This is a genomic window from Pseudomonas sp. PA-6-3C (assembly GCF_021605825.1).
GTDB classification, from domain to species: Bacteria; Pseudomonadota; Gammaproteobacteria; order Pseudomonadales; family Pseudomonadaceae; genus Aquipseudomonas; species Aquipseudomonas edaphica.
The window spans coordinates 1-55,990 of sequence record NZ_WKDV01000037.1 but is presented as its reverse complement, the minus strand read 5'-3'; the positions used below and the strand labels follow the sequence as shown (position 1 = coordinate 55,990).

Here is a 55,990-nt window from a genome sequence, read left to right as displayed (position 1 = left end):
CAGCGACCCGGCCAAGCGCATCAAGGCCGTCAACCTGGCGCAAACCAACCAGGCCATGCGCGAGGTTTTTAACCAGAAGGGCTACTGGCGCATCGAAAAACCCTTGCTGAGCTATGACGCCCTGAGCTGGATCGGTGCCGGTGTACTCGTGCTGATCGCCAGTGTGTTGATCGGCGTGCGCCTTTATCGCAAACGGATCACGTAATGAGGCACCGAACACAGGGCTAAGACGTTATTCTGTCTGGGATTTTTCCTACACCAATTGTGAATCGCCAATGCCAAATCTACCGCCCCTTATCCAGCGCATTATCGAACTGATCAAGCGCTATCCAGGGGTGATCGCACTCGGCGGTTTCATATCCGGTGTGTGCAGCTTCATCCTGGTGGACCGCCAGCAGGGCATGGCCAGCTGGATCGCGGTGATCATGCTGGTGAGCTGGCTGTGGCTGATGCTGGAAAACAGCTTTACCCAGCTGTTCGCCAAAGTCTTCAAGCGCGAAATCCCCGAGCCGCTGCTGCGCTACGCGACCCAGATGATCCACCAGGAAAGCCTGTTCTTCGTATTGCCGTTCTTTTTCGTCACCACCGCCTGGAACAGCGGCCAATCCGTATTCACTGGCCTGCTCGGCGCGGCGGCGCTGGTGTCGATCACCGACCCGCTGTACTACAAGTGGCTGGCACCCAAGCGCTCGCTGTTCCTGGCGCTGCACACCCTGACCTTGTTCGCGGCACTGCTCACCGCACTGCCCATCATCATGCACCTGACTACCGCCGAGAGTTACAAATTGGCGCTCGGCGTGGCCATGGCGCTGTCGATCCCGAGCCTGGCCGCGAGCCTGCCGCTGCGCAGCGTCAAAGGCTGGGCGATGCTGCTCGGGGTGACGGCCGCCATCGGCTGCGCCGGTTGGTTCCTGCGCAGCTGGGTGCCGCCGGCCACATTGTGGATGACCGAAGTGGCGATCAGCACCCAGCTGCAAGACCGCACACCGGGCGATGACCTCAAGGAAGTCACCGCCGCGCAACTGCGCAGCGGCGGGCTGTACGCTTACACCGCGATCAACGCGCCACGCGGGCTTGATGAGCGGATTTACCATGTGTGGAAATTCAACGGCCAAGAGGTCGACCGCATCGCCCTGGATATCCATGGCGGACGCAAGGAAGGCTATCGCGCCTGGACCCACAAGCAGAATTTCCCGGCCGACGCGGTCGGGCGCTGGCAGGTGCAGGTGTTGACGGAGGATGGGCAAGTCATCGGCGTGCTGCGTTTTAAAGTCACTGACCCAGCACAAACGGACAACCCAAAGTAGGCCGTATCGTGCTATTACGTAGCAATTGTGGATAGCCAAACAAGCTCGGAGCTTATGACCACTCGTACCACGGCCGGCGCAGCCCACCTCGACACCTCCAGCGTTCCCCCGTTGCTCAGGATTACGGGGGACTGGACGCTTGCCCACTACGCCAATCTTAAAAAGCTGAGCGACAAGCTCGACGGCCAATACGACGCCGGTGCACGCATCGACCTCAATGGCCTCGGCGCCCTGGATACCGCGGGTGCCTCGCTGCTGGTCGAGTTGCTGGGCCCGGAGCGCATCGAGCATTCCGCCGAGCAGACCGATTGCAGCTTGTCTACCGCCGACCGGGCACTGCTCAAAACCGTCTACCGCTCCCTGAACGATTTCTGCGTACCCGACAAAGAGCCGGAAGAAGCCGTCGGTATCCAAGTGCTGGCGCGTATCGGTCGAGCTGTCGACACGGTATGGCAGGACGGCATGAAACTGCTGGGCTTTATCGGCCTGATCCTCGAAACCTTCGCCCGTGGCGTTTTGCGCCCCAAGCGCTGGCGCATCACACCGATGGTCGCGCATATCGAACAAACCGGCCTCGACGCTGCGCCCATCGTCGCGTTGCTGACCTTTCTGGTGGGCGCCGTGGTGGCGTTCCTCGGCGCCACCGTGCTCAAAAGCTTCGGTGCGACGATTTTTACCGTGGACCTGGTGGCGTTTTCTTTCCTGCGAGAATTCGGCGTATTGCTTACCGCCATCCTGATCGCAGGCCGAACGGCCAGCGCCTTTACCGCGCAAATCGGCTCGATGAAGGCTAACGAAGAAATCGACGCGATCCGCACCCTGGGCCTGGACCCGATGGAACTGTTGGTGCTGCCACGGGTAATGGCGCTGCTTGTGTCGCTGCCGATGCTGACATTTTTGGCGATGCTCTCGGGGATTGTCGGCGGCGGCGTGGTGTGTGCCGTCGCCCTGGATATTTCACCGGCGATGTTTCTCTCGCTGCTGCAATCGGACATTGGCGTGCAGCACTTTTTGGTGGGGATGGTGAAAGCGCCGATTTTCGCCTTCCTGATCGCGGCGATTGGCTGCCTCGAAGGCTTCAAGGTCAGCGGCAGCGCCGAATCGGTCGGCGCGCACACCACCTCCAGCGTGGTGCAGTCTATTTTCGTGGTGATTGTGCTGGATGCGGTCGCCGCGATGTTCTTTATGGAGATGGGCTGGTGAGTCGTCTACACCGTGCGCCCACTGAGGCGGTGATCGAAGTGCGCGGCCTGTGCAATCGCTTTGGCAGCCAGAGCGTGCACGAAAACCTCGATCTGGATTTGTACAAAGGCGAGATCCTCGCGGTGGTCGGCGGCTCCGGCAGCGGCAAGTCGGTACTGCTTCGCAGCATCGTCGGCCTGCGGCGGCCCAGCGAAGGTGAGGTGCGGGTATTCGGCAAGAACCTGCCCAATTTGTCGGAACATGAACGCTCGCTGGTGGAACGGCGCTTTGGCGTGCTGTTCCAGAAGGGTGCGCTGTTTTCCTCGCTGACGGTCACCGAAAACGTCGCCCTGCCGTTGATCGAACACGCCGGCCTCAGCCGTCGCGACGCCGAACACTTGGCGGCAGTCAAGCTAGCGCTGGCGGGGCTGCCTTTGTCGGCGGCGGATAAATACCCGGCGTCACTGTCCGGCGGCATGATCAAGCGCGCGGCCCTGGCACGCGCCCTGGCCCTGGACCCGGACATTCTGTTCCTGGACGAACCCACCGCCGGCCTCGACCCGATTGGCGCGGCGCAATTCGACCAACTGATCCTCACCCTGCGCGATGCGCTGGGCTTGAGCGTGTTCCTGGTCACCCACGACCTCGACACGCTCTACACCATCACCGACCGTGTGGCGGTGCTGGCGCAGAAGAAAGTGCTGGTGGCCGATGCCATCGATATCGTCTCGGAAACAGACGACGCCTGGATTCACGAATATTTCCACGGCCCCCGTGGCCGCGCGGCATTGGATGCCGCTCAATCGCTTAACGAGGTATGACATGGAAACCCGAGCCCATCATGTGATGATCGGTCTGTTCAGCGTGATCGTGGTGGTCGGCGCCATGCTGTTCGGCCTGTGGCTGGCCAAGTCCAGCGTCGACAGCGCCTTCCAGGACTACGAGGTGGTGTTCAACGAGGCGGTCAGCGGCCTGTCCCAAGGCAGTTCGGTGCAATACAGCGGGATCAAGGTGGGCGATGTCACCAGCCTGCGCCTGGACCCGAAAGACCCGCGCCGGGTACTCGCACGCATCCGCCTGGCCGGGCAGACACCGATCAAGGAAGACACCCAGGCCAAGCTGGCACTGACCGGCATCACCGGCACCTCGATCATCCAGCTCAGCGGTGGTACGCCGCAAAGCCCGGAGCTCAAGGGCAAGGACGGCAACCTGCCGGAAATTATCGCCTCGCCGTCCCCCATTGCGCGCCTGCTCAATAACAGCAACGACCTAATGACCAGCATCAACCTGCTGCTGCACAACGCCAACCACATGTTCTCGCGGGAGAACGTCGAGCGCCTGAGCAACACCCTGGACAACTTGCAACAAACCACCGGCGCCATTGCCGACCAACGCGGTGATATCAAGGTGGTGATGCAACAGTTGATGCAGGTGAGCAAGCAGGCGAGCGCCGCGCTGGAGCAAACCACCACGTTGATGCGCAATGCCAACGGCTTGCTCAATGACCAAGGCAAGCAAGCCTTCGGCAGTGCCGAGCAGGCCATGAAGTCGCTGGAACAAAGCACCACGACCATCAACACCTTGCTGACCAACAACAAAGACTCGGTGAACAGCGGCATGCAGGGCCTCAACGAACTGGCACCGGCCGTGCGCGAACTGCGCGAAACCCTCGGTTCGCTGCGCGCCATCTCCCGCCGCCTCGAAGCCAACCCCAGCGGTTACCTGCTGGGCAGCGACAAGAACAAGGAGTTCACGCCATGAAGCGTGCTTACCAAATAATCGCCCCGCTGGCCTTGGTACTGATCAGCGCCTGCTCGATCCTGCCCAAGCCGGATCCGTCTGATGTGTATCGCCTGGCGTCGGCGCCAACCAGCACCCAAGGCGCGCCGGTGAGCTGGTCGCTGCGTGTGTCCAAGCCGCAGAGCAGCGAGTTTCTCGACAGCCCGCGCATCGCCGTAGTGCCAAACGGCGACCTGATCAGCAGCTACGCGAACTCACGCTGGAGCGACCCGACGCCGGTGTTGCTGCGCAATCGGTTTACGGACGGTTTCCAGCGCGATGGGCGGGTGACGCTGCTGAGTACCGACGAGACCAACCTGCAGGCCGATTACGAGCTGGGCGGGCAGTTGCAGGCGTTTCAGAGTGAGTACCATGGCAGTGCGGTGGAGGTGGTGATCCGCCTGGATGCGCGGCTGGTGCGTGGCAGTGATCAGCGGATTATTGCCAGTCGGCGGTTTGAGGTGAAGCAGCCGGTCGGCGATACAAAAGTGCCCGCGGTAGTGGCGGCGTTTGGGCAGGCGGGGGATCGGTTGAATAAGCAGGTGGTGGAGTGGGTGGTGCAGCAGGGCAATGCTGCTGCGAAACGCTGAGTGCCTCTTCGCAGGCAAGCCAGCTCCCACATTTGACGGTGTTCACAAATCAAAATGTGGGAGCTGGCTTGCCTGCGATAGCGATCTAAGCCTTAACCAAAAAACCAGTAGCACACCGAAATTGCCGCCACCACACCGGCGAACTCCGCCAGCAGCGCACATCCAACCGCATGCCGCGCGCGCTGGATGCCCACCGAACCAAAGTACACCGCCAACACATAAAAGGTGGTCTCGGTACTGCCCTGAATCGTCGCCGCGACCAACGCCGGGAAGCTGTCCACGCCCTTGGCCTGCATGGTCTCGATCAACAGCGCCCGCGCTGCGCTGCCGGAGAACGGCTTGACCATCGCCGTCGGCAATGCATCGACAAAGCGCGTGTCCATGCCCGTCCAGGCCACCACATGGCGAATCCCCTCCAGGCCAAAGTCCAACGCCCCGGAGGCGCGCAATACGCCCACTGCACAAAGCATCGCCACCAGATACGGCAGCAGGTTCTTGGCAACATCGAAGCCCTCTTTGGCACCTTCGACAAATGCCTCATACACCTTCACCTTGCGCAACGCACCGATCACCAGAAACAGCATGATCAAGCCAAACAGCGTCAGGTTGCCGAGGATCGACGACAGGCCCGCCAGCGCCGTGGCGGACAGTGTCGCCAGCAACGCCATAAAGCCGCCCAGCATCAGCGCGCCGGGAATCAGATACGCCAGCACCACCGGGTCCCACAAGCGCAGGCGCTGCATGACAGCCACCGACAACAGGCCCACCAGCGTTGAGGCGCTGGTGGCCAGCAGGATCGGCAGGAACACCAGCGTCGGGTCGGCGGCGCCTTGCTGGGCGCGGTACATGAAGATCGTCACCGGCAACAGCGTCAGCGAGGACGCGTTAAGCACCAGGAACAGAATCTGCGCGTTGCTCGCGGTGTTGGGGATGGGGTTGAGTTCCTGCAACGCCTTCATGGCTTTCAGGCCAATCGGTGTGGCGGCGTTGTCCAGGCCCAGGCCATTGGCGGCGAAGTTGAGGGTGATCAAGCCGATGGCCGGGTGGCCAGCGGGCACTTCCGGCATCAAACGGCGAAACAGCGGGCCGAGCGCCTTGGCCAGCCAATCGACGATGCCCGCTTTTTCGGCGATGCGCAAAAAGCCCAGCCATAAGGTCAGGGTGCCGAACAGCAGCACCATCACGTCCACCGACAGTTTGGCCATGGCGAAAATGCTTTCGACCATCGCCGCAAAAATCCCGGCATTACCGCCAACCAGCCATTGCGCCAGTGCTGACACCATTGCCACGACAAAGAAGCTAAGCCACAGGCCATTGAGCATCAGTTGAATCCCCCGAAAGATGGGGCGAATGATAGCGGGGCTGGCAGAAACGACAAACCCCGGAATTTTCCGGGGTTTGTTTCAAAGCAGCGGTGCTATCAGCCGCGGGTAGCTTGTGCGGTCGGTGCGGCTTCTTTGCTGCGCCAGTGCGGCAGCGAGTTCCAGTAGCGCTCGCCCTTGGCATCGTCGTACATGCCTTCCCAACGAGAGATAACCAGAACGGCCAGGGCGTTGCCGATCACATTGAGTGCGGTACGCGCCATGTCCATCACACGGTCGACACCGGCGATAAAGGCCAGGCCTTCCAGCGGAATGCCCACGCTGCCCAGGGTAGCCAGCAACACCACGAAGGACACGCCGGGCACGCCGGCGATACCTTTGGAGGTGACCATCAGGGTCAGTACCAGCATCAGTTGCTGGCCAATCGACAGGTCGATGCCATACAGCTGGGCGATAAAGATGGCCGCGATACTCTGGTACAGGGTCGAACCGTCGAGGTTGAACGAGTAGCCAGTTGGCACTACGAAGCTGCAGATGGCCTTCGGCGCACCGTAGGCTTCCATCTTCTCGATCACACGCGGCAACACGGTTTCGGAGCTGGCGGTGGAGTAGGCCAGTACCAACTCATCCTTGAAGATGCGCATCAGCTTGAGAATCGAGAAGCCGAACAGGCGGGCGATCAGGCCCAGTACCGCAAAGGCGAAGAACAGGATGGCGACGTAAACCAGGATCACCAGCTTGGCCAGCGGCAGCAAGGAGGCGAAACCGAAGTTGGCGACGGTTACCGCGATCAAGGCAAATACACCGATTGGGGCGTACTTCATGATCATGTGGGTCACTTTGAACATGCTCTCGGACACGCCCTGGAACATGGTCACCAGCGGTTCGCGCAGCTCAGGCTTGAGGCTCGACAAGCCCAGGCCGAACAGCACCGAGAAGAAGATGATCGGCAGCATGTCGCCACGGGCAACGGCAGCGAAAATATTCGATGGGATCAGGTTGAGGATGGTTTCGATGAACGCATGCTCATGCTGCACTTCGGCGGCGGTGGCGGTGTATTTGGAAATATCGACGGTACCCAGGGTACTCATGTCGATGCCAGCGCCCGGGTGGAACAGGTTGGCAAGCAACAGGCCGACCACAATGGCGATGGTGGTGACCACTTCGAAGTAAAGAATGGTTTTGACGCCGATCCGCCCCAGCTTCTTCGCATCCCCTACGCCGGCGATGCCAACAATCAGCGAGGAAATCACAATCGGGATCACGATCATCTTGATCAGGCGGATAAAGATATCGCCCGCTGGCTGCAACACATTGCTGATCCACCAGGCTTTTTCAGCACTGAAATGGTTGAGCACTGCACCGATTGCGATCCCCAGTACCAAACCGATGAGGATCTGCCAGGCGAGGCTTAGCTTTGCCTTCTTCATGTCATTACCCTTACTTCAAGTGGACTTAAGGCAAATGCGCCACTCGCAACGCTCGGAAGCGAAAAAGTGTGCGCATTTGCCTCCATGGAAGGTCACCGCAGCATGGCCGAAATGGCTTACTGGCAGGCGAAAAAAGGCGCAACTATTCCCATGCAAGGGTTCGACGTCTAATGCCGTAAACGCCTACCCTATGCCGAATCGGCATGACTTTTTTTGAAATTAGCTGTCCGAACGGTCAGTTCAAATCCGCCATTAAAGCCCGTGAATATGCCGTTAACCGGCCAATACCGGCTCGCTCAGAGATGTTGGACGACTTATACAGGTTGGCGAAAATGCCTGGGAATTCACTGACCTGGCGCCAGAAATGTCCTATGGCGCAGCCAAAATTTTCTCGATAGATGGTCGCCACGAAACACCAAGTAATGGTTAGGCGCGCGCAAAAGAGAAATTGTCGGCTATGAGCCGTATAAGAAGCGGAGCATGAGAGTGACAAGCCCGTCGCAAGTTCAGCAAGCGTGAGGGCTTGTGAACTTGCGTCGCAGCTTTTCACCTGACCCGGCCCTTGCGCAGGCACTCCCTGTACCCGTAGGTCACGCCGATCTCGATTGATCAGAGCAACCCGGCCCCCTGGTCATGCATCACCCTTGGCGGGCGATGCAGACAGAAAGAAGCGAGGGGCTTCTTTCTATGGACGCCGGCTCCGCAGACGACAGACGCATCAGACGGAACCTAGTACCAATTCGGATCTTTCTTAAGCTGCTCCATCAGCAGCTTTTGCATGCCTTCGTTCGGCTTACCGATAAAACGGTAATCGGCGTGCCGTGTCGGGGATTTGTCTGCCGGCAAACCGGCCGGGACTTCCACCAACATGGCGTAGGCATCTTCCTTGTCGAGGCTAAAGGCAACGATCAGGCGCTTGTTCAGGCACGTATCTGCAGTCTCACAGAGCGGCCCCACCAAATACTTGTCGCCATCTTCTTCAACGGCATTCATTTGCTCGGCCGTACCGGACAGGTTCATCACCCATTCCGGCAAGCGCTGTTCTTTCTTCACCACGCTTTGCCAGGTTTCGCGGTACTGCTTATCCGCACTAAGCAATTCGTTGGCTCGGGATTGGCCGTCATTGGCGGCCATCACCAGCCCGCTGCCGCCCAAGAGCAGGGCGGCAGCCATGGCTTTAAAGGACAAAATGGTCATATTCAGCCTCGGCCGCGACGACCAAAGAAGAACGAAGCGATGAACATCACCAGGAAAACCACAAACAGAATTTTTGCGATACCCGTGGCGGTGCCCGCGATACCACCGAAGCCCAGGACTGCAGCCACAATGGCGATGATCAGAAATGTGATTGCCCAACTCAACATGGTGATTCTCCTTACGCTTTTATAGGGGTAACAGCGGTAGTGCCGTGCAGCCGCTCAACACAAGCGACCTTTTCTTGCTTAGAACACCCAGCGCTCTTGGGTTGGCAATTCACCCAGGGTTGAATCCTGGCCTGCCACTCTCAATTGCGGGGCGGTTACTTCAGTAGTAGCGCTGGCGCTGCCAACGGAACGGAAATGGGTTTGGGTCATCGACGGACGTTCGAATTGCGCGGTTTGCTGCTGACTTTGCTGCCAATGCTGCATCTGCTGGCCGGCAATCAACGTGACCATCAAAGCCAGGCTGGCGAACAGACCTTGCTGCAAGCGCAGTGGCGATACACGTAGTTGGCTGAGGCTTTGGCGAGTCATGCTGCATTTCTCCCGCATTTTGACTATTCGTTGGGAGAGCTATTGCAGAGTGCATGCCAGTTTTTTTACAAAATAAAACTCAATAAAATCAATTAGTTATAGATACACCAATACAGTATCGAACAGCATCCTGCACGATGCCCCTTTGCAGGCCGTGCGAAATGCACGATGGTCAGTGGTCGGGTCAATGGATCGAAACAACCGCGGGCGTTGCCGAATTGGCAAGAAGGCAAGAAAACGCCATCAATCGGCGCCTTTGTAGGGGAACGTGAAGATACCTGCGCGAAGATGCCTTTTATGAATCAGAATAAACCATGCAACTTGCCCGATTAATCCGGGACTAAACACCATCATTTATAGTTAAGGAGCGCGGGACAGATGGAATCAGCCAAGGAACTTCAAGGCCGCATTCTTTTAGTGGATGACGAATCCGCGATCCTCCGCACCTTCCGTTACTGCCTGGAAGATGAAGGCTACAGCGTAGCCACTGCCAACAGCGCCGCCCAAGCCGATGCCTTGATGCAGCGTCAGGTATTCGACCTGTGCTTCCTGGACCTGCGCCTGGGTGAAGACAATGGCCTGGATGTGTTGGCCCAGATGCGCATCCAGGCGCCATGGATGCGCGTGGTGATTGTGACCGCGCATTCGGCTGTAGACACCGCCGTTGACGCGATCCAGGCCGGCGCCGCCGACTACCTGGTCAAGCCGTGCAGCCCCGATCAACTGCGCCTGGCCACCGCCAAGCAGTTGGAAGTGCGCCAGCTCTCCGCACGCCTGGAAGCACTGGAAGGCGCAGTGCGCCAACCCAAGGACGGCCTCGATTCCCACAGCCCGGCGATGATGGTGGTACTGGAAACTGCGCGTCAGGTGGCTGGCACCGATGCCAATATTTTGATCCTCGGTGAGTCCGGCACCGGTAAAGGCGAGCTGGCCCGGGCCATTCACGGGTGGAGCAAACGCTCGAAAAAATCCTGCGTGACCATTAACTGTCCGTCACTGACAGCCGAGCTAATGGAAAGCGAGTTGTTCGGCCATAGCCGTGGCGCGTTTACCGGCGCCAGTGAGAGCACGCTGGGCCGCGTTAACCAAGCCGACGGCGGCACGCTGTTTCTCGACGAGATCGGCGACTTTCCCCTGACGTTGCAGCCAAAACTGCTGCGATTCATTCAAGACAAGGAATATGAGCGCGTAGGCGACCCGGTCACTCGACGTGCTGATGTGCGCATCCTCGCGGCCACCAACCTGAACCTGGAAGACATGGTGCGCGACGGCCGTTTCCGGGAAGACTTGCTCTACCGCCTCAACGTCATCACCCTGCACCTGCCGCCCCTGCGCGAGCGCAGTGAAGACATCCTGACTCTGGCCGACCGTTTCCTGGCGCGCTTCGTCAAGGAGTATGCCCGACCTGCACGCGGTTTCAGCGATGCCGCCCGTGAAGCGCTGCTTAACTACCGCTGGCCGGGCAATATCCGCGAACTGCGTAACGTGGTGGAGCGGGCCAGCATCATTTGCCCGCAGGAAAAGGTTGAAATCAGCCACCTCGGGATGGCCGAACAGCCGACCAACAATGCCCCGCGTATTGGCGCAGCACTGAGCCTGGACGAACTGGAGAAAGCCCATATCGGCGCCGTTCTCGCTACCAGCGACACCTTGGATCAAGCGGCCCGCACGCTGGGCATCGACGCGTCGACCCTGTACCGCAAACGTAAACAGTACAACCTGTGAGCTGTACCTTATGAAGCTTGCGATGAAACTGCGCACTCGGTTGTTTCTGAGTATCTCAGCGCTGATAACCGTCGCCCTGTTGGGACTGGTCCTGGGACTGGTCAGCGTCATGCAAATGGCCAAGAGCCAGGAGTCGCTGATCCGCAGCAACTTTATCACCCTGGACCTGGGCCTCAAGCTGCGCCAGACCTTGGGCGACCAGTTGATCCTGATGCTGGAGGAGCAGCCCGACCCCGCTGCCCTGCAGACGTCCAAGCAGAACTATTTTGCCCTGCTGGACCAGGGCATCGCCCATGAGCAGCAGGACGGCAGAACCAGTGGCTTCAGCCAGGCACGCATCGACTACCTGAATTTCCTCAAGGCGTTTGACGAGGCTCAGCAAAGCTCACTGGCCAACAATAAAAACGAAAAACTCACCGAAACCTTCAATGCACTGCGTAACGGACTGATCGCTGAACACAAAGGCGCCCTGGAAAATATCAACGACAGCGAGCACAAGTCGCGCAATCGCGCCTTGTTAATCGCCGGCTTGCTGGGGCTGGTCGGCCTGGCGGTGTTGATCATCGGCTTCGTCACCGCCCATGGCATCGCCCGGCGCTTTGGCGGGCCAATTGAAGCCTTGGCCAAGGCCGCCGACAAGATCGGGCAAGGCGATTTCGAAGTGACGCTGCCGATCTCATCGGCGGCAGAAATGAATCAGCTGACCCGTCGTTTCGGCATCATGGCCGAAGCACTGCGTCAGCATCAGGCGACCAATATCGATGAATTGCTGGCCGGCCAGCAACGCCTGCAAGCAGTGCTCGACAGCATCGACGACGGCTTGCTGATGATTGACCGCCAAGGCCGTCTGGAACACCTTAACCCCGTGGCACAGCGCCAGTTGGGCTGGGACGAAGAGCGCCTCGGCCAGGGCTTGGGTGAAGCCTTGGGTCGCCCTGAAATGGATGAGCAGCTGCAACTGGTGCTGCGCGGCGGCAACCTGGAGCGCGCGCCGGACGATCTGGAAGTGGAAGTCGAAGGCGAACTGCGCCTGCTGACCTACAGCCTGACGCCGGTCAGCCATACCCAAGGGCATATTCTAGGTGCGGTGATGGTGCTGCATGACGTCACCGAACAACGCGCGTTCGAACGTGTGCGCAGCGAGTTCGTATTGCGCGCCTCCCACGAATTACGCACGCCGGTGACGGGCATGCACATGGCCTTCGGGCTGTTTCGCGAACGGGCGAAGTTTCCCGCCGAGTCCCGTGAGGCCGACCTGCTGGATACGGTCAATGAAGAAATGCAGCGCCTGATGCAGTTGATCAACGACCTGCTCAACTTCTCGCGCTACCAGAACGGTCTGCAAAAACTCACGCTCGGGCCATGCGATGTCACTGATTTGCTCGAGCACGCACGAGCCCGGTTCACGGAGCCCGCGAACGCACAACACATCGAACTGCTGGTGGAAGCCCAATCGGAACTGCCCAGGCTGTACGCCGACCAGGTTCAACTCGAGCGTGTACTCGATAACCTTCTAGGCAATGCTTTGCGACATACCGCCAATGGTGGCCAGATTCGCTTGCAGGCGCGTCGCCACGGCGAACGGGTGATTATCAGCGTTGAAGATAACGGCGAGGGTATTGCCTATGGCCAACAGGGGCGCATCTTTGAACCTTTCGTACAAGTAGGCCGCAAGAAAGGCGGCGCTGGCCTGGGGCTGGCGTTGTGCAAGGAGATCGTACAGTTGCACGGCGGTCGCATGGGCGTGTATTCGCGGCCGGGGCAGGGTACGCAGTTCTATATGGCGTTGCCGTTGTAGCCTGGATAAAAAAATGTGGGAGCGGGCTTGCCCGCGATGATGGTGGTTCAGCCAAAACTTTGTTGACTGACACTCCGTCATCGCGGGCAAACCCGCTCCCACATTTGAATGGGGTTACACCTTTAGCGGCGGTTCAATGCGCTCAGGATAGCTGCACTTTCCGCATCCGGCGTGCCGTCGAACCGTGATGGCCGGAAGTGCATCTGGAACGCCGCGATCACATGGCGCGTGGCCACATCCAGCTCACCCGTCTGCGGCGTCTGGTAGCCCAGACGCGCCAGTTCTTCCTGGAACCACGTAATACTCGGCAGGCTAACGGCATACTGTTGCTGGAACCGAGCCACCGCCTGTGCATCCGGCCACACGCCCAAACCTTCAGCCGCCAGGCGCTTCCACGGGAACAACGGGCCTGGGTCGAGCTTGCGCAATGGCGCAATGTCGCTATGGCCGATAATGTTTTTGGGGGCGATGCCGTTGCGCTTGCTGATGTCCTTGAGCAACACCACCAACGACTGCACCTGGGCCTCGGAGTACGGGTACCACAGGCGGCCGGTCGGCGCGTCTGTATAACCTGGGTTCACGATCTCGATGCCAATGGAGCTGGAATTGAGCCAGGTGCGGCCCGCCCATTCGCTTTCACCGGCGTGCCAGGCGCGCTGGCTCTCGTCTACCAGCTTGTAGATGGTGCCTGAAGCATCATCGCCAATGAGGTAATGGCTGCTGACCTGGCCGTGCGTGAGCAGCGCCAGGGAGCGTTCAAGGCTGGCGGAGGTGTAATGGACAATGACGAACTGCACGCGGTTGTCGTGGTTCAAAGAAGGGTGGCTGGTGTTCAGCCGCGGGCCGCTGGCGCAGCCGGCGAGCAAAAGAAGCACAAAGGCAATGCAAAAGGATTTCATGGCGGAAGACAGTACGCAGAAGACGATAATGCAACAGTGTAACGGATGGTTCGGGGCTCGACGGTCAAATCACAAAATGGAACATCTTTTACGCCGCCTGCACCCGGTTGCGTCCAGCGGCCTTGGCCCGATACAACGCCTCATCGGCACGCTTTAGCGCCAGGTCACTGCGTTCTCCCGGCAGGAACTGTGCCACGCCCATGGACACCGTGATGGTCACCGGCTCGCCTTTGAAGTGGAACGGGCATGCCTCGATGGCCGAACGCAGCACCTCACCCACGTCCAAAGCATCTGCCAAACCTGAGTCAGGCATCAACAATACAAACTCTTCACCCCCAAATCGCGCGATAAAATCGCCGGAGCGCAGGCGCTTGCGCAACACATTGGCGATGATCTTCAGCACCTTGTCGCCGGCCAAGTGGCCGTAGCCATCGTTGATGCGCTTAAAGTGGTCCAGGTCGAGCATGGCCAGTGACAGGCTGTTGCCGCGCTGATGCCAGCTATTCACTTCATGATCCAGGCGCTCGCTCCAGGCCGCACGGTTGGGCAGGCCGGTGAGCGGGTCGATCAAGGCCTTCTGGCGCTGCACTTCCAAATGCTCGCGATAACCTTGGGCTTCCTGCTCCATGTTCGCCACCCGCTCGGCCAGGCTTTTGAGCCGCGCCGCGACTTCCTGCTCGCGCTGGTCACGCTGCTGCCGGTGTTCGTCCATGGTGCCGAGCAAGCCTTCAAGGTGGCTTTCCAGCACATGCTTGAGGCTGTCCAGGTCAGCAGCTTCCTGCACGCTGCTTTGCAGGCCGTCGACCTGTTCACGGATCTGCGTATCCAGCTCCCGTGCGGCCGAGCGGCTGTCGGCGTGCCCCTCACTGGCCACCTGCAGATGGCCCTGGAAGGCTTCGAGGCGTTCATTAAGCTGCTTGAGGTAGGCCTCGAACTCATGCTGGCCACTGTCGGTAATCGCCAGCATCAGCACCGCCAGGTCATCGAGGATCGGCAGCAATTCGTACCAGTTCAAGCCGTGGGCCAAGCGCTCGCGCATGGCTTCGGCCTGGGGCCGGTGGCGCTCGGGTAAGGACAGATCCTCCAGCAAGCCAAGCAAGGTGTCTTCGATATGCTTGGCGACCGAGCTATAGGACGGCTCGGGGGAGTCGGGCAGGGCGTAGGTGCCGTCCGGTTGCAGCGCATCGGGATCGGGCTCGCAGGGTTCCAGCACGGGCGGAAGCGACAGGCTGCCGATGAGCGTTTGATCTGGCGTGTCGACCTCAAACTGCGGCTCTTCGATAAATGCAGCAAGGGCGCTTTCGGGCGCGGCTTCCTCTAGTGCTGGCTCGGGCATCTCTGGCTCAGAGACTTCGTCAGGCCCGACGGGGGCTTGCTCCGGCGCCGGTGCCTCAAAGGCAAAGGCTTCGCGGGCGACTTCAGCCACTTTGACCGGCTCAGCGGGTTCAGGCTGCGCGGCGGCCGGCGTTACCGGCAATGGCGCAAAAGCGCGCAAGGCTTGGGTCAGCTCTTCGGATTGCACGGGCTCCAGTGGCTCGGGCGCGGCTTTGGCAGCAGCAGGTTTCGACGCCGGCGGTTGCGGTGCATAGAGCGGGGCAGATTCAACCACCGGCGCCTCATTCGACACATCCTTTGCACCAAACAGGCGTTGCAGCAGGCCTGGCCCAGGACGCGCGGCTTCGCCTTCCGGCTCCAGGTTATTCAGCGCTTGCCCTTGCAGGCTGCTCAATTCGCTGAGCAGCAGCGGGATCTCACGCGCCTGGCCGACTCGGCCATCAAGCTGCTTGGCGAAGGTTTTCAGCGGGCGGGCGACTTCACGCGGCAGGGGCAGTTTCTGCAACTGCGCGACCAAGGCCGTCAGCGCGGTGCTGATCTGGTCGACCCGGGTTTCGCGGCGCTGCTCCGAGTCGAGCACGGCCTTTTCCAGGCGTGGCAGCAAGGCGGCGAGGGCGGCGTCCATGTCGTCGGTGCGCACCACATCGCGCATCTCCTTCATGCATTGGTCAACCGCACGGTCGGTGCCTTCCGCCGCCAGCGTGCTGCGCACCAGGCCTCGGCGCAACAGGTCGAGACGGGCAGCCCAGCGGCGTTCGAGCTTGTCTTGCTGCTCAACGCTTTTAAGGTATTTCTCTTTCCAGCGCTGGGCGTCGTCGCTCATGCAAGCGGGCCACTGGTGCCTGGGCTCAACGCGGGTAATGCGTCAGCCGTGAGCGAACCCGGCAGACGAATCTCTACCGCGACCGGCAGGTGATCGGAAATGGGCTGCGCCAGCACCTGCACGCTTTCCAGTGTGAGGCTCGGGCTTAGCAGGATATGGTCGAGACAACGTTGCGGGCGCCAGCTGGGGAACGTGGCTTCGACTTGCGGCGCCAGTAACCCGAGGTCGCGCAACGGGGAATTCTGCAACAGGTCGGTGGCATGAGTGTTCATGTCACCCATCAGTACCTGGTGTTTGTAGTTGCCGATCAGATCACGCACGTAGGCCAACTGGAGGTTGCGTGTACGCGCTCCAAGCGCCAGGTGCATCATCACCACCACCAAGGCTTCCGGGCCTTCGCCGAAACGCACAAGAATCGCGCCGCGCCCTTTTGGGCCGGGCAACGGGTGATCTTCGATGGCTGTCGGCTTCAAGCGGCTGAGCACGCCATTGCTGTGCTGTGCCAGGCGCCCGAGGTTGCGGTTGAGTTGCTGATACCAATAAGGGAAAGCACCGAGATGGGCGAGATGCTCCACCTGATTGACATAACCGGAGCGCATGCTGCCGCCGTCGGCTTCCTGCAAGGCGACCAGATCGAAGTCGTTGAGCAGGTCGCCGATTTTCTGCAGATTACCGGTACGCCCTTTGTGCGGCAGCAGATGCTGCCAGCCACGGGTGAGGTAGTGCCGATACTTCTCGGTACTGTTGCCCACCTGAATATTGAAGCTGAGCAGCCGCAGACGACTGTCTGCCGGCAAGCCCGTGGACTCCAGGTGGTGTTCGTTGACCCGCGGTTCATGCAGGCCAACGCTACGTTCAGTACCCCAGCCGCGCATGATGGCCCCCTTACTTGGCTGCGCGCTCTTTAGCGATCAGTTGGTCGGCAACATTGAGGGTTTGCTCAGGACCACCGGTAGTGCCCAGGTCGAAACGGTATTTGCCGTTGACGATCATGGTCGGTACGCCTTGTACGCCGTACTTCTGGGCGAGTTCCTTGGCCTGTTTGATTTGGCCCTGGATAGCGAAGGAGTTGAAGGTGGCCAGGAACTTGTCCTTGTCGACGCCTTGGGTGGCAACAAAGTCAGCCATTTCGTCAGGCTTGGTCAGGCGCTTGCCTTCTTTTTGAATCGCATTAAATACAGCGTTGTGAACCTTGTGCTCGACACCCATGGCTTCCAGGGTCAGGAACAGTTGGCCGTGGGCATCCCATGGGCCGCCGAACATGGCCGGGATGCGTCGGAAGTTAACGTCGGACGGAAGTTTTTCGGCCCAAGGATTGATAGTCGGCTCAAAGGCGTAGCAATGCGGGCAGCCATACCAGAACAGCTCCACCACTTCGATCTTGCCTGGCTCCGAGACCGGAACCGGGTTGGCCAATTCAACGTAGGTTTTACCGGCTTCAAGCGGCACGTCGGCAGCTTGCGCGGTCATGCCGAAAAGGCTGACAGTGACGAGAGCGGCGCTGAGGATCAGATTACGCATGCTTTACTCCTGGACAAATAAAGTCGCCTCACGCGACCTTTAGTTGTGACAGGTCTACGCGGGCATGAGTTCGTTAGTGTAACGGCACCGGCCACAAAAAAGGGCGGCCTAAGCCACCCTTTTTATGCTTGCATCGATGGATTAATCGAGCGTTAACGTCGCAGGTCCAATCAGTGCAGGCCCTGAATATAGCTGGACAGCGCTTCGATATCTTTATCCGAAAGTTTCGCCGCAATGTCAGTCATCATTTTGTTGCTGGCATCGCCATCGATGGAGCGAACCTTCTCGCGGAAGTCCTTCAACTGCTTGGCTGTGTATTGGGCGTGCTGACCACTCAGGTGGGGAAAACCCGCCTCGGCCAGCCCACTGCCACCTGCGATGTGACAAGCCTTACAGGCAGGCATGCCACCGATAGGTTGGTCTTCAGCGAGTTTGCCGCCTTGAAACAACGCCTGGCCTTTATCAACGAGCTTCGGATCAGCAGCTCCCACACTGCCTTTCTGGCTGGCAAAATACGCCGCGATGTCCGCCAGGTCCTGATCGCTGAGATTAGTCAGCAAGCCGGTCATTTCCAGCACCGTGCGCTTGCCGTCCTTGATGTCGTGCATCTGCTTGGTCAGGTAACGCTCACCCTGGCCTGCCAGTTTGGGGAAGTTCGGCGCCGGGCTGTTGCCATCCGGTCCATGGCAAGCACCACATACGGCGGCTTTCGCTTGACCGGCAGTGGCATCACCTTTAAGGGGGCCCTCTGCAGCGACGGCAGCGCCAGTGATGCCCAAGGTCAACAGCAGACTCACGATCAGTTTGTTCATCAGCTAATCCAACTACGGCTAAGGGTTTAAGAGTTATCTACCGGGTTTACTCACCATCAACGCGTTGATGGCCTGGTAATCCTCAGTACTGCAGTCCATGCACAAACCACGCGGCGGCATTGCCTTGAAACCCTGAGTCACGTGTTGCATCAGCGTAGCCATGCAAACTCGGTTGTACAGCGCCTCTGGATCCTGTGTAGCCTGAGCGCCTAAAAGCGCGATCAGGACACCAAAAGCGCATAACCATCGGGTCATACATCGACCTTTTCAGGGTTTGAGAGCGTTTTGCGTTCTAATGCGCAATGAAGGTCTTTCGCTCCCGTGAACTTCATCCTTCGCTGGGACAAAGCACACACAAAATCTGCGGCATTATATACTGGCGCTACTGAAACGGAAACGACACCGCTTGCCGCACCCTTTCTCGGCACCGCCCACATCGGAAATCTCATGCAACTCAAGAATCCCATCCTCGGCCTGTGCCAACAGTCCACGTTCATGCTCAGCGCCGCCAAAGTGGACCAATGCCCCGATGACGAGGGCTTTGAAGTCGCCTTTGCCGGCCGTTCCAACGCCGGTAAGTCCAGCGCGCTGAACACCCTGACCCACGCCAGCCTGGCGCGCACCTCGAAAACCCCGGGCCGCACGCAGCTGCTCAATTTCTTCAAGCTAGACGATGATCGGCGTCTGGTCGACCTGCCGGGCTACGGTTATGCAAAAGTACCCATCCCGTTGAAGCTGCACTGGCAGCGTCACCTTGAGGCTTACCTGGGTGGCCGCGAGAGTTTGAAGGGCTTGATTCTGATGATGGACATCCGTCATCCAATGACCGATTTCGACCTGCTGATGCTCGATTGGGCCGTCGCCAGCGGCATGCCGATGCATATCCTGCTGACCAAGGCCGACAAGCTGACCTACGGCGCAGCCAAGAACACCTTGCTCAAAGTGCAGTCCGAAATCCGTAAAGGTTGGGGCGACGCGATCACCATCCAGTTGTTCTCGGCGCCCAAGCGCATGGGCCTGGAAGACGCTTACACCGTGCTGGCCGGCTGGATGGAATTAGCAGACAAGGGCGCGGAAACCGCCGAATAACTTTTGCGCAGGCAAAAAAAACCCCGGACTTCGTATGGGGAGGGGAAGTTCGGGGTCCAAGTTCCGGACCGCTAGGGCGGGGTCCAGATATCTGCCAACACTTAACACAACATAGGAGCATTGAAGGGCTTCACCACCCATTCAGTAACTCTGAGTAGCAGTTCACGGGTTAAGTTCCGGCAGGTCAAAAAAACTATTGGAAATAACCTGCGACGCCTTTTGATCTAAAGCGCTCTGCCATCACCCTCGGCAATGGCAGAGCCGCGCTGTCAGTGTGCTTCGTCCCAGTTATCGCCCACGCCCACGTCTACCACCAAAGGCACGTCAAGCTTGGCCGCCGCGCTCATATGCTCGCGGATCTTCTCGCTGACTTGCGCCACCAGATCCTCACGCACCTCAAGCACCAATTCATCGTGCACCTGCAGGATCACCTTGGCATCCAGGCCCGACTCGGTCAGCCAGTTGTCCACCAGCACCATGGCTTTCTTGATGATGTCCGCCGCGGTGCCCTGCATCGGCGCGTTAATCGCTGTGCGTTCTGCGGCCGCGCGCTCCTGAGGCTTGTTGGAGTTGATGTCCGGCAGATACAGCCGACGCCCAAAGAAGGTTTCGACATAACCCTGGTCGGCCGCCTGGGCGCGGGTGCGCTCCATGTATTCACGCACGCCTGGGTAGCGCGCAAAGTACACATCAATGTAGGCCTTGGCGGTCTTGGTATCCACGCCAATGTCCTTGCCGAGCTTCTGCGCGCCCATGCCGTAGATCAGGCCAAAGTTGATCGCCTTGGCACTGCGGCGCTGGTTGGACGTGACCTCTGTCAGCTCAACCTTGAACACTTCGGCGGCGGTGGCGGTGTGCACGTCCAGGTCATTACGGAAGGCATTCATCAGCCCCTCGTCCTTGGACAAATGCGCCATGATCCGCAGTTCGATCTGCGAATAGTCCGCCGCCAGCAACTTGTAGCCTTTAGGCGCGACAAACGCCTGGCGAATGCGCCGCCCTTCGGCGGTGCGCACCGGGATGTTCTGCAGGTTCGGATCACTGGACGACAAACGCCCGGTCGCCGCCACCGCCTGATGATAAGACGTGTGAATACGCCCGGTACGCGGGTTGATCTGCTCCGGCAGGCGGTCGGTGTAGGTGCTTTTGAGCTTGCTCATGCTGCGGTACTGCATCAGTACCTTGGGCAACAGGAAGTCATCTTCGGCCAGCTTGGCCAATACTTCTTCAGCCGTGGACGCCTGGCCTTTGCCGGTCTTTTTCAATACCGGCAAACCGAGCTTCTCGTAAAGAATCGCCCCGAGTTGCTTGGGCGAGCCCAGGTTGAACTCTTCACCGGCGATCTCAAACGCCTGGCGCTCCAGCTCAACCATCTTGTTGCCCAGCTCGATACTCTGGATGCCCAGCAGCGCCTTATCCACCAATGCGCCTTGACGCTCGATACGCGCCAGCACCGGCACCAAGGGTATTTCAATGTCCGTCAGCACACTGGCAAGGCTTGGAATGGCTTCAAGCTGCGCATGCAAAGCCTGGTGCAGGCGCAGCGTCACGTCGGCATCTTCGGCCGCATAAGGGCCGGCTTGCTCAAGCGGGATCTGGTCGAACGTCAGCTGCTTGGCGCCCTTGCCGGCGATGTCCTGGAAGCTGACAGTGTCGTAGTCCAGGTACTTCTTGGCCAGGCTGTCCATGTCGTGCCGGGTCGCGGTGGAGTTCAGCACATAGGATTCGAGCATGGTGTCGAAAGCGATGCCGCGCACGGTAATACCGTTGGCCTGGTCGCCGCCGATGGCACAGTTGGCCAGGATGTTCATGTCGAACTTGGCGTGCTGGCCGACCTTGAGCTTGGTCGCGTCCTCCAGCAACGGCTTCAAGGCCAGCAGTACCGTGTCACGGTCCAGTTGCTGCGGCGCGCCGATGTAGGAATGGGTCAGCGGGATGTAAGCTGCTTCATGGGGCTGCACGGCAAAGGAAACCCCGACCAATTGCGCCTGTTGCGCATCGATCCCGGTAGTTTCGGTGTCGAAGGCGAACAATTTTGCCGCGTTGAGTTTTTTCAGCCAGGCGTCGAATGTCGCCTGGTCGAGGATGGTGGTGTAAGACGCTTCTGCGGGTGCCACCCCTTCGACGGCCTCCTCAACAACAGGGGCAGCCTTGAGCTCAACGCGCTTGGCATCACGCTGGATTTCATCAAACCAGCTCTTGAACTCCAGCAGCGTGTACAGCTCCAGCAGCTTTTCGCGGTCCGGCTCGATCAGGTGCAAATCATCCAGGCCCACATCCAGCGGCACGTCGACCTTGATCGTCGCCAGTTGATAGGACAGGAATGCCATCTCCTTATGCTCTTCCAACTTGGCCGGCAGGGTCTTGGCCCCGCGGATCGGCAAGGTCGGCACGATATCCAACTGCTCATACAGCTCTTTGATGCCGCCATTCACGCCCACCAGCAAGCCGGAAGCCGTCTTCGGACCAATCCCCGGCACGCCTGGGATGTTGTCGGACGAATCGCCCATCAGCGCCAGATAATCGATGATCTGCTCCGGAGCGACACCGAATTTCTCCTTCACGCCCTCGATGTCCATCGAGCTACCGGTCATGGTGTTGACCAAGGTAATGTGCCCGTCCACCAGCTGCGCCATGTCCTTGTCGCCGGTAGAAATCACTACCGGACGGTCAGCCGCCGCGCTGCTGCGGGCCAGCGTGCCGATCACATCATCGGCCTCGACGCCTTCAACGCACAGCAAAGGGAAGCCCAGGGCGATCACGCTCTGGTGCAAAGGCTCGATTTGCAGGCGCATGTCATCGGGCATGCTTGGGCGGTTGGCCTTATATTCGGCGTACATCTCATCGCGAAAGGTCCCACCCTTGGCGTCGAACACCACCGCGAACGGGCTGTTTGGGTACTGCTTGCGCAGGCTTTTGAGCATGTTCAACACGCCCTTGACCGCACCGGTCGGCAGGCCTTTGGAGGTGGTCAGCGGTGGCAGCGCGTGGAAGGCGCGGTACAGATAAGAAGAACCGTCCACCAGGACGAGGGGGGCTTGGCTCATGAGCAGGATCAACCTTTTCGGCGGGTCAGGCGCTAGAATAGCCGGACCAATGACGACAAAGGGACAAGGTTATCATGCGTACAGTAAATCGCCTGTTGTTGACCGGCTTGATTGCACTCACCCCGATAGTGGCCATGGCGGCGGATACTGCGCCGTCGGGCGACCCGGAAGTTACCATTCGCACGGAAGGCGACAAGACCATTCAGGAATACCGCCAGAATGGCTTCCTGTACGCAATTAAGGTGACGCAAAAAGGCTTTCCACCGTATTTCCTGGTGCGCGCGGACGGAACCGATGCGAACTTCATCCGCTCTGACCAGCCGGATATGCTGATCCCGTCATGGAAGATCTTCGAATGGAAATGATTTCTTAACTTAAATTGGCGCCGCGCACTGCGGCGCCCGTACTGGCAGCTTAAACATGTCTGTGTTCACCCCCCTGGCTCGGCCCGAGCTGGAAACCTTTCTCGCCCCTTACGGGCTCGGCCGCCTGCTTGATTTCCAGGGGATTGCCGCCGGTAGCGAAAACACCAACTTCTTTATCAGCCTGGAACAGGGCGAATTCGTCCTGACTCTGGTTGAGCGCGGCCCAGTGGCGGAAATGCCGTTCTTCATCGAACTGCTAGACGTGCTCCACGACGCCGACCTACCGGTGCCTTACGCACTGCGTACCACCGATGGCATGGCGCTTCGCGAACTCAAAGGCAAACCGGCGCTGTTGCAGCCGCGCCTGGCCGGCAAGCACATAAAGGACGCCAACGCGCAGCATTGCGCCCAGGTCGGCGACCTGCTCGGCCACCTGCACCTAGCGACGCAAGGCGACAAAGTGCTGGAGCGCAAGACCGATCGCGGCCTGGAGTGGATGCTCACTGAAGGCGCGCAGCTTATTTCACACCTGAACGAAGCCCAGCAGCGTCTGCTGCAAGCGTCCTTGAGCGAAATCGAAGCCCACAAGGCCGACATCCTCGCCCTGCCGCGCGCCAACGTACACGCCGACCTGTTCCGCGACAACGCGATGTTCGAAGGCACCCACCTCACCGGTTTGATCGACTTCTACAACGCCTGCTCAGGCCCGATGCTCTACGACGTGGCAATCGCCTTGAATGACTGGTGCTCCGACGCCGATGGCGTGATTGATGGGCAACGCGCCCGCGCGTTGCTGGGCGCCTACGCGGGGCTGCGGCCGTTTACCGCCAAGGAGGCCGAGCTGTGGCCGACCCTGCTGCGCGTTGCGTGCGTGCGTTTCTGGCTGTCACGCCTGATCGCCGCGGAATCGTTTGCCGGGCAGGATGTGTTGATCCATGACCCGGCGGAGTTCGAGCATCGGCTGGCGCAGCGCCAGCAGGTCACAGTCCACCTGCCGTTCGCGCTCTAGTACTCGACTCGGTCAATGTGGGAGCTGGCTTGTCGAATCGTCGCACCGCTGCGATAGCGGTGTGTCATTCGACATCGCCATCGCAGGCAAGCCAGCTCCCACAGTCATTCTGTGTTGGCTGTTAGAGCGACTCCAGGCACCCGGCCAAGTCATTCCCCAGCTTTTCCAGTACCTGCTCATAACCCTGCGCCGTCGCCGGGGTATAGCCACCCAACGCATCCAGCTCTGCCAACTTCACCGGCAAGCCCGCCACCAAAGTCTCGGCCAAACGCGGACGCAACGGCGGCTCGCTGAACACGCACGTCTTACCCACTTCCTGCAAACGCGTACGCATCGCGGCAACATGCTGAGCGCCCGGCTGCACTTCGGCGGCCACGCTGAACACGCCCGTGTGCTTGAGCCCGTAAGCGTCTTCGAAGTAATCAAATGCCTCGTGGAACACGAAGTACGGCTTGTCGCCGACGGTGGACAGGCGCGCCTTCAAGCGTGCATCCAAAGCATCCAGACGCTCATCGAACGCCTTCACATTGCTCTGATAACGCGCAGCGTTGGCCGGGTCGGCAGTGCTGAGGTCAGACGCCATGCGCGCAGCGATCACGCGGGCATTGACCGTCGATAACCACAAGTGCGCATCCAGGCTGCCAGGGCGGTGATCGTGGTCGTGTTCGTCGGCATCATCGGCATGCGAGTGGCTATCTTCGGCGAACCGACGCAACTTCATCCCAGGCAAGTCCTGAACGGCCACAGTCGGCAGGCTACGCCCCTTGAGCACGCGTGGCAGGAAGCTCTCCATGTCCGGGCCGATCCAATACAGCAGGTCTACCGACTGCACGCGCCGTACGTCGGATGGGCGCAAGGCATAGTTATGCGGCGATGCGCCAGGCGGCAACAGCACCTCTGGAATCGCCACGCCGTCCTGCACAGCGGCGGCGATCAACTGCAACGGTTTGATGCTGGTCAGCACCTTGACCTCAGCCTGAGCGGCCCCGGTGATGAACAAACTGGTGACAAATACGACAAAAACGGGAAAAAGTCGGGACACGATGACCACTCAATGGCGTAGGAACAGGTAACATAATAACGTCTCTATCAAATGTCTGTCGCCGCTCATGCCTAAAACACCGCTTGCCAGCCGTCCCCACGACCACTCTCACTGCGTACACACCGCGCTGTCGGAGGCCGATACCCTGTGCGCGCAGAAAGGCTTGCGCCTGACTGCCCTGCGTCGTCGGGTGCTGGAGCTGGTGTGGCAAAGTCACAAGCCCCTGGGCGCCTACGACATTCTTGGCGTGCTCAGCGAGCAGGACGGCCGCCGCGCCGCACCGCCGACGGTGTACCGCGCGCTGGACTTCCTGCTGGAAAACGGCCTGGTGCATCGCATCGCATCGCTCAACGCCTTTGTCGGCTGCAGCCACCCGGAACACGCGCACCAGGGCCAATTCCTGATCTGCCGCGAATGCCACGCCGCCATCGAGCTTGAACAAAAAAGCATCAGCGACGCCATCATCAAAAGCTCCGCCGACGTGGGCTTCAAGGTCGAAGGGCAAACGGTCGAAGTGGTCGGGCTCTGCTCCGGTTGCCAGGGGGCTTGATGAGCAACGCGTTAATCCGCCTGGAGCAGGTTGGGGTCACGTTCGCCGGGCAAAACGTACTGGATAACATCGCATTGAGCGTGGAGCCAGGGCAGATCGTGACGCTGATCGGCCCCAATGGCGCCGGCAAGACCACGCTGGTGCGCGCCGTGCTTGGCCTGCTCAAGCCCGACAGCGGCAGCGTGTGGCGCAAGCCCAAGCTGCGCGTCGGTTACATGCCGCAAAAATTACACGTCGATCCAACGCTGCCGCTGTCGGTACTGCGCTTCCTGCGCCTGGTGCCTGGCGTCGACCGCGCACGCGCACAAGCGGCGCTTAAGGAAGTCGGTGCCGAACAGGTTATCGACAGCCCGGTGCAGAGCATCTCCGGCGGCGAGATGCAGCGCGTACTGCTGGCGCGCGCCTTGTTGCGCGAACCCGAGCTACTGGTACTTGATGAACCCGTGCAAGGCGTGGATGTTGCCGGCCAGGCCGAGCTGTACAGCCTGATCACCCGCCTGCGTGACCGCCATGGCTGCGGCGTGCTGATGGTCTCCCACGACTTGCACCTGGTGATGAGCACCACGGATCAAGTGGTGTGCCTCAACCGCCACGTATGCTGCTCCGGCCACCCGGAACAGGTGAGCGGCGACCCGGCATTCGTCGAGCTGTTCGGCAAAAACGCGCAGAGCCTGGCGATCTATCACCACCATCACGATCACGCCCATGATTTGCATGGCGCTGTGGTCGACGATCCCGCTACGCCTCAACCCCACGTTCATGGAGATAGCTGCAAGCATGGCTGATTTTCTGCTCTACGCCCTGCTGGCAGGCTTGGCTTTGGCACTGGTGGCAGGCCCATTGGGCTCGTTCGTGGTCTGGCGGCGCATGGCCTACTTTGGCGACACGTTGTCGCATGCCGCGCTGCTGGGCGTGGCCATGGGCTTTCTGCTGGATGTGAGCCCGACCATCGCCGTCACTGCGGGCTGCCTATTACTGGCAGTGCTGCTGGTAACCCTGCAACAGCGCCAGCCGCTGGCCTCGGACACGCTGCTGGGCATTCTGGCGCCAAGCACGCTGTCGCTGGGCCTGGTGGTGCTGAGCTTCATGCATGAAGTACGCATCGACCTGATGGCCTACCTGTTCGGCGATTTGCTGGCGATCAGCCCCACTGACCTTGCCTGGATCCTCGGCGGCAGCGCCGCTGTGCTGGTGCTGCTGGTGGCCTTGTGGCGCCCGTTGCTGGCAATTACCGTGCACGAAGAGCTGGCCACCGTCGAAGGTTTGCCCGTACCGGCGCTGCGCATGACCCTGATGCTGTTGATCGCCGTGGTGATTGCTGTCGCAATGAAGATTGTCGGCGTATTGTTGATCACGTCGCTGCTGATCATTCCCGCAGCCGCCGCCCAGCGCCATGCCCGCTCACCGGAGCAGATGGCGATCGGCGCCAGCCTGCTGGGCATGCTCGCCGTGTGCGGGGGCTTGGCGCTGTCCTGGTTCAAGGACACGCCGGCCGGGCCGTCGATTGTGGTCACGGCCGCCGCCCTGTTTCTGCTGAGTTTTGTCCTGCCCCGTCGAGGGGTGTAGACTTGCTCGCTTTTTGCGCAAATAGAGAGTCGCAGGAATGAAGCCGTTCAACTCCCGTTATCTGCTCCTTGCCGCATTTTCCCTGCTGCTGGGCGCCTGCCAAAGCACACCGCCCGCCGCCCCCGAGGCGCAGGACCCGCGTGCTGCGGCCATCGCGCAGCTGGAGCAAAACCTGGCCAGCAGTGAACTGGCCACCGCCGAAGACGAGCTGGCCGCATTGCAGGCCCAATCGCCCAACGACCCAGCCCTGGAAACCTACCAGCGCCAATTGGCCGAAGCCTACTTGCAACGCAGCCAGATCGTATTGCAAAAAGGTGATGTGAATGCCGCCGCTACGGCGCTAAGCCGCGCACGCGCCTTGATGCCCAAGGCTCCGGCGCTCACGGGCGGCGTCAACAGCGCCATCAGCCACGCCCGCAAAGCCGAGCTGGATAAAGCCGAAGCCGCCTTGAAAGCTGCCGAGGCCAAGCCACCCGCCAAGGTCATCGACCCGGCGGCTCAAAGCACCACGGTTGCGTTGAACCTCACCGATATTGAAGAACTTCGCCATCAGTTGGATGCGATCGCCACCGATGTGGTGAATTACCAGTGCGACGTGACCATTCAGGCGCCGCGCACCCAGGATTACCCATGGCTGGCCACACTGCTGACCAAACGGGTGAAGCGCATTGATTCGGCGTATGACCTGGAGATTCACCGGCAGATTGTGAAACACATCCCGGCGCAGGTTGTGTTGATTCCGCGCAAAACCGAGTAAAGCCATCGCAGGCAAGCCAGCTCCCACTTTTTGAACTGTGAATACAGTCAAATGTGGGAGCAGGCTTGCCTGCGATAGCGGTCTAACAAACACCCAAAAGCTTAAGCCGGAATCGCCTTGGCCTTAGGCTCCCGCGCCCACACCCGATGCTGTGCAATCGCCGCGAAGAATGCCTTGAACGCCTTGGCATCCGCTCCCACGATCAACCCCGCATCCGCCTCCAGCTTAAGCTGCTCCAGCAACGGCTTGGCATCACTGGCAAGCGCAATCGCCTTCAGATGCTTGTACGCCTCCAACAGGAAGTGCAACGCCACGCCGTCGCCACTCAAGGCCTTGATCGACTCTTTACCGCCCGGCACGAACACCGCATCAAACGCCACCGACGGCATGCCTTCCATCGACGCATCCACCGGCAGGCTCTTGCCATCCGCAGTCTTCACCGGTGCCGACGTCGGCCCCAGCACCTTGGCATGCGCACCTTCGGCGGCCAGCGCTTTCTTCAACGCCGCAATCGCTGCGCCATCCACACCGTTAGCCGCAAGAATTGCGACTTTGCGTGTTTTGATGTCGCCCGACAGCAGGTTCACCTGGCTCAACGCCGGCGACTCTTTCAGCGACGTCTTGCGCGGCGGTACCGTGCCTTTGGTCGGCGCCGGCAGGCCGAGGTTCTGCGCAACGCGCTTGGCCAACTCCAGGTCGATATTGGCCAGAATCTCGTTGACCTGACGCGCGCGGATAAACTCACGCTCCACCTTGCCCAACTCGAAGCTGTAGGCCGCGATGATGTGCTCTTTCTCGTGGTGGCTCATGCTGTGGAAAAACAGCGTGGCTTGCGAGAAATGGTCACCAAACGACTCACTGCGCTCACGTACCTTGTTGGCGTCGACGCGCTCGTAATAAGTCTCGAACCCGCCATCCTGAGCCGCCGCCGGCGTTTCTTTGGGCCAACCGCCATCAATCGAGTTCGGCTCGTAGGACGCACGGCCCTTATCGATCACGGTGCGGTGCTGGGCATCACGCTGGCCGTTATGGAAAGGCGTGACCGGCCGGTTAATCGGCAGCTCATGAAAATTCGGGCCACCGAGTCGGCTGATCTGCGTATCGGTGTAGGAAAACAGACGGCCTTGCAGCAGCGGGTCGTTGGTGAAGTCGATACCCGGCACGATATGGCCTGGGCAAAAGGCGACCTGCTCGACCTCGGCAAAGAAGTTGTCCGGGTTGCGGTTAAGCACCATTTTGCCTAGCGGGGTTATCGGCACCAGCTCTTCGGGGATGATCTTGGTCGGGTCGAGCAGGTCGAAGTCGAACTTGTGCTCGTCCTCTTCGGCAACGATTTGCACGCCCAACTCCCACTCAGGGTAGTCGCCGCCCTCGATCGCTTCCCACAGGTCGCGACGGTGGTGGTCGGTGTCTTTACCGGCAAGCTTTTGCGCTTCGTCCCACACCAGCGAGCAGGTACCGACTTTCGGGTGCCAATGGAATTTCACAAAGCTGGACTTACCTTCGGTATTGATCAACCGGAAGGTGTGAATACCAAAACCCTGCATGGAACGCAGGCTTTTTGGAATGGCACGGTCAGACATGGCCCACAGCACCATATGCGCCGATTCCGGCTGCAGCGAGACGAAATCCCAGAACGTATCGTGGGCCGAGCCGCCGGTAGGAATTTCGTTATGCGGCTCAGGCTTTACCGCATGCACAAAGTCCGGAAACTTGATCGCATCCTGGATGAAGAAGATCGGCATGTTGTTGCCCACTAGGTCGAAGTTGCCTTCGTCGGTGAAGAACTTCACGGCAAAGCCGCGTACGTCACGCACGGTATCGCCCGAACCACGCGGGCCTTGCACGGTGGAGAAGCGCACGAACACCGGGGTTTTATGCTCCGGGTTACGCAGGAACCCGGCCTTGCTCAGCGCAGAATGGTTCTTATAGGTCTGGAAATAACCATGGGCGCCAGTGCCACGGGCATGCACGATGCGCTCCGGGATACGCTCATGGTCAAAGTGCGTGATTTTTTCACGCATGATGAAGTCTTCCAGCAGCGAGGGGCCACGGGCGCCGACTTTGAGGGTGTTCTGGTTATCGGAAATCTTTACGCCTTGGTTGGTGCGCAGCGCCTGGCCGGTCGCATCGGAGCGAAACTCTTCCAGGGCCTGCAGCTTGGCGTTGGTGTTGCCACGGTCCAGGGTATCGGTGCCCGCAAGCTCACTCTTAGGCGGGGTGGCTGGCTTCTTGGTACTCATCAGTCAAAACTCCTTATTCAAAGTGGCCAGAGCGGTCCCCGGCTCGTTTGAGCAAACCCCCAGGCACGGCACCTGGGAAATTGAGTTGCTTAAGTAGTGACTGATGGGGTTTTGGGCCGTTCCTTTTTTATGACCTTTGATCGCGTTATTGCCAAATCGCTGGTTGAATGCGAAATAAATGCTAAGAAACGCTATACGGACAGGCTAAAATGCGCGCCCGGCTAACCGCTGATCCCTTTTCAATGCGCCCCACAAGGTTCGCTACGTGATCGAGTTTCATAACGTCCATAAAACCTACCGCGTCGCCGGTAAGGAAATCCCCGCCCTGCACCCCACCAGCCTGCGCGTCGAAAACGGCCAGGTGTTCGGCCTGATTGGCCACTCCGGTGCGGGCAAAAGTACCCTGCTGCGCCTGATCAATCGCCTGGAGCAGCCAAGCGGCGGTCAGATCAACGTCGACGGTGAGGAAGTCACCGCCCTGGACGCCAACGGCCTGCGCCGTTTTCGCCAGCAAGTGGGGATGATCTTCCAGCACTTCAACCTGCTGGCGTCCAAGACCGTTGCCGACAACGTGGCATTGCCGCTGACCCTGGCCGGCGAATTGTCGCGTAAAGACATCGACCTGCGCGTGGCTGAACTGCTCGCCCGCGTGGGCCTGTCGGACCATGCCAAGAAGTACCCGGCGCAGTTGTCCGGCGGCCAGAAGCAGCGCGTCGGCATCGCCCGCGCCCTGGCGACCAAGCCAAAAATTCTGCTGTGCGACGAAGCCACCAGCGCCCTCGACCCGCAGACCACCGCCTCGGTGCTCAAATTGTTGGCCGAGATCAACCGCGAGTTGAAGCTGACCATCGTGCTGATCACCCATGAAATGGACGTGATCCGCCGCGTGTGCGACCAGGTCGCCGTGATGGACGCCGGCGTGATCGTCGAGCAAGGCTCGGTGGCCGAGGTGTTCCTGCACCCCAAGCACCCGACCACCAAGCGCTTTGTGCAAGAAGCCGAGCAAGTCGATGAAGGCGAGCAGCGTGATGTGTTTGCCCATGTACCGGGCCGCATCGTGCGCCTGACGTTCCAGGGCGAAGCGACCTACGCGCCATTGCTGGGGACCGTCGCCCGCGAAACGGGAGTGGACTACAGCATCCTTGCCGGTCGCATCGACCACATCAAAGATACCCCCTACGGGCAACTGACCCTGGCCATCACCGGCGGTGACATGGAAGCGGCCTTCGCCCGCTTTACCGCAGCCGATGTGCATATGGAGGTCCTGCGTTAATGGACGTGTTACTGCATTACTTCGACAAAGTTGACTGGGCCGACATCTGGGTTGCCACCGGCGACACCATGCTGATGCTCAGCACCTCGCTGGTGTTCACCGTACTGGTTGGCTTGCCGCTGGGCGTTCTGCTGTTTCTGTTCAGCCCACGTCAGTTGCTCGAGCAGAAAGCCACCTATGGCGTGCTGGCATTTATCGTCAACGCCATACGCTCTCTGCCGTTTATCATTCTGCTGATTGTGATGATCCCTACGACGATCTTTATCACCGGCACTTCGCTCGGTGTGGCCGGCGCGATTCCACCTTTGGTGGTGGGCGCTTCGACGTTCTTCGCGCGCCTGGTGGAAACCGCATTGCGCGAGGTGGATCGCGGCATCATCGAGGCGACTCAAGCCATGGGCGCCACCACTCGGCAGATCATCACCAAGGCACTGCTGCCCGAGGCTAAACCCGGCATCATTGCGGCCATCACCGTCACCGCTATTGCTCTGGTGGGTTACACCGCCATGGCAGGCGTCGTGGGTGCTGGCGGGCTGGGCGACCTGGCGATCCGCTATGGTTACCAACGTTTCCAGGACGACGTGATGGTCGTCACCGTGGTGATGTTGATTGTGCTGGTACAGATTCTGCAAACCATCGGCGATAAGCTGGTGACACACTACTCTCGAAAATAACCGCCATTGCCGGCCCCCGCCGGCACATGCCCGAACAAGGAGCTTGTTGGATGAAAAAACTACTGGTTGCTTTCGCCGCCGTTGCCGCGTTTTCTGCCCACGCTGCCGAGACTATTACAGTCGCTGCATCGCCGGTGCCCCACGCGGAAATCCTCGAATTCGTGAAGCCTGTACTCGCCAAAGAAGGCGTTAATTTGCAGGTCAAAGTCTTCACCGACTACGTGCAGCCGAACGTACAAGTGGCTGAAAAGCGCCTGGACGCCAACTTCTTCCAGCACCAGCCGTACCTGGATGAGTTCAACAAAACCAAGGGCACTCACCTGGTAAGCGTTGCCGCGGTACACCTGGAGCCACTGGGCGCCTACTCCAGCAAGTACAAAAAGCTGGAAGACCTGCCAAGCGGCGCCAACGTCGTGATCCCGAACGACGCCACCAACGGCGGTCGCGCCCTGCTGCTGCTGGCCAAGCACAACCTGATAACCCTGAAGGACCCGACCAACATCCTGTCGACCATCAAGGACATCAGCGGCAACCCAAAAAACCTGAAATTCCGCGAACTGGAAGCCGCCACCCTGCCGCGCGTGCTGACCCAGGTCGACCTGGCGCTGATCAACACCAACTACGCCCTGGAAGCCAAGCTGGACCCATCCAAGGATGCGCTGGTGATCGAAGGCAACGACTCGCCTTACGTGAACATCCTGGTGACCCGCGACGACAACAAGGATTCGGACGCGGTGAAGAAGCTGGTTGCAGCCCTGCACACGCCAGAAGTGAAAGCGTTCATTCTTGAGAAGTACAAAGGCGCGATTCTACCGGCGTTCTGATCCAGAGCTACACCGTAAACCTAATGTGGGAGCTGGCTTGCCCGCGATAGCAGAGTGTTAGTCACCGAAGATGTTGACTGGCCTGCCGCTATCCCAGGCAAGCCAGCTCCCACATTTGTTTTGTGTTGTGATCGTTCCCACGCTCCGCGTGGGAATGCAGCCCGGGACGCTCTGCGTCCCGCTGTTGAGGTCGTGACGCAGAGCGTCACAGGAGGCATTCCCACGCAGAGCGTGGGAACGATCATTTGCGCTGGAGCAAAACCGGCAACTCTGCCACCAGCTTTGTGTGGCTTTTGCTGTCAGCGCAGGGCTGGCACCACCTCATGGGTCAACCATTGGCGCAGGCACCGATTCTCCGGGTAGTAGTGGTAGATAAGCAGCGCATAAACGCCAGACTCACTGACCATCAACGTCGGCGCACAGTGGCCATGAGTGATCAGCGGCAGGGTGAGTTGTTGGTCGGGATCGAGCTTGCGCAGTAACGCAGGGTTCAGGTGCAGGCCCATCAGGTGGCCGATGTCGCAGGCGCTGAACCATGGCTGGTTGTCTATCAACACAGCGTGCAGCTGGTGATGGTGGCGGGTGAAGACTTTGGGTGTGATCGGTGGATCAGGGGTAAGTGATTGCATTGGGACAACTCCGGGTATGAACAGGAGCTGCCAACAGCCTTCCTACGGGCATGGGTGGCAGCCATACGCGGGGTAGGAACCGAGTACCCAGGGATCTCAGCCACGTCGAAACGTGCCCGCGCATAGCCGCCGCGACTGATAGTACGGGCACAAAAAAAACGCCGCAATCAGACGGTGGCGCTATGACGCCAAGGGTACATAAAAGGGTTCCTACGCCCTGTCACTGAATTTGCAGCGACAGGCCAAAGACTAGCCACCCCAAGACCGTCCAACAAGTTCACGCACAGCGCGACAACACGTGGGAAATCTCCGACGACACCCTGTTCAAACCTTGCACAAAACCACTGTGGGAGCTGGCTTGCCTGCGATGGCAGTGGGTCAGCAACCGAGATGCAAGCAGGCCCACCGCTATCGCAGGCAAGCCAGCTCCCACAGGTGATTTGTGTAGTTTGCTAGGGAACGATCATTTGCGCTGTAGCAAACCTGGCAACTGCGCCACCAGCTTTTGATTATTCAACGGCGCACGAATAAACCCACGCTGCGTGCCGTCCGGACCGATCAGCGCCAGGTTGCCGCTGTGGTCCACGGTGTAGTTGGGCTTGCTGGTATCGGCCGGAATAAACGGAATGCTCACCGCATTCGAGACCTTCTGCACATCCGCTACATTCGCGCCGGTCAGGCCTTCGAATTGCGGGTCGAAGTAGCCCAGGTACTGCTTGAGCTGGGTCGGCGTGTCGCGGTTCGGGTCAACGCTGACCAGGATCACCTGCAACTTATCCACCGCCTCTTTAGGCAATTCGCTCTTGATCTGGCGCAGTTGCGCGAGGGTGGTCGGGCAGATGTCGGGGCAGAAGGTGTAACCGAAGAACAGCAGGCTCCATTTGCCTTTCAGCTCGTTGACCACCACCGGCTGGCCGTCCTGATTGGTCATGGTCACCGGCGGCAGCTGGCGGCTTTGCGGCAGCAGGATAATGCCGGCGTCGATCAGTGCGGTAGGGTCGCCCTGGCCTTTGCCGCTGAGCACTTTGTTAACGGTCAGGCCCATGATCAACGCGACGATGGCCACCAGGATAAAGACGGTTTTTTGAGTTCGAGTCATAGGTTCAACAATAGGTAGTGGTCGACGAGCAGCGCGATAAACAGCAGCAGCAAGTACCAGATAGAGTACTTGAAGGTGTTGATCGCCGCGTGCGGCTTGCTGCCACGGTACAGCACCCAGGCCCATTGCAGAAAGCGCCCACCCAATACCAGCGCACACGCCAGGTACAGCAGGCCGCTCATATGGATCACATAGGGCATGAAGCTCACCGCCAGCAGGGCGAAGGTGTAGAGCAGGATATGCACCTTGGTGTAGTGCTCGCCGTGGGTGACCGGCAGCATCGGGATATCGGCCTTGGCGTATTCCTCTTTGCGGTGAATGGCCAGAGCCCAGAAGTGCGGCGGGGTCCAGGCGAAGATGATCAGCACCAGCAGCAGCGGCTCGGCGCTGACATGCCCGGTAACCGCGACCCAGCCGAGCAGCGGCGGCGCCGCACCGGCCAGGCCGCCGATCACGATATTTTGTGGCGTGGCACGCTTGAGAAAACCGGTGTAGATCACCGCGTAACCCAGCAATGAGGCCAACGTGAGCCAGGCCGCCAAAGGGTTGGTGAACGCCAACAACAAGGCCAAACCTGCAACAGCCAGAAACAATGCAAACGCCAATGCCGCCACGGGCGACACGCGCCCTTCTGCCAACGGCCGTTTATGCGTGCGCGCCATCACCGCATCGATGCGCCGATCCACCACATGGTTGACCGCCGCCGCACCTCCGGCGCACAGGGCAATGCCCAAATTGCCGAACACCAGCACCGTCCATGGCACCCCGGCGCGGGTCGCGAGGAACATGCCCACCAAGGACGTGATGAGCATCAGCACCACCACTTTCGGCTTGGTCAGCTCCAGGTAATCCCGCCAGATCGCCCGATCGTGACGCGCGCCGATCAAGGTCGCCATGGCATCTCTCCTTTTAGGGTGATGAGACCCGATACGTGTTTGCGCGGGATAAAACGCCAGCCAAACGGCAACTGATTGCGCACCCGGACCAGGCTGGTACGGGCGTGGTAGTTGACCAGCACCAGCGTCAGCAATAACCCCGCCCCACCGGCGTTGTGCCCGACCGCCACCGGCAGCGGCAAGCCGAACGCCACATTGCTCACGCCCAGGCAGATTTGCGCCGCGAGGGCGATCAGCAGCAGGCCTGCCAACCGCGTCATGCCCACGGCGCGCAATTGCCAGGCCAGCCCCAGCAGCACCAGCGTCACCAGCACCGCGCCGATGCGATGGGTCAGGTGGATGGCCGTGCGCGCCTCACTGTCGAGCTGGCCGCCGAGGTAATTGGGGCCGATATGCTGGGTGAGGTGAAACCCGTTGGCAAAGTCCGCCGCCGGCCACCACTCGCCATGACACGTCGGCAGGTCGACACAGGCCACCGCCGCGTAGTTTGAACTGACCCAACCGCCCAGCGCGATCTGCCCGATCACCAGCACCAGGCCCGCCGTGGCCCAATATTGCAAGCGCTTGGGCACGATCAAAGCGGGCAACACGCCGGACAGTCGCAAGGTGAGCAAAAACAGCAGGCTCAAGGTGGCAAAGCCGCCAAGCAAATGCCCCGTGACCACTTGCGGCCACAACTTCAGCGTCACCGTCCACATACCGAACGCCGCCTGGGCAAACACCACCGCCAACACAAACAGCGGCAGTTTCACTGGCTGCCCCGGATCACGCCGATGGCTCCACGAGCGCGCCGCCAGCAGCACGATCAGCAAGCCCAAGGTGCCGGCGAAGTAGCGATGGGTCATCTCGGCCCAGCCCTTGTCGGCTTCTACCGGCGTATCGGGAAAATGCAGCTCGGCATGCGCCAGCTGGGCTTCGCTTTGCGGCACGCTGATAAACCCGTAGCAGCCGGGCCAGTCCGGGCAGCCGAGGCCAGCGTGGGTCAGGCGCGTGTAGGCGCCGAGCAGCACGACCAGCAGCGCCAGCAAGGTGGCAAACAACGCGAGGCGAAATCCAGGTTTGGCCATGACGATGCCCTTATCCGATGTTCGACAGTTTCAGCAGCAGGCGCAGGTCGTTGAGCAGGTCCTTGCCCTTGACCTTGGCGTCGTAGCGCAGCACCAGGTTGCCGTGCGGGTCGACGATCCACAGTTGCGCCTCACCCGGCGCAGCCGCGTTTTTACTGAAGGTGGTCAGGTCCAGCGGGTAGCGTTGCAGTTGTGGGTATTCGGCCTTGAGCTTGGCGTCGTAATCCGTGCTCACCGGCTGCGCGCTGGCCAGGGCATGGCTGGCGCGGGAGGCATCGCGGCCCAGGCTGATTTGCAGCTGGCGCGCCAGGTACACCAGTTGCTGGCACTCGGCAGCACACGCGGTGGGCGCAGTGACCAACAGTTGCCAACGGTCTTCGTCGGCCTGCACGCCGATGTCGGCGCGGGTCTGGCCGTTGCCGATCATCTCGCCGTGGTAACTGCGGCTGTCGGGCACCCAGAACTGCAACTTGTACATAAAGGTGGCCAGCGCCATCGGGCCGATCACCATCATCAGGATCAAAATAAGCTGCCAGCGGCCTTTGCGCCGGTCGGGTGCCTCAGACGTGCTGGGTGGATTCATGGCCGCTCCCATGGGGTTTCTCCTTTTTGTTATGCCATCCGAGGTAGAGGTAAAGCGCCAGCAACGCCAGTGCCATGGCGAACCACTGCACGGCGTAGCCCAAGTGTTTTTCCGGGCCCATGGCGACCACCGGCCAGGTAGTGTCGTAGGTGCCGGGGCCAGGTTCGGCGCGCAGCTCATAGGCGAAACCGCTGCGGCCCAACTCCGCCCAGAGCGCGGCGGGATGCAACGCAGTCAGCAAGCGCGGCCATTGCGTGGTGGCGGGGTCGGCGTGCAGTTGGAAGGTTTCGCCGGGCGCGATGTACACCCAGGCATCCAGATTCAGAGGTTGTTCAGGCGTGGTGAACACGGGCGGCGTGCGCCGGTCCGGCCACGGCAACCAGCCGCGATTGAGTAGCAGCCATTCGCCGCTGGCCTGGTCGTGAAAGGGCTGCAGGAGTTCAACACCGGCCTTGCCGTCGCGCATGCGGTTGTCGAGCAGCACGCTGTGCTCAGCATCGAACTGACCGCGCAGCCGCACGCGGCGGAAGGCCGGGTCGGCCATGCCATCAAGTTGCACGCTGCTGAGCGGCTCAGCCACACGCCGTTCGGCATAGCTGTCCACCAGCAGCTGTTTTTCATGCCCGCGAGCCAATTGCCAGAACCCCAGCCCAACCATCAACGGCAGCAGCACAAGCACCACCAGCGTGGGAGCGAGCCCTGGGCGAAAGTCTTTTATGGCGCTGGCTATACTTGTTTTCATTGCCCGCCTTTTCATTGCCCGCCCATCCGAATGGAACCTGACCATGCTCAAAGCAACCATTGCCCTGATGCTGATCGCGACTGTCGTGAGCCTGTTCAGTGGCTTGTTCTTTCTGGTCAAGGACGAGGGCAACTCCAACCGCCTCGTCACTGCCTTGACCGTGCGTGTTGTACTGGCCGCGATCACCGTGGGCTTGATCGCCTGGGGCTTTTTCAGCGGCCAGCTGGTCTCTCATGCACCGTGGTAAAACGCCTCACAGCACATAAACGAAGAAAAACAGGCCGATCCACACCACATCCACAAAGTGCCAGTACCAACTGGCCGCCTCGAAACCGAACTGGTGCTCGGCGTTGAAGTGCCCCTTGAGGATGCGCATCAGCATCACGAACAGAATGATGGTGCCGATGGTCACGTGGGCGCCGTGAAAGCCGGTGAGCATGAAGAAGGTCGCGCCGTACACGCCCGAGCCAAGGGTCAGGCCCAGCTCTTTGTAAGCGTGCATGTACTCCTCGGCCTGAAACCCCAAAAAGGCCCACCCCAGCAGCACCGTGAGCGCCAGCCAGATTTTCAGAGCGCCGCGATGGCCCTTGCGCAAGGCATGGTGAGCGATGGTGATGGTCACGCTGGAGCTGACCAGCAAGATCGTATTCACCAGCGGCAAGCCCCACGGGCTGATGGTGCCTTCGGGCGGCGGGTACATTTTCGGGTCAGGGTTGTTGAGCAACGGCCAGGCAAATTCGAAGTTCGGCCACAGCATGTGTGCGACGCCCTTGGAGCCTTCACCTGCCAGCCACGGCGCGGACATATGCCGCACATAAAACAGTGCGCCGAAGAACGCGATAAAGAACATCACCTCGGAAAAGATGAACCAGGTCATGCCCCAGCGGAACGAGCGGTCCATCTGCGGGCTGTACAAACCGGCGCGGCTTTCCTTGATCACCGCGCCGAACCAGCCGAACAGCATGTAGGCCAGCAACAGCCCGCCGACGAAAAAGATCCACGGGCCGTGGGATTCCGGGCGCGCCGCCTTGAGGTCGTTGAACCACACGGCCAGGCCGTACACCGTGATCAACATGCCAAACGTAGCAATTATTGGCCATTTGCTTTGCGCTGGTACGTAGTACGTATCATGAGACGACATGTATTCGCTCTCCTGATTGAGGGGGCAAACAGTAGCTAGCCGCCGGTATGGACGGCCACCGGCGGTTGACGCGCAGTGATGTCAAACAGCGTGTATGCCAGAGTCAAATGCTTCACATCCTTGGGCATGGCGCGATCGACGATAAAGCGCACGGGCATTTCTATGCGCTGACCTGGCTGCAGCACTTGCTGGGTGAAGCAAAAACACTCGGTCTTGTGGAAATACATCGCCGCTTCGGCCGGGGAAATACTCGGTACGGCCTGGGCGGTCATGGGTTTATCTGTGGGGTTGTAGGCCACGAACAGCATCTCGGTGACAGCGCCAGGGTTGACCACGACCTCATCGGCTTTGGAGTGGAATTCCCAGACCATGTCGATGGCATTGGTGGACATGAACTGCACGCGCACCTGGCGCGTAGGGTCCACCACCTGCTCGCCTTCGTACTGCCCGGCGGTCTTGCCGTTGATGCCGAACGCCTTGCACATCACGTCGTAGATCGGCACCAGGGCAAAGCCGAAGGCGAACATGGCCACGACCAGGATCAGCAGGCGGGTGACCAGGCGCTTGATGGGGACGGACTCAAGCATGGCGCTCACCCGCTTCTGGTTTTTCTGTGGGAGCTGGCTTGCCTGCGATGAGGCCCAGGCAGGCAATACATTCGGCTCCTGAAACACCGCTATCGCAGGCAAGCCAGCTCCCACAGGAGACCGAGTCGACCTGCATCAAGGCGTTCACTTGACCTCCGGCGGCGTCGTAAACGTGTGATACGGCGCAGGCGAGGGGATGCTCCATTCCAGGCCTTCGGCGCCATCCCACGGCTTGGCCGGCGCCGGCGGGCCGCCACGGATGCACTTGATCACGATAAACAGGAAGAAGATCTGCGTGGCGCCAAACATGAACGCGCCAATCGAGGAGACCATGTTGAAGTCGGCGAACTGCAGGTTGTAGTCCGGCACCCGGCGCGGCATGCCCGCCAGGCCGACAAAGTGCATCGGGAAGAACGCCATGTTCATGCCCACAAAGGACAGCCAGAAGTGCAGCTTGCCCAGGGTTTCGTCGTACATGTGGCCGGTCCATTTCGGCAGCCAGTAGTAGGCCGAGGCGAAGATGCCGAAGATCGCCCCGGGCACCAATACGTAATGGAAGTGCGCCACCACAAAGTAGGTGTCGTGGTACTGGAAGTCCGCCGGGGCAATTGCCAGCATCAGCCCGGAGAAACCGCCAATGGTGAACAGAATCACAAAAGCCACGGCAAACAACATCGGTGTCTCGAAAGTCAGCGAGCCTTGCCACATGGTGCTCACCCAGTTGAACACCTTCACGCCCGTGGGCACCGCGATCAGCAGCGTGGCGTACATGAAGAACAGCTCGCCCACCAGCGGAATACCCACCACGAACATGTGGTGCGCCCACACGATAAACGACAGAAACGCGATGCTCGCCGTGGCGTAGACCATCGAGGTGTAGCCGAACAGCGGCTTGCGCGAGAAGGTCGGGATGATCGAGCTGACGGCGCCAAACGCCGGCAGGATCATGATGTACACCTCGGGGTGGCCGAAGAACCAGAACACATGCTGGAACAGCACCGGGTCACCTCCACCGGCCGCACTGAAAAAGCTGGTGCCGAAGTGGATGTCCATCAACATCATGGTCACGCAACCGGCCAGCACCGGCATCACCGCGATCAGCAGGAAGGCGGTAATCAGCCAGGTCCATACGAACAGCGGCATTTTCATCAAGGTCATGCCAGGCGCGCGCAGGTTGAGAATGGTGGCGACCACGTTGATCGCGCCCATGATCGAGCTGATGCCCATCAGGTGAATGGCAAAGATGAAGAACGTCACGCTTTCCGGCGCATAGGTGGTGGAGAGTGGGGCGTAGAAGGTCCAGCCGAAATTCGGCCCGCCGCCCGGCGTGAACAGCGTCGAGACCAGCAGCAGGAACGCTGCCGGCAGCAGCCAGAAACTGAAGTTGTTCATGCGCGGCAAGGCCATGTCCGGCGCGCCGATCATCAGCGGGATCATCCAGTTGGCCAGGCCGACAAACGCCGGCATCACCGCGCCAAACACCATGATCAGGCCGTGCATGGTGGTCATCTGGTTGAAGAACGCCGGCTGCACGATTTGCAGGCCTGGCTGGAACAACTCGGCGCGGATCACCATGGCGAACGAACCGCCGAGCAGAAACATGGTGAAGGCGAACCACAGGTACATGGTGCCGATGTCTTTGTGGTTGGTGGTCAGCACCCAGCGCATCAAGCCTTTGGCGGGGCCGTGGGCATGGTCCGCATGACCATGGTCGATCACAGTGCTCATGGCCGTTCTCCTGCAAAGGAATGGGCTGTGCGGTTCAGGGCATACGCAGTTGAGGCCGTCATTTGCTTTCCGCCTGTTTCAGAGCCAGCACGTCTTTGGGCGTGACCATGTCGCCTTTGTTGTTGCCCCAGGCGTTGCGCTCGTAGGTGACCACGGCGGCGATATCGACTTCCGACAGCTGTTTGCCGAACGCCGCCATGGCGGTGCCGGGTTTGCCGAAGTACACGCGGTGCAGGTGGTCTTCTTTGGCGCCGGTGGCAATTGGCGAGCCTTTGAGCGCCGGGAACATCGGCGGCAAGCCCTGGCCTTCGGCCTGGTGACAGGCCACGCAGGTGGTGTGGTAAACCTTGTCGCCACGGGCCACCAGCTCGTCCAGCGTCCACTCTTTGGACGTCAGCTCCTTGAGCTTGGCGGCCTCTGCCTTGCGCTCGCCCAGCCAGGTGTCGTAGTCGGCCTTGGATTTGACCTCGACCACAATCGGCATGAAGCCGTGATCCTTACCGCACAGCTCGGCGCACTGGCCACGGTAGATGCCGGGCTTCTCGACCCGGGTCCAGGCCTCGTTGACGAAGCCGGGGATCGCATCGCGCTTGACCGCAAAGGCCGGCACCCACCAGGAGTGGATCACGTCGGCGGCCGTCACCAGAAAGCGCACCTTGGCGCCCACCGGCAGCACCAGCGGCTGGTCGACTTCGAGCAAGTAGTGCTCGCCCTTGGTGGCCTGGTTATGGATCTGCTCGGCGGGCGTGGCCAGGTTGCTGAAGAACTCCACGTCCTGGCCCAGGTATTTGTAGTGCCACTTCCACTGATAGCCGGTGACCTGGATATCGATATCCGACTCACTGCTGTCGTAGATATTGATCAGGGTTTTGGTCGCCGGAATGGCCATGGCCACCAGGATCAGCAAGGGCACTACGGTCCAGAGAATTTCCACGGTGGTGCTCTCGTGGAACTTGGCCGCCACCTGGCCCGTAGACCGGCGGTGCAGGATCATCGACCAGAACATCGCGCCAAACACGACGATGCCGATCACCACACAGATCCAGAAAATGGTCATGTGCAGGTCAAACACGGCGTGACTGACTTCAGTAGCCCCTGGCGCCATATTCGTTGTCCAGGCGGCGTGCGCCTGGCCGAATACTGACCACAACAGTAGGCCCATCCAAACGTGTGGATGTCGCGTCATTGCGGGTTCCCCTTTATGTTTCTTGTTATCCCGCCGGTTTGCACCTGCGGCGAAGGGAGCGGCTTCCATACTGCTTACAACCGCCAAGCCTTGCCTGCGTCATGCAGTTGGGCGTCATCAGCTAATTGCGTACAAATCCGAGTATAGACAGCCGGGGCGACCCCGCAATGTGTAGGGGCAAATGAGCAAAAACAGACGGGCGGACCCAATAAAACCGGGCGCGCAAACGTTTATCCGACGAACGATGGCATTTCGATATAACGCACACGCATAACCATGAAATAATTATGACAAATGCGTCTTAGGCGCTCGTATAAACGAGCTACCTTATCCTCTCCCTTTTCCTACGCCTGTTTCACTGGAGCCTTCATGAACACCGCCGCATTGCGCGAGCAGATTTTCCGTGCCCATCAACACGAAGCCACTACGGGCCAGCTTGCCCAGCAACTGGAAAAACAATTGCCGCACCTGCATTCGGCCATCTCCCTGGCTGACGGTGATCGCAACATTGTCATGACCCGCTTTGTCACCGCCTACATCGAACTGGTTCCGGACTTGCTCGAAGCCGCCAACGATGTGGCCCGCGAAGCCGGTATCGAAAGCCAGATCAAACCGGTGTTGAAAATCGCCGAGCATTTCTTCCTGCAGCCGCCTGCGATCCTGGCCGGCCATGAAGGCCTGGACGGCTTGCTGGATGAGGCCTACCTGGCTCACCGCTTGGTTGAAGAGGTCAACGACCTGTATATCAAGCATTTCGGCCAGCCATTGATTCCGGCGGATACCACTGTGGCTAACTTGATTGCCCATCAACTGATTGGTGAAACATTTGCCAATCAGTTGGATGAAGCCGTGCACTTGGCGGTAGATGAAATGCTCAACGAGGAGAGCTTTGCGCTGGAGTCGGTCGAGGCGTATCGCGAACAGCTGAAAAGCCCGCAAACGGAAGCGGCGTGGAAGCGCTGGCCGTGCCTGTCGCGGCAGCTGGGCGTTGAGTTATCGCTGGATCAGCCAGCCTGATTTTCCGAGTGAACATAGAACCACTGTGGGAGCCGGGCTTGCCCGCGATGGCGGAGTGTCAGTCAGCACATTAGCTGGCTGACCCACCGCCATCGCGGGCAAGCCCGGCTCCCACAATTTTTGTGGTGTTCAGACGGGCGCCGAACCTATCCCCACCGTCGTCCGCACTCGGCCTTCGAGCCTACGCTTCAACCCCCGCGCCTCGATCACCAGCGTCGAGCCCTTGGCCGCATTGGCCCGGCCCCATTCTTCCAGCAACTCCAGACACGAATGGTCGATGTAGCTCAGGTTGCTCAGCGGCACATGCAAGGTGGTCCCCGCAGGCACCGTCGACAGCACCTGAGTCAGCGCAGGCACTTTCAGGAAGGTCGCGGCACCGGTCAATCGCAGCTCCATCTCACCGTCCTGGGGCAAATCGATCAGGCTGACTTTCAATCGCGAAGCTTTAAACGCGAGCTTCAGCAACGTGAGCCCAAAGCCCACCAATACGCCGGTCAGCAGGTCGGTGAAGATGATTGCCAGTGCCGTAGCGGCGTAGGTAAACATCGGCATCCGCCCATAACGGCCCAGCGCGCGAAAGGCTTTGACGTCCACCAGCTTGATCCCGGTGTACACCAGCACGCCCGCCAAACTCGCCACCGGAATGCTTTGCAGCACGCTCGACAGCAGCAACACAAAGCCCAGCAGCCACACACCATGGAACATCGCCGACAGCCGCGTGGTAGCGCCAGCCTGCACGTTGGCCGAGCTGCGCACGATTACGCCGGTCATCGGCAAGGCGCCAACCAAACCACAGAGCATGTTGCCCACGCCTTGAGCTGACAATTCCTTGTCGAAATCGGAGCGCTGGCCGCTGTGCATCCGATCGACCGCTGCCGCAGAAAGCAGGGTTTCGGCGCTGGCAATAAACGCCACGGCGAAGGCGGCGATCAGCAGTTGCGGATCAGCCAGGTTCAGCAGGTCGCTGGGGCGCAGCCAGTCGATGGCGTCGGCGAGGTTTTCCGGCACCTCCACGCGCTTGACCTGCAACGCCAGCACCAGGCTGGTCACCGTCGCCAGGCCCACACCCAACAACGCGCCCGGTACGAAGCGCAATGTTTGCGGCCGGAATTTATCCCAGCAGTACATCACCAGCATGGTCGACAGGCCCAGCAAACCAGCCTGCCAACCAAGACCGCCGCCCAGCGTCGGGATCGCGTCGGCCATGGCCGCCGGGAAGCCCGCCAGGTTATCCAACCCCGAAGGTTTAGGCGCGCCGTCGAGCATCACATGCACCTGCGACAGCACAATCAATACGCCGATACCCGCCAGCATGCCGTACACCACCGCCGGAGCCGTGACCCGGAACCAGCAGCCCAGGCGCAAACGCCCGGCCACCAGTTGCAGGAAACCCGCCAGCAACAGAATCGGCCCGAGCATCATCATCCCGTGCTGGCGCACCAACTCGAACACCAACACCGCCAGCCCCGCCGCCGGGCCACTGACCTGCAGTGGCGAACCCGCCAGCCAACCCACTACCAGGCCACCGATTATCCCGGTGATCAGCCCCTTGGCCGGCGGCATGCCGGACGCAATCGCAATGCCCATGCACAAGGGCAGGGCGACTAGAAACACAACCACCGAGGCCAGCAGCTCCCGTGGCAATACAGCTTTCAATTGAGCAGCACGCATGATGGCTCTCCCGAGGGATTCGCCGGGCGCGGCAAAGCCTGGCTGCATCCATGGCAGCCACAGCTTGACCCGGCAGGGAAGTGTTTTAGAAGCGCGCTCTAGGCGTCGCGCAAGGAATCGGCTCGGTGCCGTTCAGCGGTCTGAATGCCGCCTGGTCCGCATCGTAAGCGCGGATTTCGCTGGTCTCGATGTTGTAGATCCAACCATGGATGAACAAATGACCATTGGCCATGCGCGAGGCCACGGAAGGGTGGGTACGCAGATGCTGCAACTGGGCGATGACGTTTTCTTCGGTCAGCACCTTCATGCTCTCGCCTTCATTGGCGCAATCGCAGTTGTCTTCGACCATGGACTTGGCGACTTCGGCGTGACGCAACCACGCGCGTACCGTCGGCATTTTTTCCAGGCTGTCGGGGTTGAGTACCGCGCGCATGGCGCCGCAATCGGAGTGCCCGCACACGATGATGTGCTGTACGCCCAGGGCGAGTACCGCGTACTCGATGGCGGTGGAAACCCCGCCGTTCATCTGGCCGTAGGGCGGCACCACGTTGCCGACATTACGCGTCACGAACAAATCGCCGGGAGAGCTTTGGGTGATCAGCTCGGGGACGATGCGCGAATCGGCGCACGTAATAAACATCGCCCGTGGGCTCTGGGCCGTGGCGAGTTTCTTGAAAAGTTCTTCCTGCTGCGGGAAGACGTCGTGATGGAAATGCAAAAAGCCGTCAACGATGTGCTTTAACGCTGCATCGGCAGACTCCGCCACCTGAGTGGCTGAAGCCGACGCAGCCAACGGCTGTTTATCCTTGTCACTCATGATTCATCCTCTTTATTAATGCAGGGGAGTGTTCAGGTCAGTTCGACGTCTGGCTATCGGAAAAGTTGAAAAACTAAACAAACCAAGGCGTCGACTCACCAGTCACTCGCTGAACAAGGTAACCGGCGAAACTTAACTCAAACTGAATGAACCGCTCTAGAACGAGGGTTTCAGTGATATCAAAACGCGACTATTTCCACAGCAATGGCGCCTTCGTTCTCTTCAGTTTACAACAATGCCATCTGCCTGCCCGGCGGGCAAAACGCCGTGCAATCCAGATTAAACCCTTCCCGTCGATTCAGCCCCAGCCGCTTGATCGCTTTGTTGAAACGCTGCGCCAACAAATCAGCAAACGGCCCCTCGCCACGCATGCGCACACCGAAGCGGCTGTCGTACACCTCACCACCGCGCACCTGGCGCACCAGGCTCATCACATGGGCCGCGCGCTGCGGGTAATGCGCCGCCAGCCACTCCTCGAACAGTGGCGCCACTTCCAAGGGCAAGCGCAACATCATGTAGGCGGCGCTCTGCGCACCGGCAGCGTGGGCTTCGGTCAGCAGGCTTTCCAGCTCGCTGTCGTTGATCATCGGGATCATTGGCGAGCACAGCACGCCCACCGGGATACCCGCCTCGCGCATCACCCGAATCGCCCGTAACCGCGCCTTGGGCGCCGCCGTGCGCGGCTCCAGGATACGCTTGAGTTCGTCGTCCAGGCTGGTGAGGCTGATCATTACCGCCACCAGCCGCTGACGCGCCAACTCGGTGAGCAGGTCGAGGTCGCGCAAGATCAGCGAACCCTTGGTGATGATGGTTACCGGGTGCCGATAGCGCAGCAGCACTTCGAGGGTTTGCCGGGTGATTGTGTAGTCGCGTTCGATAGGCTGGTACGGGTCGGTATTGGAGCCCAGGTTGATCGGTGCGCAGACATAACCAGGCTTGGACAGCTGTTGCTCCAGCACGTCGGCGGCGTTGGTCTTGGCAATCAGTTTGGTTTCGAAATCCAGCCCTGGCGACAGGTCCCAATAGGCATGGCTGGGCCGCGCATAGCAGTAGATGCAGCCATGTTCGCAGCCGCGATAGGGGTTGATGGAGCGGTCGAACGGCAAATCCGGCGAGTTGTTGCGGGTGATGATGCTCTTGGCCGTTTCGATACGCACTTCGGTGCCCTGTGTCGGTGGCACTTCCTGGAACCAGCCGTCGTCTTCGGCCACGCTGACGGTCGGCGCAAAGCGGTTGTGCAGGTTAGTGGCCGTGCCCCGGCCACGGGGCGGCAGCGCAGTAGTCATGAAAACGCCTCGATACTGTTTTTATATACAGTATCGAGACGCAAGGTTTCTGACCAGTGCCGTTTGGCGGCCAGGGCAAGATCAGTGCTTTTGCGTTACCTGCCCCAAGTCGTCACCCGACGTGGTGCGCATATCGCTCTTGCGCAGGTCTGCCACGTCACTGGCTTTGACTGGCGCGCCTTTATTGCCCCAGCTGCCACGGACGAAACTGACCACATCCGCGACTTCCTGGTCCGACAGGCGCCACGCGAACGCCGGCATGGTGAAAGTCGACGGCGCCGTGTGGGTGGCTGGCAAGGTGCCGCCGTTCAACACGATGTTGATCAACGAGGTGGCGTCCGCCGTCTGCAACACCGGGTTACCCGCCAGCGCCGGGAACACCCGCGTGTAACCATGGCCGTCGGTACGGTGGCACGCCGCGCAGTTGTCGATATACACCGACGCGCCCGGCTTGCTGTCGTCACCTTTCCACAGCGCCTCGGCCACCTGCTTGTCGTACTGATGCGGCTGGTCCTTCGGGTCCACCGCCGGCAGGCTCTTGAGGTATCGCGCAATCGCGGTGAGGTCGTCCTGGGACATGTACTGCATGCTGTGCACCACCACATCACTCATGCCGCCGAACACTGCGCTGCGGTCACTGCGGCCAGTCTTGAGGAATTGCACCAGTTGCTCCTCGCTCCAACTGCCAAGGCCGTCCTTGTGGTCGCCGCGCAGGCTTTTCGCGATCCAGCCTTCCAGCGGCGCACTGCCAGACAGGAACGCGTTGCCGTCAGTCGCGCTGAGGGCTTTTTCCTGCATGGTCAGGGCACGCGGTGTATGGCAGGCGCCGCAGTGGCCGAGGCCTTCAACCAGATAGGCACCGCGAGCGACCACCGGGTCGGTGGCGGCTTGCGCCTGATGCGCCTCGACCGCCGGCGCGAACATCCAGCGCCACGCCGCCAACGGCCAACGCATGCTCAAGGGCCAGGGAATATCGCTGTCCTTGTTCTCCTGGGCGACGGGCTCCACGCCCTTCATGAAATACGCATACAACGCCTGCATGTCACTGTCGCTGACACGCGCGTAGGACGGATACGGCATCGCCGGGTAAAGCGTGCTACCGTTCTTGGCGACGCCATGGCGCACGGCCTTGTCGAAGTCTTCGAAGCTGTAGTCGCCCAGGCCGGTTTTGTCCGGGGTGATGTTGGTGGAATAGATCACGCCGATCGGGGTTTCCATCGGCAGCCCACCGGCGAAGGGTTTGCCACCCTTGGCGGTGTGGCAGGCCACGCAGTCACCGGCACGGGCCAGGTATTCGCCCTGCTTGACCAAATCGGTTTCGGCAGCGCTCACCGAGCAGCTGCTGAACAGGGCAAAACTGGCGATAACAAGTGCTTTCATGGTCATCGCTCCTTATGCCTGAACCAGTGGGCCGGGGTTTTTCAGGTACTGCTCGCGGATCGCTCGCGCCGACCAATAGGCCAGCGCTGCCACCAGGCCGGTCGGGTTGTAGCCCAGGCCTTGTGGGAAAGCCGATGCACCCGGAACAAACACGTTGTGTACATCCCAGCTTTGCAGGTAACGGTTCAACGCACTGGTTTTCGGGTCGGTACCCATGATCGCGCCGCCATTGAGGTGGGTGGTCTGGTAGGACGCGGTGTTGAATTGCTCACCGACTTTTTTGCCCAGCACAGCAATGGCCTTGGGGTTCATCGCCGCGGCGACCTTGCCCATTTTCTCCATCATGAAGCGGTTCATCTTGATGTCGTTTTCCTGCCAGTCGAACGTCATCCGCAGCAGCGGCAGGCCGTAGGAGTCGCGGTAAACCGGGTCCAGATCCAGGTAGTTGCTCCGGTAGGATTGATGCGCACCATGGGAGTCCATCGACACTTGGTGGGTGTAGTAGTCGGCGGTGGCGCGCTTCCAGGCGCTGCCCCACGCCGGCGTGCCCGGCGGGTTGGACGTACCGGCAATCGGCCGGCTGCCGGCCTGGTTGACCCACATCGGCGAGCCGCCCACAAAGCCGTGCGGGCCGTGGTCGAAGTTGTCCGCGTTGAAGTCATCGATGGCCACGCCATTGCCGCCGGCACCGATGAAGTTGTTGGTGTGGGTGTCCTTGTCGAAGAAGGCCTTGATGGTGCCCATGTTCTGGTAGGCAAAGTTGCGGCCCACCACGCCCTCATTGGTAATAGGGTCGTAAGGTTTGCCGATGCCCGAGAGCAACATGAGGCGCACGTTGTTGAACTGGAAGGAGGCGATGATCACCAGGTCCGCCGGCTGCTCGCATTCGCGGCCCTGGGCGTCGATATAGGTCACGCCGGTGGCCTTGCTCTTGGTGCTGTCGAGGTTGACCTTGAGCACGTGGGAATTGGCCCGCAGCTCAAAGTTCGGCACCTGACGCAGCGCCGGCAGGATGTTCACGTTCGGCGAGGCTTTGGAATACATGTAGCACACGTAGCCACTGCAGAAACCGCAGAAGTTGCACGGCCCCATCTGCGCGCCGTAGGGGTTGGTGTACGGCCCCGACGTATTGGCCGATGGCAGGTTGTAGGGTTTGTAGCCGACGTCGGTAGCCGCTTTCTGAAACAACTGCGCAGACACGGTGTTTTTCTGCGATTCCAGCGGGAACGGGTTGGAGCGATCCGGCGCATACGGGTTGCCGCCACGACCTTCACCCACCAACTGGCCTTTTACGGTCCAGGCTTGGCCGGAGGTGCCGAAGACTTTTTCGGCGTAGTCGAAAAACGGCTCCAGCTCTTCATAGCTCACGCCGAAGTCCTGGATGGTCATGTCCTTGGGGATGAAGTTCTTGCCGTAGCGCTCTTCATAGTGGCTGCGCATGCGCAACTCGATAGGGTCGACGCGAAAATGCACGCCCGACCAGTGCAGGCCCGCACCACCCACGCCATTGCCCGGCAAGAACGCACCCAACTGACGGTTGGGCAGGGCAACGTCATTCACGCTATGGCGAATGGTCACCGTCTCCTTGGAGATGTCCTGAAAGAGTTTTTTACGCACGCTGTAGGTCAGTTCGTCGATGACCTGGGGATAGTTGCCGTCCGGGTAGGTGTCCTGCATCGGGCCGCGCTCCAGCGCTACCACGTTGAGGCCAGCTTCCGTCAGTTCCTTGGCCATGATCGCGCCGGTCCAGCCGAAACCCACGATCACCGCGTCCACTTTCTTCATGATGGTCGCCACGTTTATGCCCTCTCGCCGCGAATGGAAACAGCCGGGAAGGGGTATTGCTCGTTGCGTTCAACCCAGTCCATGAAATCGGCGCGGGCGCCGGGGAAGCCGATCATGGTCCAGCCGACCATGCCTTTGTTGCCACCGTGGATCGGGTCGCAGAAGAAGCCTTCCTTGGTGTTTTGCAGCAACAGGTTGAAAAACATCTTGGCCGGTACGGCCTCGAAATGGGCAGTCATCTCGCTGCCACCGGCCTCCATGCGTCGCAGCATGTCATCCTGGGTAGCGCTGTCTTGCGCAGCAAAAGCTTTACCATTGAACGCCTTCGACCACGCATCCGTGGCGGCAATGCCCAGGCGATAGATGTCTTTGGGCACCAGTTTGCTCTGCCAGCCCATCTCTGGCGCCGCATCGGCGTTGAACGGACCTTGCATGAACCACAACGCGCCAGCGGCATACGGCGTGTTCATCTGGCGGTCGATGTATTCCGGCGCGCCGGCTTCCAGGGCGCCTGGGCCTTGGGCATCCGCTGGGATCAGGCGGGCGACGGCGGCGTTGATAAACGCCCACTCTTCAGCCGAGAAGTAGCTTGGCTCGTAGGCTTTGTCGCTGACGGGCGTTTTGGCAGGAGCGGCCTGCACCGGCTCCGGTGTGGCCATCAACATCGAGCCGCCAAGGCCAGTGCTGGCAACCGTGACCACCGGGATCAAGGTCAAGGATTTGCGTAAAAAGTCACGCCGCGGGTTGTCCTGATCTTGATCAGACATAGGTGCACCTCATCATGTGGTCACGGGTTTATCCACCGCTTCTGGGAGCGGCGTGATGGTTTGCCAGGGCATTGGATCCAAAGAGCTAGAACACACTGGCAATCAATAGTTACAAATGATAGCAGCCTAAGCATTAAGAGAAATCGATTCAGCGCGAAAAACAGCGGATCAGATGGGCGGATTCACGATTCTTTGACAGCCACCTCACATGGCATTGACCCCTTGTAGGCGAATCTGTGACCCATCAGCCCTATCCCATTCGGTCTCTACGCGCATGTTCACGATTCGATTGCTGCCCGCCCTTGGCTTGGCGTTCATGGCATTGTTCACCACGCTGCAGGCCCACGCCGACGAGGCTACGTCTATCCGCTCTGCCGAGTGGGCACAGCCAGTGGGCAACCAATTCAACCTGCACCAGATGACACCCACGCTGTATCGCAGTGCGTTGCCGGACAGCACTGCGCTGCCTGTGCTGCAAAATTTGAAGATCGGCACGGTGATCAACTTCCTGCCGGAATCTGATGCGCCCTGGCTGAAGACGTCTGATATCAAACAGGTGCAGCTGACGTATCGCACCAACCATGTCGACGATGCCGACGTGCTGGCGGCACTCCGGGCCATTCAAGAAGCCGAAACCCATGGCTCGGTGCTGATGCACTGCAAACACGGCTCCGATCGCACTGGCCTGATGGCGGCGATGTATCGGGTGGTGATTCAGGGTTGGAGCAAAGAGGATGCGCTGAACGAGATGACGCTGGGCGGCTTTGGTAGCAGTAACGGCTTTAAAGACGGCGTTCGCTACATGATGAAGGCAGATATCGACAAGTTGCGTACAGCATTGGCCAATGGCGACTGCAGCACCAGTGCCTTTGCACTGTGCTCGGTAAAAAGCTGGATCACCACGACAGACAAGGCCAAAGGGCAACTGTAGCGCGCCTTTCTGTGGGAGCTGGCTGTGGGAGCTGGCTTGCCTGCGATAGCTTCAACGCGGTGTGAATGACACACCACGGTGCCTGCATCGCGGGCAAGCCCGACTCCCACAAAAAGCCCGCCCCAAGCAGAAGCAGGCGTCGGGGATCAGTCCTTTTTCAGCTTGGGATTAGGGAAAAACTGCACCGCCTGCACCTTCGGGTCCGCAGGCGCCTTCAACGCCGACGTATTGACCCGCGTGCCCAATTCCTTGGGCACCGAATTGCCTTGTTCATTCAACGTGTCCGAATAACCGCAGGCCACACATTCGCGGTGCGGCACATCGTCTTCGGTCCACATTTTCAACTTGTCCAACCCTTCGCACGCCGGGCAGACCGCCCCGGCGATAAATTGCTTTTTGGTCACCACAGGCCCATCACTCATGCTGCTGCGTCCTCACTCAGGCCGCTGTGGCGCAAGAGTGCGTCAATCGACGGCGCACGTCCGCGGAAGTCGACGAACAGCACCATCGGCGCCTGGGAGCCACCGCGCGCCAGAATCGCTTCGCGAAATGCCCGGCCGGTTTCGGCATTGAGCACGCCGTCTTCTTCAAACTTGGAGAAAGCATCGGCAGACAGCACTTCAGCCCACTTGTAGCTGTAGTAACCCGCGGCATAACCGCCAGCGAAGATGTGCGCGAAGCTGTTGGGGAAACGATTGTAGGCTGGCGGACGCATCACCGAGACCTCATCGCGCACGCCTTCAAGCACCTGAGCCACCGTGCGGCCATCGCCGTGGGCGGCATGCAGTTCGAAGTCGAACAGCGAGAATTCCAACTGGCGCACCATCATCAGGCCAGACTGGAAGTTCTTCGCCGCGAGCATTTTTTCCAGCAGGTCCTGAGGCAGCGGCTCGCCGCTTTCGTAGTGGCCGGAGATCAGTGCCAGGCCCTCCGGCTCCCAGCACCAGTTCTCCATGAACTGGCTCGGCAGCTCCACCGCATCCCAGGCCACACCGTTGATGCCGGACACGCCCGCATGTTCAACGCGGGTCAGCAGGTGGTGCAGGCCGTGGCCGAATTCGTGGAACAGCGTGGTCACTTCATCGTGGGTCAGCAGGGCAGGCTTGCCGCTGTCGGCCGGGGTGAAGTTGCACACCAGGTTCGCCACCGGGCTTTGCAGCACGCCGTCGACAGTGCGGCGGCGATCGCGCGCGCCGTCCATCCACGCGCCGCCACGCTTGTTGGCGCGGGCGTACAGGTCGAAGAAGAAACGGCCAACGTGCTGGCCGTTTTCCTTGATCTCAAACAGGCGAACATCCGGGTGCCAGGTGTCGAAGCCTTTTTGCTCGGCGATCTCGATGCCGTACAGGCGCTGCACGATGGCGAACAGGCCGCTCAGCACTTTGTCGATCGGGAAGTAGGCGCGCAGGGCTTCCTGGGACACGCTGTAGCGTTGCTCACGGAGTTTTTCGCCGTAGAAACCGCTGTCCCAGCTTTGCAGGTCGGCGCAGCCTTGTTCGGCAGCGTAAGCCTTGAGCTGTTGCAGGTCCTGGGCGGCAAAGGGTTTGCTGCGCTTGGCCAAGTCGCGCAGGAAGCTCAGCACCTGGTCGCTGGACTCGGCCATTTTGGTCGCCAGGCTCAGCTCGGAGAACGACGCGTAGCCCAACAGTTTGGCCAGTTCCTGACGCAGGTCGAGGATCTGCTCCATCACCGGGCCATTATCGTTCTTACCGGCATTCGGGCCTTGGTCTGACGCACGGGTGCAGTAGGCCGCGTAGACTTCTTCACGCAGGGCGCGGTCCTGGGCGTAGGTCATCACCGCGTAGTAGCTTGGGAATTCGAGGGTGATCAGCCAGCCATCGAGGCCTTTGGCCTGGGCGGCGGCGGCCATTTGCGCCTTGGCCGAGTCGGTCAGGCCGGCGAGGGTGGCTTCGTCGGTGACGTGCTTGGTCCACGCCTGGGTGGCGTCCAGCAATTGGTTGGAGAACTTGCTGCCCAGCTCAGACAGTTTGCTCTGCACTTCGGCGTAGCGTTTTTGCTGCTCAGGCGGCAAATCGATACCCGACAGGCGGAAGTCGCGCAGTGAATGTTCCAGAATGGTTTTTTGCGCCACATCGAAACCGGCGGCTTCCGGGCTGTTGGCCAGGGCTTCGAAGGCCTGGAACAGTTCGCGGTTCTGGCCCATCTCGGTGGAATAGGCGCTCAATGCCGGCAGGCAAGCCTCGTAGGCTTCGCGCAATTCAGCGCTGTTGCACACGGCGTTGAGGTGGCTGACCGGGCTCCAGGCGGCGCCCAGGCGGTCATTCAGTTCGTCCATGGCCAGTACCAGACCGGCCCACGTAGGGTTTTTACCCTGGCTTTGCAGGATGCCTTCGATGGCAACGCGGTTATCGGCGAGGATCTGTTCAATGGCCGGCTGCACGTGCTCGGCACGGATCGCCGAGAACGGCGGCAGGTCGTAGGACTGCAAAAGTGGGTTGTTCGCGCTCACGGTGGGTACCTTGGCTGAAGAAACTGATAAGACAAAGATGGGGCCATCTTAATTACAATCAACACCCACCGCAGCTATCAACCTATAAGAGAGAGGCTATCGTGACCCTTCGCACCTATCAGAACCACACGCCAACCCTGGGCGCCGGGGCTTTTGTCGATATTTCGGCGGTGGTGATCGGCGATGTCGAAATCGGCACCGACAGCTCGGTTTGGCCGCTGACCGTGATTCGCGGCGACATGCACCGCATCCGCATCGGTGCGCGCACCAGCGTGCAGGACGGCTGTGTACTGCACATCACCCACGCCGGGCCGTTCAACCCGGACGGCTTCCCGCTGCTGATCGGCGATGACGTGACCATCGCCCACAAAGTCATGCTGCACGGCTGCACGGTCGGCAATCGCATCCTGATCGGCATGGGCAGCATCGTGATGGACGGCGCGGTGGTCGAAGACGATGTGATCATCGGCGCCGGCAGCCTGGTGCCGCCCGGCAAGAAACTTGAGAGTGGTTTTTTGTACGTGGGCAGCCCGGTTAAACAGATCCGCCCACTGACTGACAAAGAGCGTGCCTTCTTCACCTACAGCGCCGCGAACTACGTGAAGCTCAAAGACCTGCACCTGGCGGAAGGATTCGACCGATGACCCTGAACTACTCCACCGTGCTGTTCGACCTGGACGGCACCCTGACCGACCCGCGTGAGGGCATCACCCGCTCGATCCAGTACGCCCTCGGCAAACTCGGCATCGATGAACCGGACCTGACCAAGCTGGAACACTTTATCGGCCCGCCGTTGCTGCAAGCCTTTATGCAGTTCTATGACTTCGATGAGGCCAAAGCCTGGGAAGCGGTGAATTTTTATCGCGAACGCTTCAAGCTCACCGGCCTGTATGAAAACCGCGTATTCGATGGCGTGATGCCGTTGCTTGAGGAGCTGAACGGCCAGGGCCGCCAGCTGTATGTCGCCACATCCAAGCCGTGGGTGTTTGCCCGTGAGATTGCCCGGCATTTTGATTTTGCCAAGCACTTCAAAGTGATCTACGGCAGCGAACTGGATGGCACGCGCACCAACAAGGTTGAGCTGATTGCGCACCTGATGAACGAAGAGGGTTTGGACCCGGCGACTACCCTGATGATTGGTGATCGCAAGCATGACTTGATCGGGGCGCGCAGCAATGGGTTGGATTCGGCGGCGGTGGGTTATGGGTTTGGCAGTTTTGAAGAACTGAATGCTGAGGAGCCGACCTTGCATTTTGAGACGCTGGAGCAGATGCATCAGGCGTTTTTGCAGCGCGGCTGAGACCGCTATCGCAGGCAAGCCAGCTCCCACATTTGACCGTGTTCACAATTCAAACTGTGGGAGCTGGCTTGCCTGCGATGGGCATGGGTATCTACAACTTTTGAAGGCAGCCAATTTCTCCTGTGGCGAGCAGGCTTGTCCTGCGTTGGGCTGCGAAGCGGCCCCCGTACAGGCACTGCAATTTTCCTGAAAGAACTCAGCGTCTGGGTTTGG

54 protein-coding genes and 1 pseudogene (1 of these 55 cut by a window edge) are annotated in these 55,990 nt (G+C 60.2%); 23 read left to right on the top strand and 32 right to left on the bottom strand.

Annotated features, from left to right (window positions below; genetic code table 11):
• The 6 genes from GIW48_RS22230 to GIW48_RS22205 all read left to right on the top strand — a co-directional run.
• A protein-coding gene (locus GIW48_RS22230) for a M16 family metallopeptidase (protein WP_236460925.1) crosses the window boundary here: on the top strand, positions 1–205 show its 3' end. 1,178 nt of this gene lie to the left of the window's left edge; 205 of the gene's 1,383 nt are visible here — the last part of the coding sequence; the start codon falls outside the window, past its left edge; the stop codon is at positions 203–205.
• Positions 206–275: 70 nt separating this feature from the next.
• Entirely contained in the window at positions 276–1,307 is a 1,032-nt protein-coding gene (locus GIW48_RS22225) for a DUF5924 family protein (protein ID WP_017139074.1), read from the top strand.
• 54 nt (positions 1,308–1,361) lie between these two features.
• The gene (locus GIW48_RS22220; protein WP_236460926.1) at positions 1,362–2,510 is read left to right on the top strand and encodes an ABC transporter permease; all 1,149 of its coding nucleotides are present in this window, start codon (positions 1,362–1,364) and stop codon (positions 2,508–2,510) included.
• The gene (locus GIW48_RS22215) at positions 2,507–3,310 is read left to right on the top strand and encodes an ABC transporter ATP-binding protein (protein WP_236460927.1); all 804 of its coding nucleotides are present in this window, start codon (positions 2,507–2,509) and stop codon (positions 3,308–3,310) included. The genes GIW48_RS22220 and GIW48_RS22215 overlap by 4 nt, the downstream gene beginning before the upstream one ends.
• Before the next feature lies 1 nt (position 3,311).
• Positions 3,312–4,250: an MlaD family protein gene (locus GIW48_RS22210; protein ID WP_056861024.1), complete on the top strand. Its 939-nt coding sequence runs from the start codon at positions 3,312–3,314 to the stop codon at positions 4,248–4,250.
• Positions 4,247–4,858: an ABC-type transport auxiliary lipoprotein family protein gene (locus GIW48_RS22205; RefSeq protein WP_236460928.1), complete on the top strand. Its 612-nt coding sequence runs from the start codon at positions 4,247–4,249 to the stop codon at positions 4,856–4,858. Before GIW48_RS22210 ends, GIW48_RS22205 begins: the two co-directional genes overlap by 4 nt.
• Before the next feature lie 92 nt (positions 4,859–4,950).
• On the opposite strand, the gene GIW48_RS22200 is transcribed toward GIW48_RS22205, so the two are convergent.
• From GIW48_RS22200 to GIW48_RS22180, 5 genes are all read right to left on the bottom strand, one after another.
• Positions 4,951–6,180 (bottom strand): nucleoside recognition domain-containing protein, encoded by a 1,230-nt coding sequence (locus tag GIW48_RS22200; RefSeq protein WP_236460929.1) that lies wholly within the window; start codon positions 6,178–6,180, stop codon positions 4,951–4,953.
• A gap of 98 nt (positions 6,181–6,278) precedes the next feature.
• Positions 6,279–7,610, bottom strand: a complete 1,332-nt coding sequence (gene gltP, locus GIW48_RS22195; protein WP_017139080.1) for a glutamate/aspartate:proton symporter GltP — start codon at positions 7,608–7,610, stop codon at positions 6,279–6,281.
• Positions 7,611–8,339: 729 nt separating this feature from the next.
• Complete coding sequence (locus tag GIW48_RS22190) at positions 8,340–8,807, bottom strand: inhibitor of vertebrate lysozyme family protein (protein WP_169987972.1); 468 nt, start codon at positions 8,805–8,807, stop codon at positions 8,340–8,342.
• A gap of 2 nt (positions 8,808–8,809) precedes the next feature.
• Positions 8,810–8,974, bottom strand: a complete 165-nt coding sequence (locus tag GIW48_RS22185; RefSeq protein ID WP_003170804.1) for a DUF1328 domain-containing protein — start codon at positions 8,972–8,974, stop codon at positions 8,810–8,812.
• Positions 8,975–9,052: 78 nt separating this feature from the next.
• The gene (locus GIW48_RS22180) at positions 9,053–9,343 is read right to left on the bottom strand and encodes a hypothetical protein (protein WP_017139082.1); all 291 of its coding nucleotides are present in this window, start codon (positions 9,341–9,343) and stop codon (positions 9,053–9,055) included.
• Between the two features lie 378 nt (positions 9,344–9,721).
• On the opposite strand from GIW48_RS22180, the gene algB reads away from it, so the two are divergent.
• Together algB and GIW48_RS22170 are read left to right on the top strand one after the other, a co-directional pair.
• Positions 9,722–11,068 carry a sigma-54-dependent response regulator transcription factor AlgB gene (algB, locus tag GIW48_RS22175; RefSeq protein WP_017139083.1) on the top strand — a complete coding sequence of 449 codons (1,347 nt, stop codon included), beginning with the start codon at positions 9,722–9,724 and terminating at the stop codon, positions 11,066–11,068.
• Positions 11,069–11,078: 10 nt separating this feature from the next.
• Positions 11,079–12,866 carry an ATP-binding protein gene (locus tag GIW48_RS22170; RefSeq protein WP_017139084.1) on the top strand — a complete coding sequence of 596 codons (1,788 nt, stop codon included), beginning with the start codon at positions 11,079–11,081 and terminating at the stop codon, positions 12,864–12,866.
• A gap of 122 nt (positions 12,867–12,988) precedes the next feature.
• Here GIW48_RS22170 and GIW48_RS22165 read toward each other — a convergent pair whose 3' ends face one another.
• The 6 genes from GIW48_RS22165 to GIW48_RS22140 all read right to left on the bottom strand — a co-directional run bounded on the left by GIW48_RS22165 (position 12,989) and on the right by GIW48_RS22140 (position 18,511).
• Positions 12,989–13,765 carry an N-acetylmuramoyl-L-alanine amidase gene (locus tag GIW48_RS22165; protein WP_236460930.1) on the bottom strand — a complete coding sequence of 259 codons (777 nt, stop codon included), beginning with the start codon at positions 13,763–13,765 and terminating at the stop codon, positions 12,989–12,991.
• A gap of 88 nt (positions 13,766–13,853) precedes the next feature.
• Complete coding sequence (locus GIW48_RS22160; protein ID WP_236460931.1) at positions 13,854–15,923, bottom strand: diguanylate cyclase; 2,070 nt, start codon at positions 15,921–15,923, stop codon at positions 13,854–13,856.
• Positions 15,920–16,801 carry an endonuclease/exonuclease/phosphatase family protein gene (locus GIW48_RS22155; protein WP_419789530.1) on the bottom strand — a complete coding sequence of 294 codons (882 nt, stop codon included), beginning with the start codon at positions 16,799–16,801 and terminating at the stop codon, positions 15,920–15,922. The genes GIW48_RS22160 and GIW48_RS22155 overlap by 4 nt, the downstream gene beginning before the upstream one ends.
• 7 nt (positions 16,802–16,808) lie before the next feature.
• Positions 16,809–17,444: a thiol:disulfide interchange protein DsbA gene (dsbA, locus tag GIW48_RS22150; RefSeq protein WP_017139088.1), complete on the bottom strand. Its 636-nt coding sequence runs from the start codon at positions 17,442–17,444 to the stop codon at positions 16,809–16,811.
• A 170-nt stretch (positions 17,445–17,614) separates the two neighbouring features.
• Positions 17,615–18,256, bottom strand: a complete 642-nt coding sequence (locus tag GIW48_RS22145) for a c-type cytochrome (protein ID WP_017139089.1) — start codon at positions 18,254–18,256, stop codon at positions 17,615–17,617.
• Between the two features lie 33 nt (positions 18,257–18,289).
• A complete protein-coding gene (locus GIW48_RS22140) occupies positions 18,290–18,511 on the bottom strand; it encodes a cytochrome (RefSeq protein ID WP_017139090.1) in 222 nt (73 codons plus the stop codon).
• 192 nt (positions 18,512–18,703) lie between these two features.
• On the opposite strand from GIW48_RS22140, the gene yihA reads away from it, so the two are divergent.
• A complete protein-coding gene (yihA, locus tag GIW48_RS22135) occupies positions 18,704–19,345 on the top strand; it encodes a ribosome biogenesis GTP-binding protein YihA/YsxC (protein ID WP_017139091.1) in 642 nt (213 codons plus the stop codon).
• A 269-nt stretch (positions 19,346–19,614) separates the two neighbouring features.
• Here the strand turns inward: yihA and polA are convergent, their stop codons facing one another.
• Entirely contained in the window at positions 19,615–22,392 is a 2,778-nt protein-coding gene (polA, locus tag GIW48_RS22130) for a DNA polymerase I (protein WP_017139092.1), read from the bottom strand.
• A gap of 74 nt (positions 22,393–22,466) precedes the next feature.
• Between polA and GIW48_RS22125 the strand changes: the two genes are divergently transcribed.
• Together GIW48_RS22125 and GIW48_RS22120 are read left to right on the top strand one after the other, a co-directional pair.
• The gene (locus GIW48_RS22125) at positions 22,467–22,757 is read left to right on the top strand and encodes a DUF2782 domain-containing protein (RefSeq protein WP_017139093.1); all 291 of its coding nucleotides are present in this window, start codon (positions 22,467–22,469) and stop codon (positions 22,755–22,757) included.
• A gap of 55 nt (positions 22,758–22,812) precedes the next feature.
• Positions 22,813–23,766 carry a homoserine kinase gene (locus GIW48_RS22120; protein WP_017139094.1) on the top strand — a complete coding sequence of 318 codons (954 nt, stop codon included), beginning with the start codon at positions 22,813–22,815 and terminating at the stop codon, positions 23,764–23,766.
• A 121-nt stretch (positions 23,767–23,887) separates the two neighbouring features.
• On the opposite strand, the gene GIW48_RS22115 is transcribed toward GIW48_RS22120, so the two are convergent.
• A complete protein-coding gene (locus GIW48_RS22115; RefSeq protein WP_017139097.1) occupies positions 23,888–24,817 on the bottom strand; it encodes a metal ABC transporter solute-binding protein, Zn/Mn family in 930 nt (309 codons plus the stop codon).
• Positions 24,818–24,875: 58 nt separating this feature from the next.
• Here GIW48_RS22115 and GIW48_RS22110 point away from each other — a divergent pair, with 58 nt between their 5' ends.
• Genes GIW48_RS22110 through GIW48_RS22095 form a run of 4 tightly spaced genes read left to right on the top strand, consistent with a single transcriptional unit; the run spans position 24,876 to position 27,681 of the window.
• Positions 24,876–25,358: a Fur family transcriptional regulator gene (locus GIW48_RS22110; RefSeq protein ID WP_017139098.1), complete on the top strand. Its 483-nt coding sequence runs from the start codon at positions 24,876–24,878 to the stop codon at positions 25,356–25,358.
• Entirely contained in the window at positions 25,358–26,143 is a 786-nt protein-coding gene (znuC, locus tag GIW48_RS22105; RefSeq protein ID WP_017139099.1) for a zinc ABC transporter ATP-binding protein ZnuC, read from the top strand. The genes GIW48_RS22110 and znuC overlap by 1 nt, the downstream gene beginning before the upstream one ends.
• The gene (gene znuB / locus GIW48_RS22100) at positions 26,136–26,924 is read left to right on the top strand and encodes a zinc ABC transporter permease subunit ZnuB (RefSeq protein WP_099550164.1); all 789 of its coding nucleotides are present in this window, start codon (positions 26,136–26,138) and stop codon (positions 26,922–26,924) included. The genes znuC and znuB overlap by 8 nt, the downstream gene beginning before the upstream one ends.
• Positions 26,925–26,961: 37 nt before the next feature.
• Complete coding sequence (locus tag GIW48_RS22095; protein WP_236460933.1) at positions 26,962–27,681, top strand: PA5502 family lipoprotein; 720 nt, start codon at positions 26,962–26,964, stop codon at positions 27,679–27,681.
• 101 nt (positions 27,682–27,782) lie between these two features.
• Here GIW48_RS22095 and katE read toward each other — a convergent pair whose 3' ends face one another.
• Complete coding sequence (katE, locus tag GIW48_RS22090; RefSeq protein ID WP_017139102.1) at positions 27,783–29,924, bottom strand: catalase HPII; 2,142 nt, start codon at positions 29,922–29,924, stop codon at positions 27,783–27,785.
• 265 nt (positions 29,925–30,189) lie between these two features.
• Between katE and GIW48_RS22085 the strand changes: the two genes are divergently transcribed.
• From GIW48_RS22085 to GIW48_RS22075, 3 genes are read left to right on the top strand one after another with little or no spacing between them, the layout of a single operon-like run.
• Positions 30,190–31,197 (top strand): methionine ABC transporter ATP-binding protein, encoded by a 1,008-nt coding sequence (locus GIW48_RS22085; RefSeq protein ID WP_017139103.1) that lies wholly within the window; start codon positions 30,190–30,192, stop codon positions 31,195–31,197.
• Positions 31,197–31,871: a methionine ABC transporter permease gene (locus GIW48_RS22080; RefSeq protein WP_017139104.1), complete on the top strand. Its 675-nt coding sequence runs from the start codon at positions 31,197–31,199 to the stop codon at positions 31,869–31,871. The genes GIW48_RS22085 and GIW48_RS22080 overlap by 1 nt, the downstream gene beginning before the upstream one ends.
• 50 nt (positions 31,872–31,921) lie before the next feature.
• The gene (locus GIW48_RS22075) at positions 31,922–32,695 is read left to right on the top strand and encodes a MetQ/NlpA family ABC transporter substrate-binding protein (protein ID WP_017139105.1); all 774 of its coding nucleotides are present in this window, start codon (positions 31,922–31,924) and stop codon (positions 32,693–32,695) included.
• A 302-nt stretch (positions 32,696–32,997) separates the two neighbouring features.
• Here the strand turns inward: GIW48_RS22075 and GIW48_RS22070 are convergent.
• The 6 genes and pseudogenes from GIW48_RS22070 to GIW48_RS22045 all read right to left on the bottom strand — a co-directional run.
• Positions 32,998–33,324: pseudogene (locus GIW48_RS22070) on the bottom strand (BRO-N domain-containing protein); the annotation flags it as partial.
• Positions 33,325–33,787: 463 nt separating this feature from the next.
• Complete coding sequence (locus tag GIW48_RS22065; protein ID WP_017137893.1) at positions 33,788–34,423, bottom strand: SCO family protein; 636 nt, start codon at positions 34,421–34,423, stop codon at positions 33,788–33,790.
• Complete coding sequence (cyoE, locus tag GIW48_RS22060) at positions 34,420–35,319, bottom strand: heme o synthase (protein ID WP_017137894.1); 900 nt, start codon at positions 35,317–35,319, stop codon at positions 34,420–34,422. The genes GIW48_RS22065 and cyoE overlap by 4 nt, the downstream gene beginning before the upstream one ends.
• Positions 35,307–36,386, bottom strand: a complete 1,080-nt coding sequence (locus GIW48_RS22055) for a COX15/CtaA family protein (RefSeq protein WP_017137895.1) — start codon at positions 36,384–36,386, stop codon at positions 35,307–35,309. The genes cyoE and GIW48_RS22055 overlap by 13 nt, the downstream gene beginning before the upstream one ends.
• 10 nt (positions 36,387–36,396) lie before the next feature.
• Positions 36,397–36,981 (bottom strand): hypothetical protein, encoded by a 585-nt coding sequence (locus tag GIW48_RS22050; RefSeq protein WP_017137896.1) that lies wholly within the window; start codon positions 36,979–36,981, stop codon positions 36,397–36,399.
• Complete coding sequence (locus tag GIW48_RS22045) at positions 36,947–37,711, bottom strand: SURF1 family protein (RefSeq protein ID WP_236460935.1); 765 nt, start codon at positions 37,709–37,711, stop codon at positions 36,947–36,949. Before GIW48_RS22045 ends, GIW48_RS22050 begins: the two co-directional genes overlap by 35 nt.
• Before the next feature lie 43 nt (positions 37,712–37,754).
• Between GIW48_RS22045 and GIW48_RS22040 the strand changes: the two genes are divergently transcribed.
• On the top strand, positions 37,755–37,958 hold the full coding sequence (locus GIW48_RS22040; RefSeq protein ID WP_110623938.1) for a twin transmembrane helix small protein: 204 nt from the start codon (positions 37,755–37,757) through the stop codon (positions 37,956–37,958).
• Positions 37,959–37,964: 6 nt separating this feature from the next.
• On the opposite strand, the gene GIW48_RS22035 is transcribed toward GIW48_RS22040, so the two are convergent.
• The 4 genes from GIW48_RS22035 to coxB form a co-directional block, all read right to left on the bottom strand.
• Positions 37,965–38,852, bottom strand: a complete 888-nt coding sequence (locus GIW48_RS22035) for a cytochrome c oxidase subunit 3 (protein WP_017137899.1) — start codon at positions 38,850–38,852, stop codon at positions 37,965–37,967.
• Positions 38,853–38,887: 35 nt separating this feature from the next.
• On the bottom strand, positions 38,888–39,439 hold the full coding sequence (locus GIW48_RS22030; RefSeq protein WP_026013768.1) for a cytochrome c oxidase assembly protein: 552 nt from the start codon (positions 39,437–39,439) through the stop codon (positions 38,888–38,890).
• A gap of 144 nt (positions 39,440–39,583) precedes the next feature.
• Complete coding sequence (gene ctaD / locus GIW48_RS22025) at positions 39,584–41,167, bottom strand: cytochrome c oxidase subunit I (protein ID WP_017137901.1); 1,584 nt, start codon at positions 41,165–41,167, stop codon at positions 39,584–39,586.
• A gap of 58 nt (positions 41,168–41,225) precedes the next feature.
• A complete protein-coding gene (coxB, locus tag GIW48_RS22020; RefSeq protein ID WP_017137902.1) occupies positions 41,226–42,353 on the bottom strand; it encodes a cytochrome c oxidase subunit II in 1,128 nt (375 codons plus the stop codon).
• A gap of 369 nt (positions 42,354–42,722) precedes the next feature.
• Here coxB and GIW48_RS22015 point away from each other — a divergent pair, with 369 nt between their 5' ends.
• Complete coding sequence (locus tag GIW48_RS22015) at positions 42,723–43,370, top strand: hypothetical protein (protein ID WP_017137903.1); 648 nt, start codon at positions 42,723–42,725, stop codon at positions 43,368–43,370.
• 129 nt (positions 43,371–43,499) lie between these two features.
• Here GIW48_RS22015 and GIW48_RS22010 read toward each other — a convergent pair whose 3' ends face one another.
• The 6 genes from GIW48_RS22010 to GIW48_RS21985 all read right to left on the bottom strand — a co-directional run bounded on the left by GIW48_RS22010 (position 43,500) and on the right by GIW48_RS21985 (position 51,076).
• Entirely contained in the window at positions 43,500–45,041 is a 1,542-nt protein-coding gene (locus GIW48_RS22010; RefSeq protein ID WP_099550168.1) for a SulP family inorganic anion transporter, read from the bottom strand.
• Between the two features lie 85 nt (positions 45,042–45,126).
• Positions 45,127–45,858: a carbonic anhydrase gene (locus tag GIW48_RS22005; protein WP_017137905.1), complete on the bottom strand. Its 732-nt coding sequence runs from the start codon at positions 45,856–45,858 to the stop codon at positions 45,127–45,129.
• A gap of 227 nt (positions 45,859–46,085) precedes the next feature.
• Entirely contained in the window at positions 46,086–47,144 is a 1,059-nt protein-coding gene (locus GIW48_RS22000; protein ID WP_068934074.1) for a PA0069 family radical SAM protein, read from the bottom strand.
• Positions 47,145–47,225: 81 nt separating this feature from the next.
• Complete coding sequence (locus tag GIW48_RS21995; protein ID WP_026013769.1) at positions 47,226–48,524, bottom strand: cytochrome c; 1,299 nt, start codon at positions 48,522–48,524, stop codon at positions 47,226–47,228.
• A gap of 12 nt (positions 48,525–48,536) precedes the next feature.
• Complete coding sequence (locus GIW48_RS21990) at positions 48,537–50,321, bottom strand: GMC family oxidoreductase (protein WP_017137909.1); 1,785 nt, start codon at positions 50,319–50,321, stop codon at positions 48,537–48,539.
• Between the two features lie 2 nt (positions 50,322–50,323).
• Positions 50,324–51,076 carry a gluconate 2-dehydrogenase subunit 3 family protein gene (locus GIW48_RS21985; protein WP_170040619.1) on the bottom strand — a complete coding sequence of 251 codons (753 nt, stop codon included), beginning with the start codon at positions 51,074–51,076 and terminating at the stop codon, positions 50,324–50,326.
• A gap of 274 nt (positions 51,077–51,350) precedes the next feature.
• Between GIW48_RS21985 and GIW48_RS21980 the strand changes: the two genes are divergently transcribed.
• Positions 51,351–52,007 carry a dual specificity protein phosphatase family protein gene (locus GIW48_RS21980; RefSeq protein WP_236460447.1) on the top strand — a complete coding sequence of 219 codons (657 nt, stop codon included), beginning with the start codon at positions 51,351–51,353 and terminating at the stop codon, positions 52,005–52,007.
• Positions 52,008–52,153: 146 nt separating this feature from the next.
• Here the strand turns inward: GIW48_RS21980 and GIW48_RS21975 are convergent, their stop codons facing one another.
• Positions 52,154–52,429, bottom strand: coding sequence for a YheV family putative zinc ribbon protein (locus GIW48_RS21975; RefSeq protein ID WP_236460446.1), 276 nt, complete (start codon positions 52,427–52,429; stop codon positions 52,154–52,156).
• Positions 52,426–54,477 carry an oligopeptidase A gene (gene prlC / locus GIW48_RS21970; RefSeq protein WP_236460445.1) on the bottom strand — a complete coding sequence of 684 codons (2,052 nt, stop codon included), beginning with the start codon at positions 54,475–54,477 and terminating at the stop codon, positions 52,426–52,428. Before prlC ends, GIW48_RS21975 begins: the two co-directional genes overlap by 4 nt.
• 101 nt (positions 54,478–54,578) lie before the next feature.
• Here prlC and GIW48_RS21965 point away from each other — a divergent pair, with 101 nt between their 5' ends.
• On the top strand, positions 54,579–55,121 hold the full coding sequence (locus tag GIW48_RS21965; RefSeq protein WP_056860985.1) for a gamma carbonic anhydrase family protein: 543 nt from the start codon (positions 54,579–54,581) through the stop codon (positions 55,119–55,121).
• Positions 55,118–55,777 (top strand): HAD family hydrolase, encoded by a 660-nt coding sequence (locus GIW48_RS21960; protein WP_236460444.1) that lies wholly within the window; start codon positions 55,118–55,120, stop codon positions 55,775–55,777. Before GIW48_RS21965 ends, GIW48_RS21960 begins: the two co-directional genes overlap by 4 nt.
• The last annotated feature ends 213 nt before the right edge of the window (positions 55,778–55,990 follow it).

What these genes read in the sequence shown, in the direction of transcription:
- GIW48_RS22225 (WP_017139074.1), top strand. Translation starts at nt 276, where the DNA reads ATGCCAAATCTACCGCCCCTTATCCAGCGCATTATCGAACTGATCAAG.
- GIW48_RS22220 (WP_236460926.1), top strand. Translation starts at nt 1,362, where the DNA reads ATGACCACTCGTACCACGGCCGGCGCAGCCCACCTCGACACCTCCAGC.
- GIW48_RS22210 (WP_056861024.1), top strand. Translation starts at nt 3,312, where the DNA reads ATGGAAACCCGAGCCCATCATGTGATGATCGGTCTGTTCAGCGTGATC.
- GIW48_RS22205 (WP_236460928.1), top strand. Translation starts at nt 4,247, where the DNA reads ATGAAGCGTGCTTACCAAATAATCGCCCCGCTGGCCTTGGTACTGATC.
- GIW48_RS22200 (WP_236460929.1), bottom strand. Translation starts at nt 6,180, where the DNA reads ATGCTCAATGGCCTGTGGCTTAGCTTCTTTGTCGTGGCAATGGTGTCA.
- gltP (WP_017139080.1), bottom strand. Translation starts at nt 7,610, where the DNA reads ATGAAGAAGGCAAAGCTAAGCCTCGCCTGGCAGATCCTCATCGGTTTG.
- GIW48_RS22190 (WP_169987972.1), bottom strand. Translation starts at nt 8,807, where the DNA reads ATGACCATTTTGTCCTTTAAAGCCATGGCTGCCGCCCTGCTCTTGGGC.
- GIW48_RS22185 (WP_003170804.1), bottom strand. Translation starts at nt 8,974, where the DNA reads ATGTTGAGTTGGGCAATCACATTTCTGATCATCGCCATTGTGGCTGCA.
- GIW48_RS22180 (WP_017139082.1), bottom strand. Translation starts at nt 9,343, where the DNA reads ATGACTCGCCAAAGCCTCAGCCAACTACGTGTATCGCCACTGCGCTTG.
- algB (WP_017139083.1), top strand. Translation starts at nt 9,722, where the DNA reads ATGGAATCAGCCAAGGAACTTCAAGGCCGCATTCTTTTAGTGGATGAC.
- GIW48_RS22170 (WP_017139084.1), top strand. Translation starts at nt 11,079, where the DNA reads ATGAAGCTTGCGATGAAACTGCGCACTCGGTTGTTTCTGAGTATCTCA.
- GIW48_RS22165 (WP_236460930.1), bottom strand. Translation starts at nt 13,765, where the DNA reads ATGAAATCCTTTTGCATTGCCTTTGTGCTTCTTTTGCTCGCCGGCTGC.
- GIW48_RS22160 (WP_236460931.1), bottom strand. Translation starts at nt 15,923, where the DNA reads ATGAGCGACGACGCCCAGCGCTGGAAAGAGAAATACCTTAAAAGCGTT.
- dsbA (WP_017139088.1), bottom strand. Translation starts at nt 17,444, where the DNA reads ATGCGTAATCTGATCCTCAGCGCCGCTCTCGTCACTGTCAGCCTTTTC.
- GIW48_RS22145 (WP_017139089.1), bottom strand. Translation starts at nt 18,256, where the DNA reads ATGAACAAACTGATCGTGAGTCTGCTGTTGACCTTGGGCATCACTGGC.
- GIW48_RS22140 (WP_017139090.1), bottom strand. Translation starts at nt 18,511, where the DNA reads ATGACCCGATGGTTATGCGCTTTTGGTGTCCTGATCGCGCTTTTAGGC.
- yihA (WP_017139091.1), top strand. Translation starts at nt 18,704, where the DNA reads ATGCAACTCAAGAATCCCATCCTCGGCCTGTGCCAACAGTCCACGTTC.
- polA (WP_017139092.1), bottom strand. Translation starts at nt 22,392, where the DNA reads ATGAGCCAAGCCCCCCTCGTCCTGGTGGACGGTTCTTCTTATCTGTAC.
- GIW48_RS22125 (WP_017139093.1), top strand. Translation starts at nt 22,467, where the DNA reads ATGCGTACAGTAAATCGCCTGTTGTTGACCGGCTTGATTGCACTCACC.
- GIW48_RS22120 (WP_017139094.1), top strand. Translation starts at nt 22,813, where the DNA reads ATGTCTGTGTTCACCCCCCTGGCTCGGCCCGAGCTGGAAACCTTTCTC.
- GIW48_RS22110 (WP_017139098.1), top strand. Translation starts at nt 24,876, where the DNA reads ATGCCTAAAACACCGCTTGCCAGCCGTCCCCACGACCACTCTCACTGC.
- znuC (WP_017139099.1), top strand. Translation starts at nt 25,358, where the DNA reads ATGAGCAACGCGTTAATCCGCCTGGAGCAGGTTGGGGTCACGTTCGCC.
- znuB (WP_099550164.1), top strand. Translation starts at nt 26,136, where the DNA reads ATGGCTGATTTTCTGCTCTACGCCCTGCTGGCAGGCTTGGCTTTGGCA.
- GIW48_RS22095 (WP_236460933.1), top strand. Translation starts at nt 26,962, where the DNA reads ATGAAGCCGTTCAACTCCCGTTATCTGCTCCTTGCCGCATTTTCCCTG.
- katE (WP_017139102.1), bottom strand. Translation starts at nt 29,924, where the DNA reads ATGAGTACCAAGAAGCCAGCCACCCCGCCTAAGAGTGAGCTTGCGGGC.
- GIW48_RS22080 (WP_017139104.1), top strand. Translation starts at nt 31,197, where the DNA reads ATGGACGTGTTACTGCATTACTTCGACAAAGTTGACTGGGCCGACATC.
- GIW48_RS22075 (WP_017139105.1), top strand. Translation starts at nt 31,922, where the DNA reads ATGAAAAAACTACTGGTTGCTTTCGCCGCCGTTGCCGCGTTTTCTGCC.
- GIW48_RS22065 (WP_017137893.1), bottom strand. Translation starts at nt 34,423, where the DNA reads ATGACTCGAACTCAAAAAACCGTCTTTATCCTGGTGGCCATCGTCGCG.
- cyoE (WP_017137894.1), bottom strand. Translation starts at nt 35,319, where the DNA reads ATGGCGACCTTGATCGGCGCGCGTCACGATCGGGCGATCTGGCGGGAT.
- GIW48_RS22055 (WP_017137895.1), bottom strand. Translation starts at nt 36,386, where the DNA reads ATGGCCAAACCTGGATTTCGCCTCGCGTTGTTTGCCACCTTGCTGGCG.
- GIW48_RS22050 (WP_017137896.1), bottom strand. Translation starts at nt 36,981, where the DNA reads ATGGGAGCGGCCATGAATCCACCCAGCACGTCTGAGGCACCCGACCGG.
- GIW48_RS22045 (WP_236460935.1), bottom strand. Translation starts at nt 37,711, where the DNA reads ATGAAAACAAGTATAGCCAGCGCCATAAAAGACTTTCGCCCAGGGCTC.
- GIW48_RS22040 (WP_110623938.1), top strand. Translation starts at nt 37,755, where the DNA reads ATGCTCAAAGCAACCATTGCCCTGATGCTGATCGCGACTGTCGTGAGC.
- GIW48_RS22035 (WP_017137899.1), bottom strand. Translation starts at nt 38,852, where the DNA reads ATGTCGTCTCATGATACGTACTACGTACCAGCGCAAAGCAAATGGCCA.
- GIW48_RS22030 (WP_026013768.1), bottom strand. Translation starts at nt 39,439, where the DNA reads ATGCTTGAGTCCGTCCCCATCAAGCGCCTGGTCACCCGCCTGCTGATC.
- ctaD (WP_017137901.1), bottom strand. Translation starts at nt 41,167, where the DNA reads ATGAGCACTGTGATCGACCATGGTCATGCGGACCATGCCCACGGCCCC.
- coxB (WP_017137902.1), bottom strand. Translation starts at nt 42,353, where the DNA reads ATGACGCGACATCCACACGTTTGGATGGGCCTACTGTTGTGGTCAGTA.
- GIW48_RS22015 (WP_017137903.1), top strand. Translation starts at nt 42,723, where the DNA reads ATGAACACCGCCGCATTGCGCGAGCAGATTTTCCGTGCCCATCAACAC.
- GIW48_RS22010 (WP_099550168.1), bottom strand. Translation starts at nt 45,041, where the DNA reads ATGCGTGCTGCTCAATTGAAAGCTGTATTGCCACGGGAGCTGCTGGCC.
- GIW48_RS22005 (WP_017137905.1), bottom strand. Translation starts at nt 45,858, where the DNA reads ATGAGTGACAAGGATAAACAGCCGTTGGCTGCGTCGGCTTCAGCCACT.
- GIW48_RS22000 (WP_068934074.1), bottom strand. Translation starts at nt 47,144, where the DNA reads ATGACTACTGCGCTGCCGCCCCGTGGCCGGGGCACGGCCACTAACCTG.
- GIW48_RS21995 (WP_026013769.1), bottom strand. Translation starts at nt 48,524, where the DNA reads ATGAAAGCACTTGTTATCGCCAGTTTTGCCCTGTTCAGCAGCTGCTCG.
- GIW48_RS21985 (WP_170040619.1), bottom strand. Translation starts at nt 51,076, where the DNA reads ATGTCTGATCAAGATCAGGACAACCCGCGGCGTGACTTTTTACGCAAA.
- GIW48_RS21980 (WP_236460447.1), top strand. Translation starts at nt 51,351, where the DNA reads ATGTTCACGATTCGATTGCTGCCCGCCCTTGGCTTGGCGTTCATGGCA.
- GIW48_RS21975 (WP_236460446.1), bottom strand. Translation starts at nt 52,429, where the DNA reads ATGAGTGATGGGCCTGTGGTGACCAAAAAGCAATTTATCGCCGGGGCG.
- GIW48_RS21960 (WP_236460444.1), top strand. Translation starts at nt 55,118, where the DNA reads ATGACCCTGAACTACTCCACCGTGCTGTTCGACCTGGACGGCACCCTG.